We start from the raw sequence: 55,184 nt of genomic DNA, 5'->3' as shown, positions 1-55,184 counted from the left end.
TACTCACCGGGCCCGTGCGGAAGTTCGCTATCGCGGTCGGTGCGATGCCGGAGATCCGCGCCCGCGACGTGCACCGCGAGCCAACTCCGCGGCTCGGCGGCATCGCGATGTTCGGCGGACTGTGCGCCGGCCTGCTGGTCGCCGATCACCTGCAGAACCTCAACGGCGTCTTCGAGCTGTCGAACGAGCCTCGGGCCCTGCTCTCCGGCGCCGCCCTGATCTGGCTGGTCGGGGTGCTCGACGACAAGTTCGAGCTCGACGCCCTGATCAAGCTCGGCGCGCAGATGATCTCCGCCGGTGTGATGTGCGTACAGGGCCTGACCATCCTGTGGATCCCGGTCCCGGGCATCGGCACGGTCGCGCTCACCCCGTGGCAGGGCAACCTGCTCACCGTGGCCCTCGTCGTGGTCACCATCAACGCGGTGAACTTCGTGGACGGCCTGGACGGCCTCGCCGCCGGCATGGTCTGCATCGCGGCCTGCGCGTTCTTCCTCTACGCGTACCGGATCTGGTTCGGCTACGGGATCGAGGCGGCGGCGCCCGCGACCCTCTTCGCCGCGATCCTGATGGGCATGTGCCTCGGCTTCCTGCCGCACAACATGCACCCGGCCCGGATCTTCATGGGCGACTCCGGCTCGATGCTCATCGGCCTGGTGCTGGCCGCCGCCGCCATCTCCATCAGCGGGCAGGTGGACCCGGACGCGCTGGCGCTCTTCGCGGGCGGCGAGCGCAACGCGACGAAGGCGATGCTGCCGGTCTTCATCCCGCTGCTCCTGCCGCTGACGATCATCGCGATCCCGATGGCGGACCTGGTCCTGGCCATCGTGCGGCGCACCTGGAAGGGGCAGTCACCGTTCGCGGCGGACCGCGGCCACCTCCACCACCGGCTCCTGGAGCTCGGGCATTCGCACAGTCGCGCGGTGCTCATCATGTACTTCTGGTCAGGACTGATCGCCTTCGGCGCGGTGGCGTATTCGGTGCATTCCACCTCGATGTGGATCGTGCTGGCGATCGCGGCGCTGAGCGCCGTGGGCCTGCTCCTGCTCCTGCTGCCCCGCTTCACCCCGAGGGCCCCGCGGTGGGCGGAGCGACTGGTCCCGCCGCGCTACCGGCACGCGGAGCGCGCGGCCGAGGCGGCCCTCCAGGACGCCTCCGCCGTCGAGCCGCAGCCGGCCCGGCCGATCGCGGCCGGGGTGTCCGGCGTCAACGGAGCGACCGCGGTGGGCCCCCGTTCGCGCTTCCCCGACCGGCGTAAGGCGGAATCCTCGCGCTGACGGGGCGGGGGCATGTCGGACATGAACCCCCTTTACCAGACAACCCACTTGGGTGTCGCGCACACACGGGCGGGTTAGCCCTCATGTGTGACAGTCGGCACACTCCACGGGTAAAGCTCTCATCAAATACTTTGTGATACCGTTCACTAAACCCGGCGACAGAGCCGAAGGACCGTAGTGCGACGGTCCATTGGCCCGAGGTTCTCTCTCGGACCGGGCTTACGCTCGTCCCGTACGAGTCCCTGTGCCCCCCACCATCACGCGGAGCAAACCGCCATGCGGTCTAATGACGTCCGATCCCTCTTGCAAACCGCCGTACCCACGGCCGTCGCCGGCGCTCTCGCCGCCGTCGTCAGTGGGTTCCTGGTCGGCGGCAAGGGAGCCGTGGGCGCCATCGTCGCGACGGTGGTGGTGATGCTGTTCATGGGCATCGGGTTCCTCGTACTGCAACGCACGGCGAAATCAATGCCGCACCTGTTCCAGGCCATGGGGCTCATGCTCTACACGGCACAGATCCTGCTGCTCTTCGTCTTTCTCGCCGTGTTCAAGAACACGACCCTGTTCAACCCCCGGGCCTTCGCGATCACGCTTGTCGTCACCACCCTCGTGTGGATCGGCGCACAAACCCGTGCTCACATGAAGGCCAAGATCCTCTACGTCGAACCGGACTCGACCACGGGCGACAAGCCCGGAAATTCGGGATCGAAGTCGTGAGGGGTAGGGGCGGAATAAGTACGCGTTCGGGATGCTGCTATCGTCCGGTTCCAACTGCGGCAATGCGGGCGCGGGCATCTGAGCTGACGCCTGTTCCATCGCGAGGCTCGATGCCTGACTGCCGCCCCCGAATCCGTTACACCAGTCCAGTGCCGAACAGCGGCTGTGCGCCGCGCCGACACAACGAGGTTGCCGTACCTATGCGCCACGCTGAAGGAGCCCGCGGTGAGTGCTGACCTGACGCAGGTGCTCGCTTTCGAGACCGACTGTCACATCTTCGACGGATGTGGCTTCCCCGGTCCGGGCCTGCACTCGTTCCTCTTCGAGCCGCTGTGGGGCGAAGCCGGGCTTACGAGCACGTACTTCAACAAGCCGATGCTGCTGGCCCTCCTGGGCTCAGTGATCATCGTCGGCTTCTTCTGGGCCGCGTTCCGGAAGCCGAAGGTCGTGCCGGGCAAGCTCCAGATGACCGCAGAGGCCGGCTACGACTTCGTGCGCCGCGGCATCGTCTACGAGACGCTGGGCAAGAAGGAGGGCGAGAAGTACGTCCCCTTCATGGTGTCGCTGTTCTTCTTCGTCTGGATGCTCAACGTCTGGTCGATCGTCCCGCTGGCCCAGTTCCCGGTGACCTCGATCATCGCGTACCCGGCCGTCCTGGCCCTCCTGGTCTACGTGACCTGGATGTCGGTGACCTTCAAGCGCCACGGTCTCGTCGGCGGCTTCAAGAACCTCACCGGATACGACAAGTCGCTCGGCGGGGTCCTGCCGCTCGTCATGGTCATCGAGTTCTTCTCGAACGTCCTGGTGCGTCCGTTCACCCACGCGGTCCGACTGTTCGCGAACATGTTCGCCGGTCACACCCTGCTGCTGCTCTTCACGATCGCCAGCTGGTACCTGCTGAACGGCATCGGCATCGCCTACGCGGGTGTCTCGTTCGTGATGGTCCTCGTGATGACCGCGTTCGAGCTCTTCATCCAGGCAGTCCAGGCGTACGTCTTCGTCCTCCTGGCCTGCAGCTACCTCCAGGGCGCGCTCGCCGAGCACCACTGAGCCAGGCTCGCCCCCCCAAACCCCCTGACGTCCGGTGGCCAACCCCCACCGGTCCGTGAAAGAGAAGGAAGAACTGGCATGTCCCAGACCCTTGCCGCCGTCACCGGCTCCCTCAGCTCCGTTGGTTACGGTCTCGCGGCCATCGGCCCCGGCGTCGGCGTCGGCATCATCTTCGGTAACGGCACCCAGGCCCTTGCCCGCCAGCCCGAGGCCGCCGGCCTCATCCGTGCCAACCAGATCCTCGGCTTCGCCTTCTGTGAGGCGCTCGCCCTGATCGGTCTGGTCATGCCGTTCGTCTACCCGACCTCCTGATCTTCGGTCTCGACGAACAGCCCATTAGACGAAAGGCACTGATGTGAACCCTCTGGTTCTCGCGGCCGAGACGGAAAACCCGCTCTTCCCGCCGATCCCCGAGCTCGTCATCGGTCTGATCGCCTTCGTCATCGTCTTCGGTTTCCTCGCGAAGAAGCTCCTCCCGAACATCAACAAGGTTCTGGACGAGCGCCGCGAGGCCATCGAGGGCGGTATCGAAAAGGCTGAGGCCGCTCAGACCGAGGCTCAGAGCGTGCTGGAGCAGTACAAGGCCCAGCTCGCCGAAGCCCGGCACGAGGCCGCTCGCCTGCGCCAGGACGCCCTGGAGCAGGGCACTGCGCTCAAGGAAGAACTGCGCGCAGAGGGCCAGCGGCAGCGTGAGGAGATCATCGCTGCCGGTCACGCCCAGATCGAAGCCGACCGCAAGGCCGCTTCTCAGGCGCTGCGTCAGGACGTTGGCAAGCTCGCCACCGACCTGGCCGGAAAGCTCGTCGGCGAGTCCCTCGAGGACCACGCCCGGCAGAGCCGCACGATCGACCGCTTCCTCAGCGAGCTTGAGGAGAAGGCCGAGGCGGCCCGATGAACGGAGCGAGCCGCGACGCGCTGGCCACCGCCCGCGAGCGTCTCGACGCGCTGACGGACAACACGTCCGTCGACGCGGCGAAGCTCGCCGGCGAGCTGGCGTCCGTCACCGCGCTGCTCGACCGTGAGGTCTCGCTGCGTCGGGTCATCACGGACCCGGCGCAGTCCGGCGAGGCCAAGGCCGAGCTGGCAAACCGCCTGCTGGGCGGCCAGGTCGGCGGGGAAACCCTCGACCTGGTGTCCGGAATGGTCCGGTCCCGCTGGTCGCGCTCCCGTGACCTGGTGGACGCGCTGGAGGAGCTGGCGGCCACCGCCGACTTCACCGCCGCCCAGACCGTGGGCGCTCTCGACAACGTCGAGGACGAGCTGTTCCGGTTCGGCCGGATCGTCACTTCGAGCACCGAGCTGCGCTCCGCGCTGACCGACCGTTCGGCGACCGTCGCCGCCAAGGGCAAGCTGCTCCACAGCCTGCTCGGAGGCAAGGCGGACGCCGTCACCGAGCGTCTCGTCACGCGTCTCGTCACGCACCCGCGTGGACGTAGCCTGGAAGCGGGCCTTGAGTCCCTTTCCACGCTCGCCGCCAAGCGCCGCAACCGCATGGTCGCCACGGTGACCACCGCGGTTCCGCTCAGCGACGTGCAGAAGCAGCGTCTCGGTGCGGTCCTGGCCAAGCTGTACGGCCGCCAGATGCACCTGAACCTCGACGTGGACCCCACGGTCCTCGGTGGGATCCAGGTGCGGGTCGGCGACGAGGTCATCGACGGCACCATCGCGGACCGCATCGCCGAGGCGTCGCGCCGCATGGCCGGCTGACCAGCCACAACTAGAACAACGCATTCCTAGCGGCCCGGTTGGGCCGTGCAGAACTTGCAGAAGATTCCTGGGGGTCGCCCCCAGACCCCTAAGAAGCTTCAGGCCCAACAAGGAGAGCAGGGAACCCAGATGGCGGAGCTCACGATCCGGCCGGAGGAGATCCGGGACGCACTGGAGAACTTTGTCCAGTCGTACCAGCCGGACGCGGCCTCGCGCGAGGAGGTCGGTACGGTCAGCGTTGCCGGCGACGGCATCGCGAAGGTGGAGGGCCTGCCCTCCGCCATGGCGAACGAGCTGCTGAAGTTCGAGGACGGAACCCTCGGTCTCGCCCTCAACCTCGACGAGCGCGAGATCGGTGCGGTCGTCCTCGGCGAGTTCAGCGGTATCGAGGAGGGCCAGCCGGTGCAGCGCACCGGTGAGGTGCTCTCCGTCGGCGTCGGCGAGGGCTACCTCGGCCGCGTTGTCGACCCGCTCGGCAACCCGATCGACGGCCTCGGCGAGATCGCGACCGAGGGCCGCCGCGCCCTCGAACTGCAGGCCCCCGGCGTCATGGTCCGCAAGTCGGTCCACGAGCCGATGCAGACCGGCTACAAGGCCATCGACGCGATGGTGCCGATCGGCCGTGGCCAGCGTCAGCTGATCATCGGTGACCGTCAGACCGGCAAGACCGCTCTGGCCGTCGACACGATCATCAACCAGCGCGACAACTGGCGCTCCGGCGACGTGAACAAGCAGGTTCGCTGCATCTACGTCGCCATCGGCCAGAAGGGCTCGACCATCGCGTCCGTTCGCGGCGCCCTGGAAGACGCCGGCGCGCTCGAGTACACGACGATCGTCGCCGCCCCGGCGTCCGACCCGGCCGGCTTCAAGTACCTGGCGCCCTACACCGGTTCGGCCATCGGCCAGCACTGGATGTACGCCGGCAAGCACGTCCTGATCATCTTCGACGACCTGTCGAAGCAGGCCGACGCCTACCGCGCCGTGTCGCTGCTGCTGCGCCGTCCGCCGGGCCGCGAGGCCTACCCGGGCGACGTCTTCTACTTGCACTCCCGTCTGCTGGAGCGCTGCGCGAAGCTCTCCGACGACATGGGTGCCGGTTCGATGACCGGTCTGCCGATCGTCGAGACCAAGGCGAACGACGTGTCGGCGTTCATCCCGACCAACGTCATCTCCATCACCGACGGCCAGTGCTTCCTGGAGTCCGACCTGTTCAACGCGGGCCAGCGCCCGGCGCTGAACGTCGGTATCTCGGTCTCCCGCGTCGGTGGCTCGGCCCAGCACAAGGCCATGAAGCAGGTTTCCGGCCGTCTGCGCCTGGACCTCGCCCAGTACCGCGAGCTGGAGGCGTTCGCCGCCTTCGGTTCCGACCTGGACGCCGCTTCGAAGAACTCGCTGGAGCGCGGCAAGCGCCTGGTCGAGCTCCTCAAGCAGGGCCAGTACCAGCCGATGCCGGTCGAGGAGCAGGTCATCTCCGTCTGGGCCGGTACCACCGGCAAGATGGACGAGGTCCCGGTCGTCGACATCCGTCGCTTCGAGTCGGAGCTGCTGGAGCACCTGCGCGTCTCGCGCAAGGACCTCCTCACCTCCATCGCCGACGGCGGCAAGATGTCGGACGACACCCTCACTGCCATTGCCGACGCCATCGCTGACTTCAAGCGTGGGTTCGAGACCTCGGACGGCAAGCTCCTCGGCGAGGACGCGCCGGCCGTCAACGTCTCCAAGTGACGACGGAAGGAAGCTGACTCATGGGAGCGCAGCTCCGGGTCTACAAGCGTCGCATCCGTGCCGTCACGGCGACCAAGAAGATCACCAAGGCGATGGAAATGATCGCCGCCTCGCGCATCGTCAAGGCGCAGCGCAAGGTGGCGGCATCGATGCCGTACGCGACCGAGCTCACCCGTGCGGTGACCGCGGTGGCGACCGGTTCGAACACCAAGCACGCCCTGACCACCGAGGTCGAGGCGCCGACCCGCGCCGCGGTCGTGCTCATCACGAGCGACCGCGGTCTGGCCGGCGGCTACTCCTCGAATGCCATCAAGCAGGCGGAGCGGCTCTCCGAGCGGCTGCGCGGCGAGGGCAAGGAGGTCGACACGTACATCGTCGGCCGTAAGGGTGTCGCCTACTACGCCTTCCGCGAGCGCAAGGTCGCGGAGTCGTGGACGGGCTTCACCGACAGCCCGGCCTACGCCGATGCCAAGCGCATCGCGGCGCCGCTGATCGAGGCCATCCAGACGGAGACGGCCGAGGGCGGCGTCGACGAGCTGCACATCGTCTACACGGAATTCGTGTCGATGATGACGCAGAACGCGGTGGACGGCCGGATGCTGCCGCTCAGCCTCGACCAGGCTGTGGAGGAGACCGGCGCGAAGGGCGAGATCCTTCCGCTGTTCGACTTCGAGCCGTCGGCGGAGGACGTCCTCGACGCCCTTCTGCCGCGCTACGTCGAGAGCCGCATCTACAACGCACTGCTGCAGTCGGCCGCTTCCGAGCACGCCGCCCGCCGCCGCGCGATGAAGTCGGCGACCGACAACGCCGGAGACCTCATCAAGAGCCTCTCCCGGCTTGCCAACGCGGCCCGCCAGGCCGAAATCACCCAGGAAATCAGCGAGATCGTCGGTGGCGCCAGCGCCATGGCAGACGCGACCGCGGGGAGTGACAAGTAATGACGACCACTGTTGAGACGGCCGCCGCCACGGGCCGCGTCGCCCGGGTCATCGGCCCGGTCGTCGACGTGGAGTTCCCCGTCGACGCGATGCCCGAGATCTACAACGCCCTCAAGGTCCAGGTCGCAGACCCGGCCGAGGACGGCAAGCTGAAGACGCTGACCCTGGAAGTCGCCCAGCACCTGGGTGACGGCCTGGTCCGCACCATCTCCATGCAGCCCACCGACGGCCTGGTCCGCCAGGCCCCGGTGACCGACACGGGCGAGGGCATCACCGTCCCCGTCGGTGACTTCACCAAGGGCAAGGTGTTCAACACCCTGGGCGAGGTGCTGAACTACCCGGAGGCCAACTCCGAGGTGACCGAGCGCTGGCCCATCCACCGCAAGGCCCCTCGCTTCGACGAGCTTGAGTCGAAGACCGAGATGTTCGAGACCGGCGTCAAGGTCATCGACCTTCTCACCCCGTACGTCAAGGGTGGAAAGATCGGTCTGTTCGGTGGTGCCGGTGTCGGCAAGACCGTTCTGATCCAGGAAATGATCTACCGCGTCGCCAACAACCACGACGGTGTGTCGGTCTTCGCGGGCGTCGGTGAGCGTACCCGTGAGGGCAACGACCTCATCGAGGAAATGGCCGACTCGGGCGTCATCGACAAGACGGCGCTTGTCTTCGGTCAGATGGACGAGCCCCCGGGCACCCGTCTGCGCGTCGCCCTTGCCGGTCTGACCATGGCGGAGTACTTCCGCGATGTGCAGAAGCAGGACGTGCTGTTCTTCATTGACAACATCTTCCGTTACACCCAGGCCGGTTCCGAGGTCTCCACGCTGCTCGGCCGCATGCCGTCCGCAGTGGGTTACCAGCCGAACCTGGCTGACGAGATGGGTCTGCTGCAGGAGCGCATCACGTCGACCCGCGGTCACTCGATCACCTCGATGCAGGCGATCTACGTCCCCGCGGACGACCTGACCGACCCGGCGCCGGCCACCACCTTCGCCCACCTCGACGCGACGACGGTTCTTTCCCGTCCGATCTCCGAGAAGGGCATCTACCCGGCCGTGGACCCGCTGGACTCGACGTCCCGCATCCTCGACCCGCGGTACATCGCGGCGGACCACTACGCCACCGCGATGCGCGTCAAGGGGATCCTGCAGAAGTACAAGGACCTCCAGGACATCATCGCGATCCTCGGTATCGACGAGCTGGGCGAGGAGGACAAGCTCGTTGTCCACCGTGCCCGTCGTGTCGAGCGCTTCCTGTCGCAGAACACCCACGTCGCCAAGCAGTTCACCGGCGTGGACGGTTCGGACGTTCCGCTCGACGAGTCGATCACCGCGTTCAACGCGATCTGCGACGGTGACTACGACCACTTCCCCGAGCAGGCGTTCTTCCTGTGCGGTGGCATTGAGGACCTCAAGGCCAACGCCAAGGAGCTGGGCGTCTCCTGAAGCCGGGCTCGTTCTGAGCACAGCTGATTGACGGAGAGGGGCGGGTATGTCCCGCCTCTCTCCCCACGCCCATTAGAATTTGACCCAACACCCGGCTTTCCCGCCGGGTGGTGACCCGAGGAGCCACCTTGGCTGCTGAGCTGCACGTCGAGCTGGTCGCGGCGGACCGGAGTGTCTGGTCCGGCGAGGCCACCCTGGTTGTCGCCCGCACCACGTCCGGCGACATCGGCGTCATGCCCGGTCACCAGCCGCTTCTCGGTGTGCTGGAATCGGGCCCGGTGACCATCCGCACCACGGGCGGCAACACTGTTGTCGCCGCGGTGCACGGCGGATTCATCTCGTTCGCGGACAACAAGTTGTCCCTGCTGGCCGAGATCGCCGAGCTTGCCGACGAGATTGACGTCGAGCGGGCGGAGCGGGCACTGGAGCGCGCGAAGTCGGAGACCGATGGGGCCGCCGAACGTCGCGCCGATGTCCGGCTGCGCGCGGTTTCGGGGCGCTGAGCCCCGGTACCGGTAAGAGCTTGAAACCTCAGCCGCGGTCCGTTCCGGAATTTTCCGGAGCGGGTCGCGGCTGAGGCGATGCGGGTCGAGCTCAGACTCTGTCTGGCAAGAACTCTGTCGTTTTGGGCATTCGATGAGCGAGGAGGTCGGTGAAAGATGCTCCTCGCTCTGCTTGTGAGCGGCCTGGCCCTAGTGGCCCTGGTGGTGATCGGGCTGTTTGTCTTCGGGCTGCGCCGCAGACTGATCCAGCGGTCCGGCGGCACCTTCGACTGCAGCCTGCGCTGGGGTGTGGCCGAGGAACCCGACATCTCCGGCAAGGGCTGGGTGTACGGGGTCGCGCGCTACAGCGGTGACCGCATCGACTGGTTCCGCGTCTTCAGCTACTCCCCCCGCCCGCGCCGGCTGCTGGAGCGGTCCTCCATCGAGGTCATCGCCCGCCGCGCGCCCGAGGGCGAGGAAGAGCTGGCCCTGCTGTCCGACGCGGTCGTACTGGGCTGCGTGGTCCGGGGGACCCGCCTGGAGCTGGCGATGAGCGATGACGCGCTGACCGGGTTCCTGGCCTGGCTGGAGGCGGCGCCGCCCGGACAACGGGTAAATGTGGCCTGACCGACTTCAGACGTGAAGAAGCCGGGTGGACGGGGGCGGACCCGTCTACCCGGCTTCCGTTTTTACTGGAGTCCGCTGCTGATCGCGCTCGCGAGCTCGCCGTTCGTGGTGTCGCCGCTGAACTCCCAGGAGAAGGCTCCCCTGAGGCCCTGCTGCTTCACCCAGGTCATCTTTCCGGCGATGGTGGCGGGGGTGTCGTAGCTCCACCAGTTGCTGCCGCACTTGGCGTACGCCGTGCCGGCGATGGTGCCGGTCGACGGGCAGCTGCTCTTGAGGACCTTGTAGTCCTCGATGCCCTGCTCGTAGGTGCCCGGGGCCGGTCCGGTGGCGGTGCCGCCGGGGGCGTCCTGGGTGACGCCGGTCCAGCCGCGGCCGTAGAAGCCGATGCCGAGGTTGAGCTTGGAGCCGGCGATGCCCTTGCCCTTGAGCTTGGTGATCGCGGCCTCGGAGTTGAAGCCGGCGATCGGGATGCCGGTGTACGAGGTGAGCGGGGAGTGCGGGGCCGTGGGGCCCTTGGCGTCCCACGCGCCGAAGAAGTCGTACGTCATGACGTTGTAGAAGTCGACGTACTGGGCGGCGCCCGCGTAGTCGGCGAGGTCGAGCTTGCCGCCGTTGGAGCCGTCGGCCGAGATGGCGGCGGTGACCAGGTTGCTGCTGCCGAACTTGGCGCGCAGCGCGGAGAGCACGTTCTTCAGGGAGGCGGCCCCGCTGGTGTCGCAGGACAGGCCGCAGGCGTTCGGGTACTCCCAGTCGATGTCGATGCCGTCGAAGACGTCGGCCCAGCGCGGGTCCTCGACCAGGTCGTAGCAGGACTGGGCGAAGGCCGCCGGGTTGGCGGCGGCCTGGCCGAAGCCGCCGGACCAGGTCCAGCCGCCGAAGGAGTACAGGACCTTGATGTTCGGGTACTTCTTCTTCAGCTCGCGCAGCTGGTTGAGGTTGCCCGCGACCGGCTGGTCCCAGGTGTCGGCGACGCCGGAGACGCTGGAGGAGGCGTCGTAGGTCTTCTGGTAGTCGGCGTACGCGTCACCGATGGTGCACTTGCCGCCCTGGACGTTGCCGAAGGCGTAGTTGATGTGCGTGATCTTCGCGGCGGTGCCCGAGGTGACCAGGTTCTTCACGTGGTAGTTGCGCTGGTAGACGCCCCAGTCCGTGAAGTAGCCGAGCTTGACCGTGGAGCCCGAGGGGCCGGGGCCCGGGTCGGGCGGGGTGGTGCCGCCGGTGGTGGTCACCGACAGGGCGCCCGAGGAGGGCCCGGTCTGGTCGATGGTGTCCCGGGCGGTGACGGTGTAGCTGTACGTCGTGCCCTTGGTCAGACCGGAGTCGGTGTAGGAGGGGGTCGTGACGGTGGCGATCTTGGCGCCGCCGCGGTAGACGTCGTAGTTCTTGACGCCCTTGTCGTCGGTGGCCGCCGCCCAGCCGAGGGTCAGCCCGGTGTCCGTGACTCCGCTGGCCGTGGGGGTGCCAGGGGCGGTGGGCGGGGTGTCGGCGGGCGGGGTGGTGCCGCCGTCGCAGGTGCCTCCGTTGACCTTGCAGCCGCTGGGGGCGCCGGGGCCCGCGCCGTTGAAGCCGAAGCTGACGGTGGCGCCGGGGGCGAGGCTGCCGTTGTAGCTCTTGTTCTTGCCGGTCCAGTGGGTGCCGGAGCTGGTGACGTCGGCGTCCCAGGCGGAGGTGACGGAGGTGCCGGCGGGGTAGTCCCACTCCACGGTCCAGCTGCTGAGGGTGGTCGTGCCGGTGTTCTTCACCGTCCACTTGCCCTCGAAGCCGGAGCCCCAGTCGGAGACCTTGGTGTACGTCGCGGTCGCCGAGGCGGCGGCCTCCGCGGGGCCCGCGAGGGCCACGAGCCCGGCGACGGGCAGGGTGAGGACGGCCAGGGCGGCCGCCACTCTTCGGAAAAACGGTGCGCGTCGTGGGGGTGCTGTGCTCAAGGGTGCTCCTCCGAGGTCCGTCGCGGCCGTGGGGCCGGCCGCGGCATGGGGTGGGACCTGCGCCGCCCGTGGGCGCGCCCGACGAGGTGGTTCTTGTCATGGCACGCTCACCACAGTTGCGTTGGAGAGTAGAAAGGTCTGGACCAACCGTCAAGAGGTCCAGACCTCCTTGAGTCAACCCCTAGTGGATCCCCAACTCCTTTGCCAGCACCGCCGCTTGGACCCGGCTGCGCAGCTCCAGCTTCCCGAGTAGCCGGCTGACGTGCGTCTTCGCCGTAGCCTCCGCCATCTCCAGGCGCACCGCGATCTCCGCGTTCGACAGCCCCGCACCCAGGGCGCCCAGCACCTCCCGCTCCCGCGGGGTCAGCGAATCCACCGCCGCCGGCACGGGCGCCCGTACGGGCCTCGGTGCCGCGAACTCCGCGATCAGCCGGCGGGTCACCGCCGGGGCGATCAGGCCCTCCCCGCGCGCGACGGTCCGTACCGCCCCGATCAGCTCCGCCGCGTCCGCGTCCTTCAGCAGGAAGCCCGACGCCCCGGCGCGCAGCGCCCCGAAGACGTACTCGTCCAGGTCGAAGGTGGTGAGCACGAGCACGTCCGCCAGCCCCTCCGCGACGACCTGCCGGGTCGCCGAGACCCCGTCCAGGCGGGGCATCTGCACGTCCATGAGCACCAGATCGGGCCGCAGCTCCCGGGCCAGGCGCACCGCCTCCTCCCCGTCCGCCGCCTCGCCCGCCACCTCGATGTCGCCCGCGCTGCGCAGGATCAGCACCAGCCCGGCCCGTACCGCGCTCTGGTCCTCCGCCACCACGACCCTGATCGTCATGCCCGTACCGCCTTCTCCCGGGCGGGCAGCGTCGCCCGGACCCGCCAGACCGCTCCCGCGCGGCCCGCTTCGAACTCCCCGCCGAGGAGTTCCGTCCGCTCCCGCATGCCGATCAGCCCGGCCCCGGAGCCGGGGGCGCGCGGGCCGGGCCGGTCTCCGCAGGGCGAGCCGACCGCGACGGTCAGCAGCCCGTCGGCGTGCGCGAGGCGGACGTCGACCGTGCCGGGGGAGGCGTGCTTGAGGGCGTTGGTCAGCGACTCCTGGACGATCCGGTACGCCGCCAGCTCGACCGGGGCGGGCAGCGGCTCCAGGCCTTCCCCATCACGGCGGTCGTCGAGGAGCACGAAGTCCAGCCCGCTCGCGGCTCCGTTCGTCCGGGCCTGTTCCAGCAGGGCGTCGAGCCCGTCGAGCGAGGGCACGGCGACGGCCTCCTCCCCGGAGCCCGCGCCCGAGTCCCGCAGCAGCCCGATCAGCCGGCGCATCTCGGCCAGTCCCTGGACGCTGTTCTCCCGGATCACCCCGAGCGCTTCCCGGCTGGTCGCGGGGGAGTCGATGGAGAGCGCGGCGGTGGAGTGGATGGCGATGGCGGAGAGGTGGTTGGCCACCATGTCGTGGAGCTCGCGGGCCATCCGGGCGCGCTCGGCGACGACCGCCTGCGCCCGGTCCATCTCGGCCAGCAGCGCGGTCTGCTCGGCGCGCAGCCGGGCGGCCTCGGCGGCCTCGCGGTGGTTGCGCAGGGTGGCGCCGGTCAGGGCCGGGCCGAAGCAGACGATGCCGGTGAGCACCCCGATCATCAGGGCCTGCGGGGTGCGCAGCCAGGCTACGGAGGCGATGGTGACGGCGACGGTGATCAGACCGGTTTGGACCGGGAGGCGGCGGGCCATGGCGGGTTTGCCGTAGACGACGGCCGCGTACATCAGGTCGGTGAAGATCAACACGGTGGCCAGATTCCCCACGGTGAACTGGTCGGCGATCACACCGGCGGTGCCGACGGCCAGGGTCACCCGGGGCGCGTTGCGGCGCAGCAGCTCCATCGGGCCGAGGACGAGGAGGGGAACCAGCGCCGCCCAGTCGGGGAGCAGATCGCGGGAGGGGGAGCTGTACACCCCGAGGGACCACAGCAGCAGGCCCGCGGCCACGCTGACCACGGCGAGGAGGACGTCGTCGCGGTGCGGGGGCGGGATCTTCGGGGTCATGGGTCCCATCCAACAGGGTCCGGCGGGCGACGGGCATCGCCGTTGCGGCCGAGGGGGCGGTACATCGAAGGATGCAGTGCGCGGCGCCCGGCTTCGTCACCGGCGACGAGGAAACGGGACGGCCCGGGCGGGAAGCTGGAGGCATCCCCCCACCGTCGCCGGAATGGAGAGTCCCGTGCTCGTCACCGTGATCGTCGCCTGCGAGGCCGGCTTCTGGGTGCTGCTGGCCGGCGGTCTGGCCCTGCGCTACCTCGCGAAGATGCCGAAGCTCGGCGCGGCGGTCCTGCTGTGCGAGCCCCTGCTGGAGCTGGTCCTGCTCGTGGTCACCACCCTGGACCTGCGCGCGGGCGGAGAACCGGACTGGAAGCACGGACTGGCCGCGCTGTACATCGGCTACACCGTCACCTACGGGCACTACACGGTGAAGTGGCTCGACGGCCACGCGGCGTACCGGCTGGCCGGAGGACCGAAGCCGGCCGGCGCCGGGCACGGGAGGGCTCGGGCCGTGCACGAGCGGAAGCTGGCCGCCCGGACCGCCGTCGCGGCGGGCGTCGCGATCGGCCTGCTCCAGGCCGCGATCTGGTGGGTCGGCGGCGCGGGCGACACCAGCTCGCTGCACGCGTGGCAGCTCATGGCGCTGCGCGTGACCGGCATCCATGCCTTGATCGCCGCCACGTACACGGTGTGGCCGAAGCGGGCTCCGGTGGACGCCGCTCTGCGGGACTAGCGGTCGCCGCCCGGGACCCAGAGGACGTCGCCGACCTCCTTGTTGGCCGTGCGGGCCAGGATGAAGAGGAGGTCGGAGAGGCGGTTGAGGTAGGTGGCCGTCAGGGGGTTCATCACCTCGCCGTGCACCTCCAGCGCCGACCACGTGGAGCGCTCGGCGCGGCGGACCACCGTGCAGGCCTGGTGCAGGAGGGCCGCGCCGGGGGTGCCGCCGGGGAGGATGAAGCTGCGGAGCTTCTCCAGCCGCTCGTTGAACAGGTCGCAGTCCGCCTCCAGCTTGTCCACGTAGAACTGCTCTACGCGCAGCGGAGGATATTCGGGCTTTTCGACCACCGGCGTGCACAGGTCCGCCCCCACGTCGAACAGGTCGTTCTGCACGCGGACCAGGACCTTCACGACATCGGCGGGCAGCGCGCCGAGCGCGATCGCCGTCCCGATGGCCGCGTTGGCCTCGTTGGCGTCGGCGTACGCCGAGATCCGCAGATCGGTCTTGGCGGTACGGCTCATGTCGCCGAGCGCGGTAGTGCCCTTGTCGCCGGTGCGGGTGTAGATACGCGTGAGGTTCACCATGCCTTCCACCCTAGTGCGGGCCAACTGGGGCCCCCTGCCGGACTGCTGGGCCGTCCCGGTGTGATGTCCGTCATCTGAGACGTGACGCGTGTTACTTCGCGGTCACACCACCCCTCACGGACGCTAGTCTCCGCCGGAGAAGGTACGAGACCGTGCCGTTTCCGAGGCCGCGCCGTATGCCGAAGGCCGGGGCCGTGTTGAAGAGCGTGGGGTGTGCAGTGGCTGGGAAGCTCGCCGTCATCGGTGCCGGACTGATGGGTTCCGGAATCGCGCAGGTCTCTGCCCAGGCGGGTTGGGACGTCGTGCTGCGCGATGTCACCGACGCCGCGCTGACCCGCGGGACGGACGGGATCAAGGCCTCGTACGACCGCTTCGTCGCCAAGGGCAAGCTGACCGCCGAGGACGCCGAGGCCGCCCTCGCCCGCATCACCACGAGCACCGACCTCGACGCGGTCGCCGACGCCGACATCGTCGTCGAGGCCGTCTTCGAGAAGCTGGAAGTCAAGCACGAGATCTTCCGCGCGCTCGACAAGCTCGTGCGCGAGGACGCGATCCTCGCCTCCAACACCTCGGCCATCCCGATCACCAAGATCGCCGCCGTGACGGAGCGTCCGGAGCGGGTCGTCGGCGCGCACTTCTTCTCGCCCGTCCCGATGATGCAGCTGTGTGAGCTCGTGCGCGGCTACAAGACGAGCGACGAAACCCTCGCCACCACCCGGGCGTTCGCCGAGTCCGTCGGCAAGACCTGCATCGTCGTCAACCGCGACGTCGCCGGGTTCGTGACGACGCGCCTGATCTCCGCGCTCGTCGTCGAAGCCGCCAAGCTGTACGAATCGGGCGTCGCGTCCGCCGAGGACATCGACATCGCCTGCAAGCTCGGCTTCGGCCACGCGATGGGCCCGCTGGCCACCGCCGACCTCACCGGCGTCGACATCCTGCTGCACGCCACCAGCAACATCTACACCGAATCCCAGGACGAGAAGTTCGCGCCGCCGGAGCTGATGCGCCGCATGGTGGACGCGGGCGACATCGGCCGCAAGAGCGGTCAGGGCTTCTACAAGCACTGAGACGGGCACGGAGCCGGCCCGGCGCAAGCACCGGGCCGGGACGGCTCGTTCGAACGCCGTCCTTCACCCCTCGGAGTGAATTAGGTATCGGTTCGCTCACGGTCGGCAACTTCCCCGCCCCTGAGGCAGTCAGTTGCAGTGAGAGTTGCCGACCACAGGCCAGTCGATCAGCCGATCAGTCGGACCATACGTACGCAGTTACCGCACTGCCGGGAGCACATATGCACATCAGGGGCGACCACGCCGAACTCGCTGTCGGGGGTCGCCTCGACGTGCGCAGCGCGGCGGACGCCCGTACGGTCCTGCACACCGCGCTGGACGACGGTCACGGCGACCTCGTGCTGGACCTCACCGGGCTCGACTCCTGGGACGCCACCGGCCTCGGCGTGATCATGGGCGCCCACCGCCGGGCCGGCCGCAGCGGCCGGCGGCTCGTCCTGCGCGGGGTCCCCCCGCAGATGCAGCGGCTGCTCGTCGCCACCCGGCTCCACCGGATCCTCGCGATCGAGGGCGGCCTCGAAGCGGAATCGCTGCCGCGCGTGTGACCGGGACCCCCAGGTGTACACCGACTGCGGAAACGTAACGGTCCGGTGGTGAAGGCACCCCTGCGGTTCCGGCGCGGCCGGGCACGGTCTAGGGTTCGGGCGAAACCGGACCAGTAGCGGCAGCGGCGTGTGCGAAGGCCGGGCAGGACGACGGCGACTACGGCGCACGGCGCGATCGGGGGACTTGGTCATGGACCGCAGCAGCACTCAGGGGCCGGCCGGCCCGGCGGAACAACCCGCACGGGTGGTGACGCTCACGGCCGGGGACTTCACCCTCACGGTGAACCCCGTCGACGGCAGCGAGATCGAGCCGACGCACCGCCCCGGCGGCGAACCCGCCCGCATACCCGCCAAGCGCGCGCCCGCCGCCCGCGCCTCCAGGGCGGCCGCCGCGCGTCCCCCCGTACCGCCGGGCGCCCCGTCCGGCGCCCGCCCGCTGCTCGGCCGCGAGGAGGAGCGCGAGCGCCTCGTACGCCTCCTCGGGCGGGGCCGCTCCGTACGGCTGACCGGAGCCCCCGGATCCGGGCGCACGGCGCTGCTCGACGCCGTCGCCGACGCCTGCGCGGACCTCGCCCCCGACGGGGTCGTACGGCTCTCCGCGTACGGGCACCAGCAGCCCGGCGAACTGCTCCACGCCCTCTACACCACCGTCTACGAGGCTTCGGCCGAGCGGCCCGACCGGGCCGAACTGCTCGCCCGGGTCCGGGAGATCGGCGCCGTCGTCCTCCTCGACGACCTCGACATGGGCGGCCCCGCCCTCGACGAACTGCTGCGGGCCACGCCCGAGTGCGCCTACCTGCTCGCCGCCACCCCCGACACCCGCGCCCCCTCCGACGACTCGCACCTCGAAGAGGTCTTCCTCGGCGGGCTCTCCCGCGCCGACTGCGCGGCCCTGCTCGAAGCGGGCATCGGACGGGCCCTGACGGAAGCGGAGACGGCCTGGGCGGCAGACCTGCGCTTCGCCTCCGAGGGGCTGCCGCTGCGCTTCGTCCAGGCCGCCGCGCTGCTGCGCCGGCGCGACGAGCTGAACCGGTCCGGCTCCGAGGACGAGGACGAGGAGCCCGGAGTCTTCGAAGAACGGCCGCGCGACGCCGCCTTCGTCCCCCTGCCCACGCTCGCCGAGGGCGCCGCCCCGGCGGAACTCCTGGCCTCGCGGGTCAGCGAATCGGCGCGGGCCGCGCTGCGGATCGCCTGCGCGCTGGGCGGGGAACTGCCGCACCACGCGCACCTGCCGGCGCTGGTCGGGGACACGCACGCAGACACGGCGGTGGGGGAGCTGCTCGCCTGCGGGCTGCTGAGCCCGGTCGGAACGCGCTACCGGCTGGCCGCCGGGGTCGCGCGACAGCTGGAGGAGGCCGGGTACGGGGACTCCGCGGCCGAGGAGGCCCGTACGGCCGCCCGGCACTACGCCTGGTGGACCGGGCACACCTCGGTGACCCCGGAGCGGGTCGCGGCGGAGGCCGACGCGGTGCTCGCGGCGCTGGCCGGAGCCGATGTGGTGGCCGCGGTGCTGCTGGCGCGGACGGCCGCCCCGGCGTTCGCGGCCTCGCTGCACTGGGAGGCGTGGGAGCGGGTGCTGCGCTCGGGCGCGGAGGCCGCGCGCAAGGCGGGGGAGGTCGCGGAACAGGCGTACTTCCACCACGAGCTCGGGGTACTGGCCCTGTGCGAGGGGCGGCTCGACCGGGCGCGGGCGGAGCTGGAGACCTCGATCGGGCTGCGCGGGGCCCTCGCCGACAAGCGGGGCACCGTGGCCGGGCGGCGGGCGCTGGCGCTGGTCACCGACCGGGAGGCGGGGGTGGTGGTGTCGCCGCCGCTGCGGTTGGCTCCGCCGGTGGTTGGGGCTGCGGCTGGGGCTGCCGCTTCCGGTGCGGGGCCGTCCGGGGCTGTGCCGTCCGGGGCAGTCGGGTCGGTTGGGGCGGGGCGGCCGCTTGCGTCTCCTGTGGCACCTGTTTCCGCCGTTTCTGCCGTTACCGCGGTGACGACTCCGCTGAGCCCTGTCACGGCGGCTGCCCCGACTTCGGAGGCGGTGACCACGGTCGTACCGGCGATCGCTCCGGCGGGTGCGGTTGCGGCGTCCACGCTGGCGGAGGTGTTCGAGGACGCGTTCCCGCTCACGCCCGAGCCGGACGCGGTGCTTCCCGAGACCGGTCCGAAGCCGGAATCCAGGCGCAAGACGGTTCTGCTGGCCGTGGCCGGGGCGTTGACGGTGGTGGCGCTCGGCACGGTGGTCGCGCTGGCGATGACCGCGAGCGACGAGGCGGCGCCGCCGGCGCAGGGGCCGGGGGTCGCGACGACCCCGACCGCGCGGGAGTCGCAGTCGCTGCCGAGCGGGCCGGCTTCCAGCGGGAACGATCCTTCGCCGGAGCCGAGCGCCTCGTCTTCCGAGGCCTCTCCCTCGGAGGCGCCGAGTGCGACGCCTTCGGCGCGGAGGTCGGCGTCGCGGAAGCCGTCGGCCACGCCTACGGCGCACTCGTCGGCGCCGGTCGATCCGCCGCCGTCATCGCCGACGGCGAGCCCGTCTGCGAGCGCGAGCCCGTCGGATTCTGCGAGCGCGTCTCCGTCGGCGTCGATCAGCCCCAGCCCCGTCGGGGGCTGAGGGGCGGGCCCTGCGGGGCTTGTCCCCTACCCGCCCTTCGCCCGTTCCCTGGGGCTCCGCCCCAGACCCCGCGCCTCAAACGCCGGCGAGGCTGGAGGCGGCGAGGCTGGAGGTGGCGGGGCTGGAGCCGGCCGGGCTGGAGGCGGCGGGGCTGGATCTAGAACAGGCGGAGCTTGTCGTCTTCGATGCCGCGCATCGCGTTGTAGTCGAGGATCACGCAGTCCATGCCGCGGTCGTTCGCCAGGACGCGGGCCTGGGGCTTGATCTCCTGGGCGGCGAAGACGCCCTTCACCGGCGCCAGGTGGGGGTCGCGGTTCAGGAGTTCCAGGTAGCGCGTGAGCTGCTCGACTCCGTCGATCTCGCCGCGCCGCTTGATCTCCACCGCCACCGTCGCGCCGGAGGCGTCCCGGCACAGGATGTCCACGGGGCCGATCGCCGTCATGTACTCGCGGCGGATCAGCGTGTAGCCCTCGCCGAGGGTGTCGATCCGGTCTGCCAGGAGCTCCTGGAGGTGGGCCTCCACCCCGTCCTTGATCAGGCCGGGGTCGGTGCCCAGCTCGTGGGAGGAGTCGTGGAGGACTTCCTCCATGGTGATGATGAGCTTCTCACCCGCCTTGTTGACGACCGTCCAGACGCCGGCATCGTCACCGCTCCCCTCCTTGAGGGTGCAGGGCGGCGACATCCAGTTGAGCGGTTTGTACGCCCGGTCGTCAGCGTGGATCGAGACACTGCCGTCGGCCTTCACGAGGATCAGACGGGGTGCCGAGGGCAGATGGGCGGTGAGCCGGCCCGCGTAGTCGACGGAGCAGCGGGCAATGACGAGACGCATGGTCGGCAACGCTACTCGACGACGAGCCCTGCACGCGATTCGCCCCCGAAAGCCCCCTTCGCGGATGGCGCGTTGTATGCGCATTCTCCTGGTGCGGTCCCCACCGGGCGCCTACCGTGGTGAGCGGGAGGTTGCCGAACGTGCACGCTGCGTCGCGGCCTCCCTCCCTGCCCGTAAGACTCCGGCAACCAAACCGTCGGGGTCGCGAGAGGAGAACCCATGTCGCTCGACGTCTCACCGGCCCTACTCGAACAGGCCGAGCGAGGCGAGGTCGACGAAGCCGCTTTCGTCGACTGCGTCCGGACCTCCCTGCCCTACGCATGGGAGATGATCAGCTCGTTGGTGGCTCAGCTCAAGGTGGACGGTGGACAGTTCGCCGACAACCAGACGCCGCCGCCGGACGAGCAGGCGCGTGGCCAGCTGCTGCGCGCTCTTGCGAGTGATGCGATACGGGGTGCGTTGCAGCGCCACTTCGGAGTGCGCCTGGCATTCCAGAACTGCCACCGGGTAGCGGTGTTCCCGCTGGATTCCTCGGTGGACGACCGGCTGGCCAAGTTCACTTCGATCCGGGGTCAGCTGCTCAACCAGTCGCCGGAGCTGCGCGACTGTTAGCAGGACCCGTACTGCCGTACTGCGGTGTGACCGGTATCCCGCTGCCGCTCCGGTGCCAACGGAGCGGCAGCCCTGGTCTCCCCGGCCGTACCGGGCAAGCCTCAGCCGAGCCCGGGTACGACCTCGGCGCCGAGGCGGCGGAGGTTCTCCTCGGTCGCGGCGAGGTCTCCCGATCCTTCCGTCAGCAAGGCGAACCGGGTGATGCCCGTACGTTCCGACGTGGCCGCCAGGCGGTCCGCCGCCAGCTCCGGGGTGCCCACGGGGTGCAGGTCGCACAGCAGCTCCGTGTACGCGACCGGGTCCCGCATCGCGCGCTTGCGTCCGTCCACGGTGACGTGCGCGTCCAGGCCCTGCTTGAACCAGCCCGGCATCGCCTTCAGCAGCGTCTCCCGGGCGTCCGCCGTCCGGTCCGCCAGCTGGCACACCCCGGCCGATACGTGGGCCGCCTCCGGCGAGTGGCCCGCGGCCCGCGCCGTACGCCGCCACAGCCCGACCATCTCCGCCTTGTCCTCGTCACCGCAGTGCATGCCGAGCAGCATCGGCAGTCCGCGCTCGGCGGCCAGCCGGACCGACGCGGGGGAGGTGCAGGCGACGATCACTTCCGGCCCCTTCCCGTCCCCGTCGAGCGATTCCGACGGACGAGGTACGACGGCCACCTCGCGGAAGCCGTACCGCTGCTCGCCGGCGGTCCCGGGTGCCGCCGCCGTGCCCACGCGGGGTTCCGTCAGCCAGCGGCGCAGCAGGTCCAGGTCCTCCGGGAAGCGGTTCTCGTACGCGTCGAGCCCGCCGCCGAAGACTTCGAGGTCCACCCAGGGACCGCCCCGGCCCACCCCGAGGGTGAACCGCCCCTCCGAGGTCAGGTGCAGCAGCGCCGCCTGCTCGCCCAGGGCCACGGGGTGCGTGCTCGGCAGCACGCTCACCGCGGTGCCCACGCGCAGCCGCCGGGTGCGGCCCAGCATCAGGGCCGCGAGGGTCACCGCCGACGGGCAGACCCCGTACGGCACGAAGTGGTGCTCGGCGACCCAGACCGAGTCGAGCCCGGCCTCCTCGGCCACCTCCGCGGTCCGCACCGTCCGGTGCAGAACCTCTCCCTGTCCCTGGCCCGGGAACTGGGCTGCCAGTACAAACGCTCCTACGCGCATCGCCTTAGCCTCCTCGCGGCTGACGCGGCCTCCCCCAGGCGGACCGGTTCTCTACTTGGTGACAACGCCTTACTTGGCAACAACGTCTGACACGTGCCAAAGGCACGGCCTGGCGGCAAAGTTATTGGGATTGTCGGGACAGTCACCCGCTTTTCGGATGGTCGGTCCGATGGTCGGCCCATGGCCGGTCGATGGCCGGTTGATGGTCGTCCTTCAGCCACCCTGCGGGCAGCGGGGCCCGCTGCGCGTAGGCTGAGAGAAAGTCACTGCCGTCCGCCCATCCGTGAGGTATACGTGTCACCGCGCCACAACCGCCCCAGGGGCGGCGAGAATCCAGCCGATCGTTCGGACCAGGGCTCGGGCCCGGGGCACTTGGACCGGTACGGGCTGGAGCGCACGGAGGAGTACCAGGGCGAGGAGTGGAAGGTCCGGCACGTGGCGGGCGCGAGCGCGGCGGGCAAGCGCTACCGCTGCCCCGGCTGCGACCAGGAGATCCCCTCCGGCACCCCGCACTTGGTGGCCTGGCCCGAGTACGGCGGGGTCGACGACCGCCGGCACTGGCACAAGGCCTGCTGGAACGCGAAGGACCGCCGCACCTCCAAGGTGCAGCGGTCCCGCAACGCGCCGAAGTACTGAGCCCGGGCAGCGCGTCCTACACGTCCCGGCGGCCGACCACCGCGTACGAGGCGGCGACCGTGCAGCCCGTCACCAGCAGGATCACGACCATGTGACTGACGCTCCCCGGGACCGGCGGACCGGCGCCGAGGGAGGGGTCCGTCGCGCCGTTGGTCGGCAGACCGAACAACTCGATCAGTGCCGCCGGCACGTTGTACTCGATCAGGACCCGGCCGATCGGCGCCAGAGCCTCCCAGATGCTCAGCACCGCCCCTATCACCGGCGGCAGCGTGACGATGCCGAGCATGACGGCGATCGCCCCGGCGGAGTGCCGCACGAGCGTCCCGACCGACAGGGCCAGCAAGCCGAGCAGGGTGACGTAGAAACTGCCCAGCAGCATCGAGGCCCACTCGGAGCCCGAGTGCACCCCGGAGCCGGGACCGCCGCGCAGCATCGACGCGGTCAGCCCGACCAGCGAGACCGATCCGGCGATGGCGAGGAACGCCGTGGTGCCGAAGACGAGGTACTTGGCGGTGAGCACCCGGTACCGGTCGGGGGCCGCCGTGAAGGTGGTGCGGATCAGTCCGGTGCCGTATTCCGAGGTGACCGTGAGCACCCCGAGCACCATCACCGGCAGCTGGCCCACCAGCAGGCCGAAGAGGGCGGGCGCCGGGAACGGCATCCGCACGTAGTCCGGGGCCGAGGTCTGGATGATGACCGCACCGCCGATGCCGACCACGAGCAGCACCAGGGACCCGAGCGTCCACACCGTGGAGCGCACCGAGGTCAGCTTCGTCCACTCCGAGGCCAGCGCGTGCCCCAGGTGCGGCCTGGGGTTCGGCAGCGGCGAGCTGTAGCCCTCGGGCTGCCGGTGGTCCCCCCGGTCCGTGGTCGTCGGGGCGGTCATCGGGAGTCCTCGGGGGTGTGTACGGGGGTCTGCGGAGGTGTGTGCACGGCCTCGTGCGGAGGCGTGTGCACGGGGTCGTGCGGGGGAGTGCGTACGGGTTCGGGCGCGGCCCCGGCTCCGGCCAGCTCGCCCGGGGTGCCGGGCATCAGGAACGGCCGGCCGTCCGCCCCGGGCGGCGGAGGCGCGAAGAAGCCCGCCTGCGGGACCTGGAGGGCCTCGGCGGCGTCCTCCTCCCACTCGGGGACGCTGAGCGGCTCCGGCTCCCACAGTTCGGCGCGCGGGTCCTCGGTGGAGGTGTACTCGACGGAGGACTGGGTCATCCGCATGTACGCCTCTTCCAGCGAGGCCCGGTGCGGGGACAGCTCCCACAGCCGTACGCCGGATTCGTGCGCGAGATCCGAGATCCGGGGCAGTTCCAGCCCGGTCACCCGCAGCGCCCCGTCGGGCTCCTTGAGCACCCGGCCGCCCGCCTTGGTGAGGACGGAGCCCAGGGTGTCCCAGCCGCGCGGGTCGGTGTCGGCGGTGCGGACCCGTGCGAATCCGGCCGAATTGTGCGTGATGAAGTCCTGGGTGCTCATGTCGGCGAGTAGCCGGCCCCGCCCGATCACGATCAGGTGGTCGGCGGTCAGCGCCATCTCGCTCATGAGGTGCGAGGAGACGAAGACGGTGCGGCCCTCGGCGGCGAGCCGGCGCATCAGATTGCGGACCCAGAGGATGCCCTCGGGGTCGAGGCCGTTGACCGGCTCGTCGAAGAGCAGCACCTCCGGGTCGCCGAGCAGGGCGGTCGCGATGCCGAGCCGCTGGCCCATGCCGAGCGAGAAGCCCTTCGTGCGCTGCCGGGCGACGTCCTGGAGTCCCACGACGCCCAGCACCTCGTCGACCCGCTTCTCGGGGATCCCGGAGAGCTGCGCGGTCGCCAGGAGGTGGGTGCGGGCCCGGCGGCCGCCGTGCATGGCCTTGGCGTCCAGGAGGGCGCCGACGTGCCGCTGGGCGTTGGGCAGCTCGCGGAAGGGCAGGCCGTTGATCGTGACCCGGCCGGAGGTGGGGCGGTCCAGGCCCAGGATCATGCGCATGGTGGTGGACTTCCCGGAGCCGTTGGGCCCCAGGAATCCCGTGACGTGACCGGGCCTGACCTGGAAGGACAGGTCGTCGACGGCGGTCTTCGCGCCGAAGCGCTTGGTCAGGCCGACTGCCTCGATCATTACTCTGCCCCTTGCCAGGCCGGGACGACGTTCGCCCTGTAAGGGTTAAGAGGATATCCAGTCTCCTACGGTTCCACCTCGTCCCCGACCCTGACCCACCCCTGAGAACCGACCCGGGAATCCCCCGTAGTACCTCAGGCCCCAGTACCTCAGGCGTCCCTCTTCTTGAGGACCAGGTAGCCCCCGAGCACGGCGGCGAGCACCCACAGGGCCATGATCCCGAACCCGCCCCAGGGGCTGTAGGGCACCGGATCGCTGCCCATCGCGCCCGGAACCACCTGCATGATCTTCGAACCGGCCTGGTCGGGGAAGTACCGGGCCACCTTCCGGGTCGCCGACACCGCCCCGAGGATGTTCGAGATCAGGAAGAAGAACGGCATCAGGATGCCCAGCGAGAGCATGGAGCTGCGCAGCATGGTGGCCACGCCCATGGAGAACAGCGCGATCATCGCCATGTAGAGCCCGGCGCCGATCACCGCGCGCAGCACGTTCGGCTCCCCGATCCCGATGCTCCGGTCGCCCAGGATGGCCTGTCCCAGGAAGAACGACACGAAGCTGGTGACCAGGCCCACGATCAGCGCGAGCCCCGTGGCGACCAGCAGCTTGCCGAAGAGGAAGCTGCCGCGCTGCGGCACGGCGGCCAGCGAGGTGCGGATCATGCCCGAGCTGTACTCGGTGCCCACGACGAGCACGCCGAAGACGATCAGCGCGAGCTGGCCGAGGGTCATGCCCGCGAAGCTGCTGAGCGTCGGGTCGAAGGTGGCCTGCTCCTGCGGGGGCATGTTCTTGAAGGAGTTGTTGATCAGCGCGCACAGCGCGGCGCTGATGCCGACCGTGACGATGAAGGCGGAGGCCAGCGTCCACAGGGTGGAGGCGACCGAGCGGATCTTGGTCCACTCGGACTGGAGGACGGCGGAGAAGGCCATGGTCACTTACCGTCCTTGCGCGTCGCCTCGAAGCCGGCGCCCCACGCGGGTACGTCGGCGGGCCGGGACGGGTTGTCGGCGGCCATGCCGGGAGCCGGCGCGCCCTGGGCCCCGTACCCCTGGATCCCGTACCCCGGGGTCCCCGGTGCGTGGGCGTGGTACTCGACGGAGTCCGCCGTCATGCGCATGAACGCTTCTTCCAGTGAAGCCCGCTGCGGGCTGAGTTCGTGGAGCACGATCTGGTGCTGGGCCGCCAGCTCGCCGAGCTGCTCGGCCCCCACGCCGTCGATCTCCAGCGTGCCGGTGGCCGGGACGCTGATGGCGTCGATCCCGGCCTCGTGCAGCACGTCCTTCAGGCGTTCCTGCTGGGGAGAGCGCATGCGCACGAAACTGCGGGAGTTCTGGTGGATGAAATCGGCCATCGACAGGTCGGCCAGCAGCTTTCCCTGTCCGATGACGACCAAATGCTCCGCGGTCAGAGCCATTTCGCTCATCAGGTGGGAGGAAACGAAGATCGTTCTTCCCTCGGACGCGAGCCCCTTCATAAGATTGCGGATCCAGAGAATTCCCTCCGGGTCCAGACCATTGACGGGTTCGTCGAACATGAGGATCTCCGGGTCACCGAGCAGCGCGGAGGCGATCCCGAGCCGCTGGCCCATCCCCAGCGAAAATCCTTTCGACTTCTTCTTCGCCACGGCCGTCAGGCCGACGAGATCCAGCACCTCGGACACCCGGCTGCGCGGGATCCGGTTCGACTGGGCGAGGCAGAGCAGGTTGTTGTACGCGCTGCGACCGCCGTTCATCGCCTTCGCGTCCAGCAGCGCCCCGATGTACTTCAGTGGCTCCTGCAGGTCCCGGTAGTGCTTCCCGTCGATCCGGACCGTACCGCTGGTCGGGTTGTCGAGGTCGAGCATCATGCGCATGGTCGTGGACTTGCCCGCCCCGTTGGGGCCGAGGAAGCCCGTCACCACCCCCGGTCTGACCTGGAAGCTGAGGTTGTCCACGGCGGTCTTCGCGCCGAATCGTTTGGTAAGGCCCTCAAGCTCGATCATCCCGCCACGCTAGAACGCCCGAGGGCCCTACGCCACCTCTTGGAGGTGTCGTAGGGCCCTCGGGCAGGAAACGGCCGTCGGCTCCGCGGCCGGTGGCGCTCCGCGACTAGCGGCTCTGCTGCGCCGGAACGCCGCGGGTGACCGGCTCGTCGTCGATCGGCGAAGCGGCGGCCGCGACCGCGGCACCCGTCAGCGTCGCCAGCATCTCGCGGACGTTGGTGAGCTGCGCGTTGATCGAGTCGCGGCGGTTGGTGAGTGCCGCCAACTCGCGCTCGGACTCGCTGCGGATCCGGTCGGCCTTGGCGTTGGCGTCGGCCACGATGTCCTCGGCCTGGCGCTGCGCGGTCTCCACGGTCTGGCGGGCGCGGCGCTCGGCGTCCGTACGGAGCTTCTCGGCCTCCAGGCGCAGCTGCTCCGCGCGGTGCTCGATCTCCGCGAGGCGCTTCTCGGCCTTGGCCTGACGGCCGGCCAGGTCGCGCTCCGACTGCTCGCGGCGCTTGGCCAGGTTGGTCTCGAAGTCCGCGGCGGCCTGGGCGGCCTTGGCGCGGGTCTCCTCGAAGAGCGCGTCGGCCTCCTCGCGCTTGGAGGCCGCGTCCTTCTGGGCCTCGGCGCGCAGGGTGGAAGCGTCACCCTTGGCCTTCTCGACGATCCGGACACCCTCGTCCTCGGCCGTCGACTTCCGGTCCGCGGCGAACGACTCGGCGTCGTTGCGCACCTGCTGGGCGGCCGACTCGGCCAGCTCGCGGTGCTGCTCGGCGGCGCGACGGGCCTCCTCACGCAGGTCCTTCGCCTCCTCCTCGGCCAGGCGCAGGATCTTCTCGACCCGGGCACCGAGGCCGGCGTACGACGGCTCGGCGTCGCTCACCTGGGCCTGGGCGTTCTGCGTTTCGAGGTGCAGCTCCTCGATCCGCTTTTCCAGAGAGTTGATACGTCCTAGGGCGCTGTCACGGTCGGAGACCAGCTTGGTGATGCGGTCGTCCACCTGACCGCGATCGTAACCACGCCGCACGAGCTCGAAGCCGAAGGGGGAGGAAGTGTCGCTCATGGGGTTCCTGTCGAATGAGACGATGAGGTGCTACGTGAGGAGATGGATGTTAAGGGGAATCCTAGGCGCCCGGACGGCGTGTCATCGAGTCAATCCGCGTTTGATCTGGACAATGACACCCCTTTTGAGTGGCAAGGCGACAGAATGCTTGTCACTCGTCCGCCTGAACTTCTATCAGGAGCACACATTCATGTGTGTTGACTAGCCGTCTGACGTCTTGCCACCCGAACGAGTGGAACCCGCTGCCGCACCGGCCTTCACGCCCCCCGCGCCCTGGCCGCCGACCCCGGGCTTCGCGCCGCCCGAAGGCGCCTCGAATGATTCCAACGCCTCAAGAACGTCCTGGACACGGGAGATCTCCGCCTGAATGTCCTCGCGCCGCCGGACCAGGACCTCCAGCTCGCGCCGGCCCTCCTCGACCAGCCGCTCGGCCTCCGCCTTCGCCTCCGCGAGCCGGCCCTCGGCCTCCCGCACCAGCTCCGCCTTCTTCTGCTCGGCCTCCTTGAGCAGCGCCTCCGCCTTGCGCACCGCGGCGATCCGGACCTTGCCCGCCTCGCTGCTCGCGTCCGACACCAGCGCCTTGGCCTTCGACTCGGCCTCCACGCTCTGCTCCGTCGCCGCCCGCACCAGCTTGTCCACGCGCTCGCCGGCCGACTTCATCTGCTCGGCCGACTCCCGGCGGGCCCGCTCGTGCAGCTCCTCGACCTCCGCCTCGACGCGGCCCCGCAGCTCCTCCGCCCGCTCCCTTATGGCAGCGGCGTCCGTACGCGCCCCGACCAGCAGCTCGTCGGCGTCCGTACGGGACTTCTCCACCAGGGAGTTGCCCTCCACGGTCGCCTCGGAGGTGATCCGCGCGGCCTCCTTGCGCGCCGCGTCGACCATCGCGTCGGCCTGCTCCTCGGCCGCCGTCGTGGCGGCCAGGGCCTGCTTCTGCGCGTCCCCGGTCAGCTTCTCGGCCTCCGACGAGGCCTCCGTGATGAGCCGGTCCACCTGCGTCGCGGCCTCGCTGCGGCGCTTGTTGGCCTCCTCGCGGGCCTCGTCCAGCAGCCGCTCCGACTCCGCACGCGCCTCGGCCCGTACCCGCTCGGCGTCGGTCGCGGCCTCCGCCTTGACCCGCTCCGCCTCGGACCGGGTGCGGGTCGCGTGCTCCTGCGCCGAAGCCAGCGACTCCGAGGCCTCCGCGCGCAGCCGCTCCGCCTCGTTCCCGGCCTCGCCGACCGTGCGCTCGTTGTCCTTGCGGGTCTGCTCGGTGAGCCGGTCCGCCTCCGCGACCGCCTCGGAGATCAGGTGGTCGGCCTGCTCCGCGGCCTCGGTACGGAGCCTGCCCGCCTCGGCGCGCGCCTCGTCGAGCGTCTGCTCCGACTCCCGCTCGGCGCTCGCCAGGGTCTCGTTCGCCGCGACCGTGACGCGGTCCGCCTCCGCGGTGGCCTCGCCGATGATCCGGCCGCCGTCCTCGCGGGCCTCGTCCAGGGTGCGCGCCGCCTCGGCCCGCAGCCGGTCGGCCTCGGCCTGCGCCTCGCCGACCGTGGCCTCGTTCGCCACGCGCGTCTCGTCGACCAGCCGGTCGCCCTCGGTACGGGCGTCGACCAGGACCCGGGCCGCGTCCCGCTCGGCGCCGGCCAGGGTCTGCGCCGCCTGGGCCGTGAGCCGCTCCGCCTCGGCGCGGGCCTCGTCCAGGGTGCCCGAAGCCTCGGTGCGCAGGGCCTCGGCGGCGCTCTCGGCCTCGCCGACCGTGGCCTCGTTCGCCGCCCGGGTCTCGCGGGTGAGCTTCTCGGCCTCCGAGGAGGCCTCGGTGATGAGCCGGTCCGCCTGCTCGGCGGCCTCCGTGCGCAGCCGGTTGGCCTCCGCACGGGCTTCGTCCAGCGTGCCCGCGGCCTCGGCACGGGTGTCGTCCGCCGCCGAGAGCGCCGCCTCGGTGAGCCGCTCGGCCTCGGCCTGCGCCTCGCCCACCGTGACCGCGTTCGCGGCCTCGGTCTCGGCCGTCAGCCGCTCGGCCTCGGCCGTCGCCTCGGAGACGATGCGGCCGCCCTCGGCGCGCGAGGACTCCAGGGACTCCGCGGCCTCGCCGCGGATCCGGTTCGCGTCGTCCCGGGCGTCCGCCTTGGTACGGGCGGCATCGCGCTCGGCCGCGGCCAGCGCGTCCGTGGCCTCCGTGCGCACCCGCTGGGCGTACTCCGCGGTGTCCGAGCGCAGCTGCTCGGCCTCGGCGATGGCGTCGCCCACCGTCCGCTCGGCCAGCGCCTTCGCCGCGTCCGTCTCGGTCCGCGCCTCGCTGCGGATCCGGTTCGCGTCCTCGGTGGCCCGCTCCCGCTCCGCGTAGGCGTCGCCGCGGACCCGGTCGGCCTCCTCGCCGGCCTCCGTCCTCGTACGCTCCGCCGCGTGCTCGGCCGCGCTCCGCAGCCCGGCGATCTCCTCCTCGGCCTGCTCGTGCAGCCCGGCCACGGACTCGCGCACCTGCTGGGCGGTGGCCTCGGCCGCCGCGACCACCTCGGAGGCGCGCCGCTCGGCCTCCTCGGTGAGCCAGACCGCCTCGGCCTGGGCCTCCTCGGAACGCTTGCGGGCCTGGGCGAGGAGCTCCTCGCTCTCCTCGCGGGCCTGCGCCCGCTCGCTCTCCGCGTCGGTGCGCGCCGAAGCCAGGGTCTCCTCGGACTCCCGGCGACGCCGTGCGGCCTCCTCCTGGGCGGCGGAAAGGGCCTCGGCGGCCTCCTGTGCGACCCGCTCGGCGGCGGCCTTGGCCTCCGCGCGCAACCGGTCGGCGGTCTCCTGCGCCTCGGAGCGCAGCCGCTCCGCCTCGGCCTCGGCCTCGCCGGTCAGCCGCGCCGCGGTCTGCTCGGCCTCCGCGCGGGTCCGCCCGGCGTCCTCGGCCGCGTCCGTGCGCAGCTGGTCGGCCTCCGCCTCCGACTGCGCCTGGAGGGTGCGGATCCGCTCCGCGGACTCCGCGCGCAGCCGCTCGCCCTCCTCGGCGGTCTCCCTGCGGATGTTCTCCGCGGCCGCGCGGGCGTCGCGCAGGGTCTGCTCGGCCGTCGAGAGCCGCCCCTCGGCGTCCGTGTGGAGCCGGACGAGCTCCTCGTCGGCCTCCGCCCGCTTCGCGGCCAGCGCCTGCTCGGTCTCCTCGCGCCGCACGGCTGCCGCGGCGTCCGCCTCGGCCCGTACCGATTCGGCCTGCTCCTCGGCCTCCGCGCGCAGCCGCTCGGCCTCGGCGCGGGTGCGGTCCAGGGTCTCCTCGGCCTGCTTGCGCAGGGTGGTGGCCCGCTCCACGGCCTCGCCGCGGACCCGCTCGCCCTCGGTGTTGGCGCTCGCACGCACCTCGTCGGCGTCGGCCCGGGACTTGCCCAGCAGTTCCTCGGCGGTGCGGGCCGCCTCCTCGATCTGCTGGATCGCCTCGCGGCGGGCCTCGCCGCGGATCCGCTCGCCCTCGGCGACGGCCTCCGCGCGCAGCTGCTCGGCCTCGCCGCGCAGCCGGCGGGCCTCCTCCTGGAGCTCGACCGTACGGGCCCGGTACTCCTCCGTGTCGTCCTTCGCCGCGCCCTTGAGCTCATCGGCCGTGGTCGCGGCCTGGGCGCGCAGCCGCTCGGCCTCCGCCTCGGCCTCGCCGCGGATCCGCTCGGCCTCCTCGGACGCCGCCCGGGTGGTGGCTCGGGCGTCCTCCGAGGCCTTGTTCAGGACCTCCTCGGCGGTGCGGGCCGCCTTCGCCAGCTGGGCCGCGGCGTCCTCGGACGCCGCCGTACGGGCCTGCTCGCCGGCCTCGGCGCGCAGCCGGTCGGCCTCCGCGCGGGCATCGGCGAGCGCCTGCTCGGCCTCGCCCTTGAGGATCTCGGCTTCCTTGGTGGCTTCGCCGACCAGCCGGGCCACCTGCTCCTTGGCCGTCCGGGTGCGCTGCTCGTTGACGGATTCCGCCGAGGCCAGCTGGCGCGCGGCGCTCTCCTTGGCATCGGCCAGCAGCGTCTCCGCGGAGGCGCGTGCCTCCCGTAGGGCCGCGTCGGCCTCCTGGGTGCGCTGTTCGGCGACCCGGCCCAGGTCCATCGTCTGCTGGCGGGTCTGCTCTGCCTCGGCGGTGGTGGTCGAGCGCAGCCGCTCCGCGTGCTCGGTGGCCTCCTGGGCCTGCGCGGAGGCGGCGGTCAGCAGCCGCTCGGCCTCCTTGCGGGCGCGCAGCAGCGTCGACTCGGCCTCGGCGCGCGAGGCTTCGTTCTCGGAGGCGAGCCGGCGGGTGGCCTCGGAGGCGACCCGGGTGGCCTCGGCGCGCGCGGCGTTCAGGGTCTGCTCGGCCTCGGCGCGGGACTCGTCCATGAGCCGGCGGGCCTGCGACTCGGTCCGGGCGCGCAGCTGCTCGGCCCACGCCACGTTCTCGTTGACGTGCGCTTCCACGGTCTGGCGGCGCTCGTTGAGCTCCTGGTCCAGGCGCTGGCGGCGGTTGACGGCCTCGGCGTGCAGCTCGGCCTGGAGGCGCGCCTGGTGCTCGGCGTGCTCCTGGAGGATGCGCTGGGTCTGCGCCCGTACGTCGCGCAGTTCGCGCTCGGCGTCGGAGCGCATCTGGTCGGCCTGGATCTGGGCATTGCGGAGCAGCTGCTCCGCCTGGTAGCCCATGTCCGCGCCGTCGTATGCGGGGCGGGACGCCAGATTGCGGCGTACCTCATGGAGCTTGGCGCGCAGCACCTCGACCTGGTAGCCCAGGTCCTCGGCGTGCTGGAAGGCCTTCCCGCGCTCCTTCTTCAGCCGCTCCATCTCGGCTTCGAAGCGCGAGAGATGGTCGGCCTCGGCCTGATGGCTCTCCTGGCTTTCGTAGCCCCGCACAGCGCGGTCCCATCCGTCCCCTGGTCGCAAGCTGACTCCCAAATGAGCATCGTCCGCCCGCTGAACGATGCCCCCGGGGAATGGTGTCAGATACCGGGGCAGGCCTTACCGGCCCCGACCCTGTCTGCACCGAACCCCGGCCGAGCCAACAGCCACTGTACCGGCCGGGGAAACGGGGCATCAGTGCCCTCGTGCGGGAACCCCCGCGTACCGACCCTGCGGAGATTCGCTCTTCAGGTCCGCGGAGTGCTGATTTGCGATGTTCGAATGCATGTGTCCGGGCTGGAACGTACCGTCGTTGACGTGAAGCTCGTGGTGCAGGTCAAGCTGCTGCCGACGGCGCCGCAGGAGTCGGCGCTCGCGGCGACCCTGCGTGCCTGCAACGAGGCGGCCTCGTGGGTGAGCGAGGTGGCCGTCGAGCGGTCCGTGTACCGGAATTTCGACCTGCGCAGGCACACCTACGCCGAGATCAAGGACCGGTGGGGGCTCGGAGCGCAGGCCGCCCAGCATGTGATCAAGAAGACGTGCGACGCCTACGCGACGTTGAAGTCGAATCTGCGGGACGGGCGTCTCGGTCCGTCCGGATCGGAGCGCCGCCGCCGGGCTTCGGCGATGCCGGTCGAGTTCCGGGCGGCCGCGGCTCAGCCGTACGACGACAGAATGCTGTCGTGGCAGTTGGACGCGCGGACCGTCTCCATCTGGACCACGAGTGGGCGGATGAAGGATGTCGCCTACGCGGGCAGCCTGGAACAGCTCGCCACTCTTGCCCTGCACCGCAAAGGCGAGTCGGATCTCCTGTACCGCGATGGGTCGTGGTTCCTGCTCGCGACGTGCGAAGTGCCCGAGGCCGAGCCGAACACCGCTCCGGTGGACTTCCTCGGTGTGGATCTGGGGATCGTCAACATCGCCACCACCTCGGACGGTGAGGTCATGGCCGGCCGGTACCTCAACCGCCTGAGGAGACGAGACCGGGACCTGCGCGCGAAGCTGCAGCGGAAGGGAACCAAGTCCGCCAGGCGGCGCATCCAGCGCAGACGCCACAAGGAGGCCCGGCGGACCCGGGACATCAACCACAAGATCGCCAAACGCATCGTGGCCGAGGCTGCACGCACCGGGCGCGGAATCGGTCTGGAGAACCTGACCGGCATCCGTGAACGGGTGCGGCTGAGGAAGCCCCAACGGGCCATGGTGCACAGCTGGGCCTTCGCCCAGCTCGGCGGGTTCATCGCGTACAAGGCCCGCCGGGCGGGGGTGCCGGTGGTGTACGTGGATCCCGCGTACACATCCCGCACCTGTTCCCGGTGCGGTCACGTCGACAAGGCGAACCGGGTCTCGCAGGCCCGCTTCGCGTGCAGGTCCTGCGGATTCGTTGATCACGCAGACCGCAACGGCTCCCGCAACATCCGCGCACGTGCGCTGACGTTGTGGCGCAGCGGGGCCCGGTCAACGGCCCCTGCCATCCCGCACTCGCGGGTGGCTGGACGCGTACGGCGCACCACAGCCAGTGATGCGCCGTAACGCAAGCCCTCAGTGAGGGGGTAGTTGACTGCTGCTCGTGACCAGTTCGGTGAGGACGCCGTGGCAGTCCTTGGGGTGCAGGAAGGTGATCTGAGAGCCCATCGAACCCGTGCGGGGCTGGTCGTAGAGGACGCGGACGCCCTTGCCGCGGATGGCTTCCGAGTCGCCCAGGACGTCCGCGGTGCCGAAGGCGATGTGGTGGACGCCCTCGCCGTTCTTGGCCAGCCACTTGCCGACCGCGGAGTCCTCGCGGGTGGGTTCCAGGAGCTGGATGTACGAGGCTCCGCCGTCGTCGGTGGCGTTGATCTTGAGCATGGCCTCGCGGACGCCCTGCTCCTCGTTGACCTCGGAGTGGAACACCTCGAACCCGTAGGTGGCACGGTAGAACTCAACCGTCTTGTCCAGGTCGAAGCAGGCGATCCCGATGTGGTCGATTCTTGTCAGCATGGGGACAGTGCAGCGCTACGGGAGGTGGTTACGCAACGTGCGCGCGATCACACTGACGGGCCGGTGACGGCACGGGTACCGCTCAGTACATTCGGGTAAACCCTCGTTCACTCCTCATCTTCAAGGGGCTGTGCTCCATGTCCGGAACGAACAACACCACGTCAGTGATCGTCGCCGGGGCCCGCACGCCCATGGGACGGCTGCTCGGCTCGCTCAAGTCCTTCTCGGGCGCCGACCTCGGCGGCTTCGCCATCAAGTCCGCGCTGGAGCGGGCCGGGATCTCCGGCGACCAGGTCCAGTACGTGATCATGGGCCAGGTGCTCCAGGCCGGCGCGGGCCAGATCCCCGCCCGGCAGGCCGCCGTCAAGGCCGGAATCCCGATGAACGTGCCCGCGCTCACCATCAACAAGGTGTGTCTGTCGGGCCTCGACGCCATCGCCCTGGCCGACCAGCTCATCCGCGCCGGGGAGTTCGACATCGTGGTCGCGGGCGGCCAGGAGTCGATGACCAACGCCCCGCACCTGCTGCCGAAGTCCCGCGAGGGCTTCAAGTACGGCGCCATCGAGATGCTCGACGCGATGGCCTACGACGGCCTCACCGACGCCTTCGAGGGCATTCCGATGGGCCTGTCCACCGAGACGCACAACACCCGGCTGGGCATCGAGCGCGCCCCGCAGGACGAGTTCGCGGCCGCCTCCCACCAGCGGGCCGCCGCCGCGCAGAAGAACGGCGTCTTCGAGGCCGAGATCACCCCGGTCGAGATCCCGCAGCGCAAGGGCGACCCGGTGGTCTTCTCGGTGGACGAGGGCATCCGCCCCGAGACCACCGTGGAGTCCCTCGGCAAGCTGCGTCCGGCCTTCACCAAGGACGGCACCATCACCGCCGGCACCTCCTCACAGATCAGCGACGGCGCCGCCGCCGTGGTCGTGATGAGCAAGGCCAAGGCGGAGGAGCTGGGCCTGGAGTGGCTCGCCGAGATCGGCGCCCACGGCAACGTGGCCGGCCCGGACAACTCGCTCCAGTCGCAGCCGTCCAACGCGATCCTGCACGCCCTGAAGAAGGAGGGCCTGGGCGTCGAGGACCTGGACCTCATCGAGATCAACGAGGCCTTCGCGGCGGTCGCCGTGCAGTCAATGAAGGACCTCGGAGTGACCCCGGAAAAGGTGAACGTCAACGGCGGCGCCATTGCCCTGGGGCACCCGATCGGCATGTCCGGCGCCCGTGTGGTGCTGCACCTGGCGCTGGAGCTCAAGCGCCGCGGCGGCGGGGTCGGCGCGGCCGCGCTGTGCGGTGGCGGCGGCCAGGGCGACGCCCTGATCGTCCGCGTCCCGTAGTGGTCGGCTGTTCGCAGCCGCCCACCCGCACCCGTATCCCGTACGAGACCCGCGACAAGCGAGGAGTGCAGCAAGAATGACGGTGGTGGACGTCCCCCAGCTGGTGGCGCAGGCCCGTGAGGGCAGGCCGCGAGCGGTCGCCCGGCTGATCTCGCTGGTCGAGGGGGCGTCCCCGCAGCTGCGCGAGGTGATGGCGGCGCTCGCCCCCCTCACCGGCAACGCGTACGTGGTGGGGCTGACGGGGTCGCCGGGCGTCGGCAAGTCCACGACCACCTCGGCGCTGGTCTCCGCGTACCGCCAGGCCGGCAAGCGGGTCGGCGTCCTCGCCGTCGACCCGTCCTCGCCCTTCTCTGGCGGCGCGCTCCTCGGCGACCGGGTGCGCATGTCGGACCACGCCTCCGACCCGGGGGTGTACATCCGGTCCATGGCCACCCGGGGCCACCTGGGCGGTCTCGCCTGGGCGGCCCCGCAGGCGATCCGGGTGCTGGACGCGGCCGGCTGCGAGGTGATCCTGGTCGAGACGGTCGGGGTCGGGCAGTCGGAGGTGGAGATCGCCGCCCAGGCCGACACCTCGGTGGTGCTGCTGGCCCCCGGGATGGGCGACGGGATCCAGGCCGCGAAGGCGGGAATCCTGGAGATCGGCGACGTCTACGTGGTGAACAAGGCCGACCGGGACGGAGCGGACGCCACCGCCCGGGAGCTCAACCACATGCTGGGCCTGGGGGAGTCCCGGGCCAAGGGCGACTGGCGGCCGCCGATCGTCAAGACGGTCGCCGCCCGGGGCACGGGCATCGACGAGCTGGTCGAGGCCCTGGAGAAGCACCGGGCCTGGATGGACGAGCGCGGGGTGCTGGCGGAGCGCCGCACGGCGCGGGCGGCGCGCGAGGTCGAGACGATCGCGATCACCGCGCTACGGGCGCGCCTGGCCGATCTGCACGGCAACGCCCGGCTCGACGGCCTGGCGGCGCGGGTGGCCGCGGGCGGGCTGGACCCGTACGCGGCGGCGGACGCTTTGCTGGCCTCCTTGACGGAACCGACGGAACCGACGGAACCGGATGCGGAGCCGACGGGCCGGTCATAGACTGGCGAACGCCCGGAATGCCCCAACGCAGGGAGGTTTCATGGCGAAGCGCGGCAACAAGAAGCGAGCCCGCAAGAAGAAGAAGGCGAACCACGGCAAGCGTCCCAACGCCTGACCGTCCCGCCGGAGAACCGACCACACGCGGAAGCCGCACCCCGTCCACGGGGTGCGGCTTCGGCATGTCCTGCCCTAGTTGTTCTGGTTGTCGCTGTTGTCGTTGTTGTTGCCGTAGTTGTCGTTCGAGTCGGAGTTGGACGCGGTGGCCTTGCCCGACGTGGGGTCGACGTGCACGTTCGTGGTGCGGTCACCGGACTTGATCTCGACGTCCCAGTAGCGGCGGTTGTTGTTGCCGTTCCCGTTGTCGCCGTTGTCGTTGCTGTCCCAGCTCACCGACCAGACCTTCCCCGGATAGGCGGCGACGGCCGCCTTCATGGCCTGCTGGGCGTTGTACTTCGCGGCGAGCAGAGCGGCGTACTCGTTGCCGTTGTCGTTGTTCTGCTCGGTGTTCCCGACCGTGGCCGAGCCGGTGGTCCCGTCGACGATCACCTCGGCGTAGCCGCCGTTCTTGCCGATGACGTCGACGTGCCAGACGGAGCCGTCCTTGTCGAGGGACTCCACGGTCCCGGGGTACTTCTGCAGGGCCGCCGTGGCGGCCCCGTCGGCGTCGACCCCGGCCCGCTGTAGTGCGGCGGAGACGACGGGGGCGGTTCTGGCCGCGTCCGCGGTGGTGGATGCGGCGGCGGCCGCCACCGGGCCCCCGAGCAACAGGACCACGGCCGCGGCCGACGAGACGTACAGCGTGCGGTTGTGCGTGCGCTTCATGGCTTGGACCTCCTCAGGCCGGCCAGAGCGCTTACGGTTGCTCGGCGAGCGGCCGGCGAGCGAGCGTTACCACCCATTCTCCGGGCCGCCGCCGAGGACCGCGCGTTTACGAGGTCAGGCCGGTCAGGCCTTGCCGCGATCCGCCCGCAGGTGCTCGGCGACGGGCCCGAGGGACGCGCGTAGAGCCGAGAGGGCATCCGGCGGGAGCAGGTCGATGAAGTGCCGGCGGACGGACGCCACGTGGTGCGGGGCGACCTTGCGCATGGTCTCCATGCCCTCCGGGGTGAGGACGGCGTACAGCCCGCGCCGGTCGGACTCGCAGTTCACGCGGCGGACCAGCCCCGCCGCCTCCATCCGGGTGATCTGGTGGGAGAGCCTGCTCTTGGACTGGAGGGTCGACGTCGCCAGGTCGCTCATCCGCATCCGGTGGTCCTCGGACTCCGAGAGGTTCACCAGGATCTCGTAGTCGTTGTTGGTCAGTCCGAAGGGCTGGAGATCCTTTTCCAGCTGGTGCATCAGCAGTCTGCTGACGTCCAGGTGGGTGCGCCACGCGCACTGCTCGGCGTCGTTCAGCCACTGGGTGGCCGTCTCGGTCTCGATGGTCTCCATGAAAGAACTCTACCTAAGAAGTTGAATTGCGTACAAAGATGAGGACGGGGTGGGGGCTCATGGGATCCCGGCGGGGGCTACAGGCCGAGCCGCCGCTGGAGATCGCCCAGCTGTCCGGGCATCCGGGGCACGCCCAGTTGCCCGAGCGGACCCTGGCCGGCCCCCGGCACGCCCTGCTGGTTGCCCGAGGCCGCCCCGGCGCCCACGGCGCCGATCGCCTTGTCCGCCATCAGCATCTCCGAGGACTGCATGAGCACCGTCCCGGCCCCGACGAACTCGAACTGGTGCTCCTCGCCCGAGGAGCCCCCGATGCCCGTCAGCGAGCGCAGGCCGCCGATCACGCCCGACATGTACCCGTGGTCGTAGTGATGGCAGGGGGAGGGGCAGTCCGCCCACCCCACCAGCGCCTGCGGGTCCACGCGCAGCGGCGGTTCCATGAACACCACCGGTCCATTTGACGCCGCCACGAACTTCCCGGTTCCGATCAAGGTGAGAAATCCCGGGACGATCGACTGCTTCAGCGCGAGAGTGGGCTGGTAGGCGAGCAGGTTGCCCGACCGGATGGTCAGGTTTCCGTTGTCCAGGTCGTACGAGTTCACGTCGAAGGCCCGGTCGGCGAGCAGCATCTTGCCCTGCCCCTCGGCCACCACCCAGTCGCTCGCGTGCAGCGGCGAGTGGAAGCTGGTGCGCAGCAGCCGGTCGAAGCGGCCGTGGCCGATGCCGTTGAACTCGATGCGCCCGTAGTACGAGATCATCTTGCCCTTTTGCAGGAACCACTGGTTCCCCTTGAGCTCCACGCAGAAGGTGTAGGCGTTGACGTTGTCGTCGGACGGCAGGCTGTACGGGTCGAAGACCGTCGGGCCCCCCGGTCCACCGGTCACGGGACCAAAGTTCACAGCTTCTCCTCCGAGGCCTGTACGTACACCGCGCCCTGCCCGGACAGCTCCAGCTGGAACGCCTCGCCCGAGCCGCGCCCGACCATGTCCCGCCAGCCCAGCGCCGCGGAGAGCTTGTTGCGGACCTCGCCGTGGTGGGCGACGTAGGCCTGCGGGTCCACGTGGACCGGCCGCTGCGGGGTGATCGGGAGTTCGATGACCCCGCCGTGGGCCATCACGGCCACCGAGCCGTGGCCCTTGAGGGTGGTGGTGAACAGGCCCTGGCCGGTGACCTGGCCGCGCACCATGCCCATGACGCCGCCCTGCGAGCCCATGAACATCGTGCCCTGCTGGAGGGTGCCGTCGAAGGCCAGGAGCCGGTCCGCCTCCACGTAGAGGGTCTCGCCGGTCAGGTTGATCACCTGGATGTGGTGGCCGCCGTGGCCGAACATCACGGTGCCGCTGCCCTCGACGCTCATCAGCGGGGTCTGCTCGTTCGCCACGCGGCGCCCGATCATGCCCATCACGCCGCCCTGGCCGCCGGTCAGGCTCGGGGTGAAGGAGACCTCGCCGCGGTACGCGAGCATCGCGCCGCGCTGGCTGTACATCTTCTGCCCCGGTACGACCTGGGCCTCGACCACTTTGGAGTTGATCTCGCGGAACGGCATCAGATGTCGCCCCCGATGGTGTTGCGCTCGCTGGGCTGCACGTAGACCAGGCCCTCGCCCTCGAAACGGATCTGGAAGGCCTCGCCCGAGCCCTCGCCGATCAGGGTGCGGAAGTTGATCCCCGACTGGAAGGACTGCTGGAGGTTCCCGGTGTGCGCGACGTACGCCCCCGGGTCGACGGAGAGCGGGTACTGGGAGCTGACGCGCAGCACCACCGCGGGGCCGTCGGAGGTGATCGCCGCCTGCCCGTTGCCCTCGACGGTCGTCGTGAACAGGCCGTTGCCCGTCGTGGCGCCGCGCAGTCCGGTGAAGGTGGTGCCGGTGCGCAGGCCGGCATCGGTGCACAGCAGGTTGCTGGACTCGACGTACAGCTTCTCGCCGCGCAGATTGACCAGATTGATCTCGCTCGCCCGGTCGGCGAAGAAGCAGGTGCCGTGACCCTGCACTTCCATCACGGTCATCTGCTCGCCGGTGAGCCGCCGGGTCACCATGCCGCGGAGGCCTTCGCCCCCGCCGGTCAACTTCTTGAAGGCCATCTGGCCGTCGTACGCGACCATGGCGCCGTTCTTTGCTTTGACGGCGTCCCCGGTCAGGTCGACGGCGAGCACCTTGCTGCCTTGGAGTCTGAACTGAGCCACGGGAAGACGTTATCGGCAGCGGGCGGGGCCGAACAGGGCCCGTTGGCCGATATCGGCCTGGAATGGTCGGTTCCGACCGGAAAGAGGGCCCTGACCGGGCCCCGGTCACCCGGCCGGGCCCCGGGGAAAGATCGCCCGGGGTGGCTGAGACACTGGGACGGACCCCCGGCCTCCACCCCGAAGGTTCCACGTGGACATCAAGACCGCCTCCGCCCTGCACCGGCTGCGCCTCATCTCTGTACCCGAGGCGCTGTCGTTCCCGGCCCTGCTGATCTTCGGCTCGCTGCTGAGCCGGATCTCGGACATCGACTACCTGATGATGCCGCTCGGCATCCTCCACGGGATCCTGTTCGTCATCTACGCGGTGTTCCTGCTGGACGTCTGGAACAAGGCGAAGTGGCCGCTGAAGAAGGTCGCGCTGTTCTTCCTGCTGGCGCTGCTGCCCTTCGGCGGGCTCTACGGCGACCGGCTGCTCAAGCGCGACGAGTCGGCCAGCGTGCTCGCGGCCCGCGCCCGCGAGGCGGCCCGCGCATGATGATCGCCTTCTCGGTGACCCCGCTGGGCGTCGGCGAAGAGGTTGGCGAGTACGTGGCCGACGCCGTCCGCGTCGTACGGGAGTCCGGGCTGCCGAACCGCACGGACGCCATGTTCACCACGATCGAGGGCGAGTGGGACGAGGTGATGGACGTGGTCAAGCGCGCGGTGGAGGCCGTGGAGGCGCGCGCCCCCCGCGTCTCCTTCATCCTCAAGGCCGACATCCGCCCGGGCGTCACCGACGGGATGACCTCCAAGATGGAGACCATCGAGCGGCACCTCGCCCAGGGCTGACCGCGCCCGAGGCAAGGGTGCCCGTACGGCACGCGTACCCGTACGGCCCTGTGCGCGTCCCGCTCGTCGGAACCGCCCGGTCGGCCGAATCCAGTTCGACACGCTGAGGAACGTCCCCTTTCGTTGGGATATCAACCTCGGTTCGAGTACTGGAGGGACCGTGCGGCCGGAAGGCTTCGACTACGAGACCCACAGCCGTCTCGCCGGCCCGTTCGAGGAGCCGGATCCCACCGCCGCCTACCGCGTCACCTACCGCTCGCTGCTCTCGCGCGAGGAGCCGCGGGCCCGAATACGGGCCGTCGCCCTCATGACGCTCGCCCCCCTCGCCGCCGCCGGTCTGCTCCTCTACCTCGTCTGGCCCTCGCACTGGACCGTCCGCGAGGGCGGCGAGCCCTGGCTGGTCCGCCTCGACTCCGTGATGCTCGGCTCCATCGCCCTGATCATGCTCTTCATGCTGGTCAACGTGGTCTCGATCGCCCACGCCACGATGGTCGCCCGCGACCCCGTCCCGGTCCCCGCCGAACCCGGTACCCGGGTCGCCTTCCTCACCACCTACGTGCCCGGCAAGGAACCCCTGGCGATGGCCGCGGCCACCCTGCGCGGGGCCGTGCGCGTCCGCCACGGGGGGCCGCTCGACGTCTGGCTCCTCGACGAGGGCGACGATCCCGGGGCCAGGGCCCTGTGCGCGGAACTCGGCGTGCGCCACTTCACCCGCAAGGGGGTGGCCGAGTGGAACACCGCGAAGGGGGCCCACCGGGCGAGGACCAAGCACGGCAACTACAACGCCTGGCTGGCCCGGCACGGCGAGGAGTACGACTACCTCGCCTGTGTGGACACCGATCACGTACCGCTCCCGAACTACCTGGAGCGGATGCTCGGCTTCTTCCGGGACCCCGACACCGCCTTCGTCGTCGGCCCGCAGGTCTACGGCAACTACACCGCCCCGGTCACCAAGGCCGCCGAATCCCAGCAGTACCTCTTCCACGCCCTGATCCAGCGCGCGGGCAACCGCTACGGCGCCCCCATGTTCGTCGGCACCAACAACGCCGTACGCGTCAGCGCCCTGAAGCAGGTCGGCGGGCTCTACGACTCCGTCACCGAGGACATGGCCACCGGCTTCGAACTGCACCGCCGCCGCAACCCCGCCACCGGGCGGTTCTGGCGTTCCGTGTACACCCCCGACGTGCTGGCCGTGGGGGAGGGCCCGACCTCCTGGACCGACTTCTTCACCCAGCAGCTGCGCTGGTCGCGGGGCACCTACGAGACCCTCCTGCGGCAGTACTGGCGGGGCTGCTTCCGGATGCCCCCGGGCCGCTGGCTCAATTACACGCTGATGCTCGTCTACTACCCGATGACGGCCGTCAACTGGATGCTCGGCGTCCTCAGCTGCGTCCTCTTCCTGTGGTTCGGCGCCTCCGGCACCCAGGTCTCCTCCGAGGTCTGGCTGATGCTCTACACCGACGCCGCCGCCCTCCAGGTCGGCCTGTACCTGTGGAACCGCCGCCACAACGTCTCGCCCCACGAACCCGCCGGCTCCGGCGGCCTGGCCGGCATGGCGATGTCCGCGATCTGCGCCCCCGTCTACCTCAAGTCCCTCGGCTCGGCCGTCCTGCACACCAGGGGCCGCTTCGTCGTCACCCCCAAGGGCGGCGACGCCAGCCCCGACCGGCCGGCCACCTTCCGGATCCACCTCTGCTGGGCCGCCGTCCTCGCCGCCTCCCTCGCGGCCTCCGTGCGCTACGGGCACACGCACGCGGCCATGCGCGTCTGGGCGGTGCTCGCCCTGGCCGTGGCCCTCGCCCCGCTCGCCGTGTGGGGGACCACGGCCGTACGGGACCGGGGCCGGGGCCGCCGGCCGCCCCGCCGCGGGAGCACCGAGCCGGGCGGGGAGCCGGAACCGGCATTCGCGGCGACCGGGGGGAACTGAGCCATGGGGTACCGCCCGTCCGAACAGTTCAAGAAGACCCTCCTGGGCGCCGGCGCCGCCCTGCTGCTGGTCGCGCTCAACGCGCCGGCCGCGCTCTCCTTCGCCGAGGGCAAGTACCACTCGTACAAGATCGGGCAGTCCAGCTACCGCGTCCAGTACGGCTCATGGGGGCTGATCGGCCTCCCCGAGGAGTACCGGATCAACGCCATGCACGCGGCGCTGCTGCACACCGGCAAGGTGCTGCTGATCGCGGGATCCGGAAACAACCAGAAGAACTTCGACAAGGGCACCTTCTCCACCGTCCTGTGGGACCCGAAGGACGACACCTTCAAGAAGATCCCGACCCCGGAGGACTTCTTCTGCTCCGGCCACAGCCAACTCCCCGACGGGCGGCTGCTGGTGGCCGGCGGCACGGCGCGCTACGAGGTGCTCGACGGCAAGGTCACCCGCGCGGGCGGCCGCATGCGGGTCAAGAACGAGAACCCCGACAAGGCGGTCAAGCTCCCCAAGGGGACCGTGTTCCGGTCCCCTTCCGGCGTGGAGTACGCATCGGGGGCCGAGGTCACCGTCCCGAAGGCGACCAAGCAGTTCGAGGTCACCTACGGGCGCGGCGGGCAGATGATGCCGTGGAAGACCAAGGTGGTCGCCGCCGAGGCGAAGGTCTTCGTCGAAGCCGTCGAGGAAGGCGCCGGCGGACTGACCACCCAGGCCGCGCAGTACGAGGTGGCCGGCCTCACCGGCAAGGACGCGCGCGACGTCTACGGGCTCGCGGAGCGGCTCAGCGCGGACAAGCAGGACTTCCAGGGCATCAAGTCCGCCTACGAGTTCGACCCCGTGGCGGAGAAGTACGTACCGGTCGCCCCGATGAGGGACGCCCGCTGGTACCCGACCCTGGTGGGGCTGGCCGACGGGCGGGTGCTGGCGGTGTCCGGGCTCAACGACGTGGGCGACGTCGTACCCGGGGACAACGAGTACTACGACCCGCGGACGAAGAACTGGGCCGAGGGGCCCTTCCACTACTTCCCCACCTACCCCGCCCTCTTCCTCGTCCAGGGCGGCGAACTGCTCTACACCGGCTCCAACGCGGGCTACGGGCCCAAGGACAAGGGGCGCGAGCCGGGCCTGTGGGACCTGAAGACCAACCGGTTCCGGAAGGTCGGCGGACTGGCCGACCCCGACCAACTGGAGACCTCCTCCTCCGTGCTCCTCCCCCCGGCCCAGGACCGGAAGGTGATGGTGCTCGGCGGCGGCGGGGTCGGCGAGTCCCGGCTCGCGACCGCCCGGACGGCGGTCGTCGACCTCAAGGAGGACCACCCGGTCTTCCGCTCGACGGCCCGGCTGCCGCGGGCGGTGCGCTACCTGAGCAGCGTGCTGCTCCCCGACGACTCCGTCTTCACCACCGGCGGCTCCGCCGACTACCGGGGCCGGGGCGCCAGCGACATCCACCGGGCGCAGTTCTACTACCCGCGCACCGACACCTTCCAGGCCGCCGCCTCCCCGACCGTGGGCCGCAACTACCATTCCGAGGCGCTGCTGCTGCCCGACGGGCGGGTGGCCACCTTCGGCTCCGATCCGCTCTTCGCGGACAAGGACAACACCAGGCTGGGCAAGTTCGAACACCGGCTGGAGGTGTACACCCCGCCCTACCTCTACCGGGACCCCGCGCTGCGGCCGGCTCTGGGGAAGGGGCCCGAGGAGATCGTGCTCGGCGGCCGCGCCACCTTCAGGGCGGCGCGGGCGGAGCGCGTCCAGCGGGCCAGGCTGATGCGACCGAGCGCGGTCACGCACACCACGGACGTGGAGCAGCGGTCGGTGGAGCTCGGGCTGGAGAAGACGGCCGGCGCGGTGACGGTCACCGTCCCGGTGGACCCGACGCTGGTGCCGCCCGGCTGGTACATGCTCTTCGTGACGGACGCGGACGGGACGCCGTCGGTGGCGAAGTGGGTACGGGTCCGGGCGCAACCCCCCAAGGCCCCACCGCCGGAGTCCCGGGACGGCTGGATGGGTGGGCCGGCGGGCTAGTCCGTCGAACGGCGGGCCAGGCCCAGCGCGTAGTCCGGCCACCACGTGCCGGCCGGCGGGCCGCCGCGGCAGGTGCCGTCGGACTCGCCGGGCCGCTTGATCCAGAGGTACGCGTCCACGAGCGGGTCCCCCGTGTCGGCGGTCGGCGGGGTGCCCAGCGACCGGCCCGGCGGGTTGCACCAGGCCTGCGAGCGGTCGCCCGGGAGCGGGCCGTCGCCGTTGCGGCTGGTGTCGATGACGAAGTGCTTGCCCTTGGCGGCCTTGGAGAGGGCGGCCCCGTACTCCCGGCCGGCGGCGCTGGGCTGGAAGTTGGAGACGTTGAGGGAGAACCCGTCGGCGTGGTCGAGCCCGGCCTTGTAGAGGGGCCCGACCAGTTTCATCGGGTCCGGGATCCACGCCGGGTTGCCGGCGTCCAGGTAGACCTTGGTGTTCTTGTTGCGCTTGAGCCGGTCGACGGCCTCGGAGAGCAGCCGCAGGCGCTCGTCGTGGTGGCCGGCCTGGGTGCAGCCGTCGACGATGTGCGGGACGGCGTCCGGCTCCAGGACGACCAGGGCCTTGGTGTCGGCGATGTTGTCGGCGAAGGCGCCGATCCAGCCGCGGTAGGCGTTGGCGTCGACCGCGCCGCCGGCGGAGTGCTGGCCGCAGTCCCGGTAGGGGATGTTGTACGCGGTGAGCACGAGGGTGCGGCCGGCCGCCTTGGCGCTCTCCCGGGCCCGGCGGATCTCCGGCCCGGGATCGCCCCCCGGACCCCACAGGGCCATCGGCCGGTCGGAGATCCGGCGCAGCACCTGCGCGTCGCTGTTGCGGCCCTGCGCTTCCCAGGCGGCGACCTGCCGGGCGGCGTCGCTCTGCGGGTCCACCCAGAACGGCGACTCGTCGGCCGGGCCGGCCGTGGCGGGCCGGTTGGGAGGTGCGGACTCCGGCTGCGCGGTGGGCGTGGGGGTGCAGGCGGTTGCCGTGACGGCGGCGGCGAGCGCGAGCGCGGCGACGAGGGCTCTGAGAGGGCCTGGCATCCGGCGGCTTCCTCGGGACGAAGGGGCGGGCAGCGGGCCGGGATATCGTGACATAACGGTCAGACGAGCCGAGTCGCGACACCGCCGGGTGCGGCCGGGTGGGCGTGCCGTCAGACCACGGCGAGCCGGTCCACCAGCAGCTCCGCTCTCCGCTCGGCGTCCCCCGCGGGCAGCCGTCCCGCCCGGGTCAGGGTCGCCAGCCCGTGCAGGGCCGCCCAGAACAACTCGGTGAACAGCGCCGGGTGGACGCCTTCCCCGGCGACCTCGCCGAGAGGCTCCAGCAGGGCGGCGAAGGCGTCCTTCAGGGGCTCCGGGGTGTCCTCGTCCGCGAAGGCCAGGCCGCCGTCGAGCTGGAACATCGCGTCGTAGACCGCCGGATTGCGGTCGGCGAAGTCGAGGTAGGCGCGGGCGAGGGCGCCGACCCGGGCGCGCGGGCCGTCCGCGGCGGAGGTCGCGGCCCGCAGCGCCGCGGCCATCTCGGCGGCGCCCTCCAGGGCGACGGCGCCGATGATCTCGCGCTTGCCGCGGAAGTGGCTGTAGAGGACGGGCTGGCTGTATTCGATGCGCTCGGCGAGCCGGCGGGTGGTGACCGCGTCCCAGCCCTGCCGCTCGGCGAGTTCGCGGGCGGTGGCCACGATGAGGCGCTCGCGCTCCGCCCGTTCGCGCTGCTTGCGTTCCTGTACCGACATGATTCGATCCTAGCATCGCTAGACAAGCGAGCGGCAGTAGAGCTAGCGTTGCCTCATCACCTAGCGACGCTAGATTCCAGGAGGGGTTGTCATGCTCAACGCACTTGAGGTCGCCACCACCGTGATCGTCGGCGTGATGGTGGGGGTGGAGTTCTCCGTCGCCTTCGTCATGAGCCGGATCCTCAACGCACTCCCCGACGACAGCCGCCAACTCGGCCATGCCCACGGGGGCCGGATGCTCGGCGCCGTGATGCCGGTCTGGTACATCGGCTCGCTCGTCCTCGTCGCGGTCTGGGCCATCGCGGGATGGCACCACCACGGCGCCGGCCTCGTCGTCACCGCCGGCGCACTGCTGATGCTCAGCGTGGTCATGTCGATCCTGCTGCTCGTCCCGATCAACAACCTGAACAAGACGTGGACCCCCGAGAACCGGCCCGCCGACTGGAAGCAGCAGCTGCACCGCTGGGAACGCTTCCACTACGCCCGCGTCGCCGTCATCATCGCCGCCTTCGCCCTGCTGGTCACCGCCCTCGCCTGAGCCATGGGCTCACCGCACGAACGCGTTCGCGGATCGTGGCCCCGCTCGCCGCCGTCGGGATGCTGCCGGTGCTCGTGTACGCGGTCCGGCCGGGGGCGGCGCTGCTGCCGGCCGAGGTGCGCAGGACGGACGGCGGGAAGAGTGGCGTGGCGGCCGAAGCGTGAGACGGGTCTGGCCGTCAAATGACCGCCCGGTAGGGTCTGATGCGTGTCCAAGCCGCTCAGCCTTCCCTTCGACCCCATCGCCCGCGCCGACGAACTGTGGCAGCAGCGCTGGGGTCCGGTGCCCTCGATGGCCGCGATCACCTCGATCATGCGGGCGCACCAGATCCTGCTCGGAGAGGTCGACGCGGTCGTCAAGCCCTACGGGCTGACCTTCGCGCGGTACGAGGCGCTGGTGCTGCTGACCTTCTCCAAGGCCGGCGAGCTGACCATGTCGAAGATCGGCGAGCGGCTGATGGTCCACCCGACGTCGGTCACGAACACGGTGGACCGGCTGGTGAGGTCCGGCCTCGTCGACAAGCGCCCCAACCCGAACGACGGGCGCGGCACGCTCGCGTCGATCACGGACAAGGGCCGCGAGGTGGTCGAGGCGGCGACGAAGGCGCTGATGGAGATCGACTTCGGGCTGAGCGCCTACGACGCCGAGGAGTGCGAGGAGATCTTCGCCCTCCTGCGCCCGCTCCGGGTGGCCGCCGCCGACTTCGAGGAGAAGTAGTACCGCGTCGGGCAACCCGGCCCCCGTCAAGATCGTGCGAACCGGACGGCTAGGCTCGACGGCATGAAACGAAGCGTGCTGACCCGCTACCGCGTCATGGCCTATCTGACCGCGGTCATGCTCCTGATCCTCTGTGCCTGCATGGTGGCGAAGTACGGCTTCGACACGGGTGCCGACCTGACCTTCACGGTCTCGCAGGTCCACGGCGTCCTCTTCATGATCTACCTGGTCTTCGCCTTCGACCTCGGGTCCAAGGCGAAGTGGCCGTTCGGCAAGCTCCTCTGGGTCCTGGCCTCCGGCACCATTCCGGCGGCCGCCTTCTTCGTCGAGCGCAAGGTCCGCGCCGAGATCGAGCCCCTCGTCGAGGGCTCTCTCGCCGCCGCCCGCGCCTGATCGCACACGATCGGCCCACCCCCGGGGACGACTCCCCGGGGGTTGCCCATCGACATTTACTAGGACGTCCTAGTAAATTCATGGGTATGGACGCTGACGCCATCGAGGAGGGCCGCCGTCGCTGGCAGGCCCGGTATGACAAGGCGCGCAAGCGCGATGCCGATTTCACGACGCTCTCCGGAGATGACGTCGACCCCGTCTACGGGCCCCGGCCCGGGGACGCGTACGAGGGCTTCGAGCGGATCGGCTGGCCCGGGGAGTACCCGTACACCCGCGGCCTGCACGCCACCGGCTACCGGGGGCGGACCTGGACCATCCGGCAGTTCGCCGGGTTCGGGAACGCCGAGCAGACCAACGAGCGCTACAAGATGATCCTGGCCGCCGGCGGCGGCGGGCTCTCCGTGGCCTTCGACATGCCGACCCTCATGGGCCGGGACTCCGACGACCCCCGCGCGCTGGGCGAGGTCGGCCACTGCGGGGTCGCCATCGACTCCGCCGCCGACATGGAGGTCCTCTTCAGGGACATCCCGCTCGGCGACGTGACCACCTCCATGACCATCAGCGGGCCCGCCGTCCCCGCCTTCTGCATGTACCTCGTCGCCGCCGAGCGCCAGGGCGTCGACCCGGCCGTCCTCAACGGGACGCTCCAGACCGACATCTTCAAGGAGTACATCGCCCAGAAGGAGTGGCTCTTCGAACCCGAGCCGCACCTGCGCCTCATCGGCGACCTCATGGAGTACTGCGCCAACGGCATCCCCGCCTACAAGCCGCTCTCCGTCTCCGGCTACCACATCCGCGAGGCCGGGGCCACGGCCGCGCAGGAGCTCGCGTACACGCTCGCCGACGGTTTCGGATACGTGGAGCTGGGCCTCTCGCGCGGTCTGGACGTGGACCACTTCGCGTCCGGCCTCTCCTTCTTCTTCGACGCGCACCTCGACTTCTTCGAGGAGATCGCCAAGTTCCGCGCCGCCCGCCGGATCTGGGCCCGCTGGATGAAGGAGGTGTACGGGGCGAAGTCCGAGAAGACGATGTGGCTGCGCTTCCACACCCAGACGGCGGGGGTCTCCCTCACCGCGCAGCAGCCGTACAACAACGTCGTGCGCACGGCCGTGGAAGCCCTCGCGGCCGTCCTCGGCGGCACCAACTCGCTCCACACCAACGCCCTGGACGAGACCCTCGCCCTGCCCAGCGAGCAGGCCGCCGAGATCGCCCTGCGCACGCAGCAGGTGTTGATGGAGGAGACCGGCGTGGCCAATGTGGCCGACCCGCTGGGCGGCTCCTGGTACGTCGAGCAGCTCACCGACCGCATCGAGGCCGACGCGGAGAAGATCTTCGAGCAGATCAAGGAGCGCGGGCTGCGCGCCCACCCGAACGGGCAGCACCCGATCGGCCCGGTCACCTCGGGCATCCTGCGCGGCATCGAGGACGGCTGGTTCACCGGGGAGATCGCCGAGTCGGCCTTCCAGTACCAGCGTTCGGTGGAGAAGGGCGACAAGCGGGTCGTCGGCGTGAACGTCCACCACGGGTCGGTCACCGGAGACCTGGAGATCCTCCGGGTCAGCCACGAGGTGGAGACCGTACAGGTGCGGGAGCTCGCGGAGCGCAAGGCCGCCCGGGACGACGCGAAGGTGACGGGGGCGCTGGCAGCCATGCTGGACGCCGCCCGGGACGGGTCCAACATGATTCCGGCCATGCTGGACGCGGTGCGCGCCGAGGCGACGATGGGCGAGATCTGCAACGTGCTGCGCGAGGAGTGGGGCACGTACACGGAGCCGCCGGGCTTCTAGTGGCGCGAAGTGACGCGGCGGTGAGCGGCGCCTGACGGAGCGCCAGGCGCCGCAGGCTTAGGGTGGCGGCCATGAACGGCCGCCACCTTCCCGTTTCCGTGCGCGGAGTGAGCGTCCGCGTGGCCATGCAGAGCGACCGCGGGCCCTACGCGTACATCGCCGCCGACTTCGAACCGCCGGGCCCCGGCGGCCGGACGGAGATCCTCAACGCCGTACGGACCTCCCTGCTGCCCGAGGAGTACGTGTCCTGCGTGCGGGCGGGCATCGAGCGCGGGCTGGAGGGGGTGGCGGCCGCGGTGCTGCTGACCGACGCCGGGTTCCACGAGGCGGACTCCTCGGCGTACGGCTACCGGCTCGCCGGGCTGGAGGCGGGCCGCGCGGCCCTGGTCGCCTCCGGACTGCTGCCGCCGGAGGAGGCGGACAGCCTGCGGTGGGCCCAGTGGCCGGAGCGCGGGCGGCCCTGGCCGGGCCACAACCCGCGCTCGGAGGCCCTGCTCATGGCGGCTCCGGCCTGGTTCCCGGACTTCCTGCCCCTCTCGGACGGCCGCCCCGCGGTGGTCACGCCCGCGGTGCGGGGCCGGACGGGCCGGCGGCAGCGCCCAGGAGGCCGTGCATCAGCAGGGCGGTGAAGGTGGCCACCCAGACCTCGTCCACCGGCTCGGAGCTGACCAGCGCGCGGTGCACCACCGTGCCCGCGATCACGTCGAAGATCAGGTCCGTCGAGTGGCCGGCGAGGGCGGCGTCCTCCTCGTAGGGGAGTTCACCGCGGGCCTGCGCCCGCTCGCGGCCCAGTACGACGAGACGTTTCTGCCGGTCCACGATGGCCGACCGGATCCGGTCCCGCAGGGCCTCGTCCCGGGTGGACTCGGCGACGACCGCCATCAGGGCGGTACGGGCCTCCGGGCGCCGCAGCAGCTCCGCGAACCGCAGCACCACGTACTCGATGTCGGCTTCGAGGGAGCCCCGGTCGGGGAGTTCCAGGGAGTCGAAGAGCTCCGCGACGGCGTCCACGACCAGCTCGTTCTTGCCCGCCCAGCGCCGGTAGAGGGTGGTCTTCGCGACCCCCGCCCGCGCCGAGACGTCCCCCATCGTCAGCTTCGACCAGCCCAGCTCCACCAGCGCGTCCCGGGTCGCGGCGAGGATCGCGGCGTCCGCCGCGGCACTGCGCGGGCGGCCGGTGCGGCCGGCCGGGGAGGGGGAGGTGCCTGAGCTGGGGTTGCGCATGGCCGAGACCATACCCGCCGGTAGCCGAACGACTGCGGCCCCTGACGGTGTGGTTCAGATCACGGGGCGCGGACGGGCGGGGCGAGTTACGCTACGACTCGTAGCGTAAGAGCGACAACCACGCGAAGAGCTACCGGTGCCGGGTGGGGACCCGGCGCCACAGCACGACCGCCAGTACAACGAGTACCGCGATCGGTTCGTTTCGGCCGATCTTTTTCGTCGGCGCGCGCACACGGGAGAGGATGTACGCATGCAGCCCAGAAACATGTCCATGAGCGGCGTCGTCGACCTCGCCGCGGTGAAGGCGGCCGGCGAGGCCAAGGCGAAGGCCGAGCAGGCCCGCGCCGAGGCGGCCCGGCAGGCCGCCGAGGGCGGTGCGCCCGCGTCCGCCGGGGCCGTCCCGCCGTCCGCGCTCGTCTTCGACACCGACGAGACCCGCTTCGAGAGCCACGTGGTCCCGCTCTCGAACGAGGTTCCGGTCATCCTCGACTTCCGTGCCGAGGGTTTCGAGCAGGGCCGCGAGCTGAGCCTGCTGCTGGAGCGGCTCACGGTCGAGGCGAACGGCCGCCTGGCCCTGGCCGCGCTCGACGTCGCGGCCAGCCAGAACCTGATCCGCGAGTTCCGGATCCAGGCCCTTCCGGCCGTCTTCGCCCTGGTCGCGGGCCAGGCGATGCCGCTGTTCCAGGACTTCGCGCCCGAGGAAGAGGTTCGCGCGATCCTGGCCCAGGTGGTCCAGATCGCCGAGGAGCGCTTCGGGGTCCTCGGCGTCCCCGTGGCCCCCGGCGCGGAGGGCGGAGCCCCCGGCGCGGCCGCAGAACCCGTAGAGGAGCCGGCCGGACCCTACGACGCGCTGCTGGACGCGGCGGTCGAGGCGCTGGACGCGAACGACCTGGGCGGCGCCGTGCAGGCGTACAAGAACGTCCTGCTGTCCGACCCGGCCAACGCGGAGGCCAAGCTGGGCCTCGCGCAGGCCGAACTGCTGCTCCGCGTCAAGGACATGAACCCGCAGGCCGTGCGCACCGCGGCGGCCGAGAACCCGCGCGACCCGGCGGCGCAGATCGCCGCGGCCGACCTGGACCTGGCCGGCGGGCACGTGGCGGACGCCTTCGGGCGCCTGGTGGACACCGTGAAGGTGACGTTCGGTGACGACCGGGACGCGGTCCGGGTGAGGCTGCTGGAGATGTTCGAGGCCGTCGGCGCGGACAACCCGCTCGTGACTTCGGCGCGTACGGCGCTCGCGCGGGTGCTCTTCTAGGACCCGGTCTCGGACCCGCTCCAAGACCCGGCCCGGCGCCGCTCCGGCGCCGGTGATTTGTTGACACACTGACGAACAGCGGCCGCGCTTTGCCAAAACTTGGCAATCGCGGCCGCTGTTACTCGCAGTAAACCGAACCCCGTGAACTGTCCGGTGTGTTCACTCTTCCCCCGATCTGTCGTGGCCCTGGGTAGTACCCAGCGTTGCGGCCCGACAGCGGCAGGTCTTCCGCAGGTTATCTGGCCGTTACCCGCCAGTAACGAACCCCCTTGTGCCCCGGCCGCGAATGGACCACGATCGGCGACGCTCGGTCCTTCCCGCAGAGCCGCTCATCCGGAGCCGCGGTGGAGGGTCCCCACCGGGCCGGCCGGTGGCAGTGGCACCGGCCGTGGGACAGGGGGGTCTCCGTCACACGGCGGGGCCTGTCCTCCAGGTTGCGCGAACGCGTGGCCAAGTGGTTGTCGCTCGGGGGTGAACGCCGGTGTACCGGACGCGGCAGTGCCGCGGCTCGGCCGCTTGCGCTCCTTCCCGAGGACGTAGCACTTCTCCCATCCCAGGACGGGTACGGCCCGGACCGGAGATGTACGTCCGAGAAGGAGGAACGAAATGAGTTCTCAGATTCGTGGCGGGACCAGATGGAAGCGCTTCGCGCTCGTCATGGTGCCGAGCATCGCGGCCACGGCCGTGGTCGGTGTCGGTCTGGCGCAGGGTGCCCTCGCGGCCTCGTTCGCCGTGTCCGGCCAGGACTTCAAGGTCCGCGCCGACAAGCTGGACGGTGACAACCTCATCCAGTACGGCGGTGTCGCCAACGGGCACGACCTGAAGACGGGCGCCGAGGCTCACCACCCGGTCACCATCTCCGGGTTCAGCCACGCCGAGATCACCAACATGTGCCAGTCGCTGGTGACGCCGACTCCGCTCGGCAACATCACGATGAGGCTGCAGACGGGCACCACGGCCGGCAAGCCGGCGGTTGCCGACAACATCTACCTGGATGTTGCCGAGCTCGACACCGACGCCGAGTTCAAGAACCTGGACATCGGTGTCGCCGTCGGCGACCCGTCCAACAAGATGAAGCCGCAGGCCGGTACGGTCGCGAGCCCGTACGCGTTCTCGCAGCGGGCTGACAAGGCCATCCTGACGAACGTCAAGCAGAAGGCGTGGGCCACGACGGCCGGCACCTTCAAGCTGCCCGACCTCAAGCTGCGCCTGCTCGGTGGCGACCAGCCGTGCTACCAGGACTCGGAAACCAACTGATCTCCTGATCGGCTGATCCATTCCGGTGCCTGACCGGACGGCCGGGCCGGCGGTGGGGGCACCCGTTACCGCCGGCCCGGTCCGTCCGGGCTCCACCTAGTTCAGTACCACCCGTTTCCAGGGAGCTGTTGTCCATGAACCCCCAGGCCCCGGTTTACGTGCGCGCCGAAGACGACGCCTGGCTCACCTTGGTGTACTACCGCTTCCATGCCTGGAGCGGCCGTCGCCCCTTCTGGGCGGGAGTGTTCACGCTCCTCGCGGGCCTCCCGATCGCGTACTTCCCGTACGCGGACCTCCGGCTCGGCAACATCACCATCGCGATGGCGACTACGGCCGGTTCGGGGTCGCTGATCATCGGCATCCTGCTGATCACCCTGGGTCTGACGCTCTGGTTCCAGCAGGGCGTACGCATCTTCGCCGGGGTCGCCTCGATCCTGCTGGCACTGGTGTCCCTGCCGGTGTCCAACCTCGGTGGTTTCGGTCTGGGCTTCATCCTCGCGCTGGTCGGCGGCTGCCTCTCGCTGGCCTGGGTGCCTGCCGGTCCGGTGGAGGACGAGACGGGCGCGCTGGACGACAGGGGCGCGGCGCAGGCCGTGGACCTGGGCAAGACGGACGCGATGGAGGGCGGCTTCCAGGCCGTACCCGGCCCCCGCGAGACGGAAACGGCATACGCGAGCGAGACGACTGCCCACGCCGATGGCGGGAGGAACAGTGCGGGGTGACGAAACGCAGCGGGGTGTGTCCCCAGATGCGGAGTCCCGTGAAAGAAGGGGCCCGCGTCACGCGGCGCCCAGGAAGTCGCTGCTGACCAAGTTCCAGATACCCGTCGGCAAGACGATGGCGCTGGCGGCCATGCCCACGGCGGTCTTCGTCGGCATGAGCATGGCGCCGAAGCTGGCCGTGGCCGACGACCAGGAGATCCCCTTCGCGCCCGGACCGTGTGTGACGCGGTCCGACGAGCCCGCGGAGTCGGCTTCCCCGTCGCCGTCCTCGTCCCCCTCGAAGACTCCT

At 70.6% G+C, this 55,184-nt stretch carries 56 protein-coding genes (2 of these 56 cut by a window edge); 35 read left to right on the top strand and 21 right to left on the bottom strand.

Translation table 11 applies throughout. The annotated features are described in order from the left end of the window. The 11 genes from ACFXDJ_RS16405 to ACFXDJ_RS16355 form a co-directional block, all read left to right on the top strand. Positions 1–1,274 carry the 3' portion of an MraY family glycosyltransferase gene (locus ACFXDJ_RS16405; protein ID WP_384655779.1) on the top strand. Its footprint begins 61 nt before the window's first position, so only the last 1,274 of its 1,335 coding nucleotides appear in the window; its start codon lies beyond the left edge, outside the window; the stop codon is at positions 1,272–1,274. A gap of 276 nt (positions 1,275–1,550) precedes the next feature. Next, a complete protein-coding gene (locus ACFXDJ_RS16400; RefSeq protein ID WP_384655768.1) occupies positions 1,551–1,988 on the top strand; it encodes a hypothetical protein in 438 nt (145 codons plus the stop codon). Positions 1,989–2,198: 210 nt separating this feature from the next. Then, a complete protein-coding gene (atpB, locus tag ACFXDJ_RS16395) occupies positions 2,199–3,038 on the top strand; it encodes a F0F1 ATP synthase subunit A (protein ID WP_384655777.1) in 840 nt (279 codons plus the stop codon). Positions 3,039–3,116: 78 nt separating this feature from the next. Continuing rightward, positions 3,117–3,350 carry an ATP synthase F0 subunit C gene (atpE, locus tag ACFXDJ_RS16390; protein ID WP_079429787.1) on the top strand — a complete coding sequence of 78 codons (234 nt, stop codon included), beginning with the start codon at positions 3,117–3,119 and terminating at the stop codon, positions 3,348–3,350. Between the two features lie 43 nt (positions 3,351–3,393). Beyond that, positions 3,394–3,933 carry a F0F1 ATP synthase subunit B gene (locus ACFXDJ_RS16385; RefSeq protein ID WP_384655766.1) on the top strand — a complete coding sequence of 180 codons (540 nt, stop codon included), beginning with the start codon at positions 3,394–3,396 and terminating at the stop codon, positions 3,931–3,933. Then, on the top strand, positions 3,930–4,745 hold the full coding sequence (locus tag ACFXDJ_RS16380) for a F0F1 ATP synthase subunit delta (RefSeq protein WP_384655763.1): 816 nt from the start codon (positions 3,930–3,932) through the stop codon (positions 4,743–4,745). The genes ACFXDJ_RS16385 and ACFXDJ_RS16380 overlap by 4 nt, the downstream gene beginning before the upstream one ends. A gap of 129 nt (positions 4,746–4,874) precedes the next feature. Beyond that, on the top strand, positions 4,875–6,470 hold the full coding sequence (gene atpA / locus ACFXDJ_RS16375; protein WP_384849293.1) for a F0F1 ATP synthase subunit alpha: 1,596 nt from the start codon (positions 4,875–4,877) through the stop codon (positions 6,468–6,470). Positions 6,471–6,490: 20 nt separating this feature from the next. Continuing rightward, entirely contained in the window at positions 6,491–7,408 is a 918-nt protein-coding gene (locus tag ACFXDJ_RS16370; protein WP_384655760.1) for a F0F1 ATP synthase subunit gamma, read from the top strand. Further along, entirely contained in the window at positions 7,408–8,850 is a 1,443-nt protein-coding gene (atpD, locus tag ACFXDJ_RS16365; RefSeq protein ID WP_384655757.1) for a F0F1 ATP synthase subunit beta, read from the top strand. The genes ACFXDJ_RS16370 and atpD overlap by 1 nt, the downstream gene beginning before the upstream one ends. Before the next feature lie 128 nt (positions 8,851–8,978). Beyond that, a complete protein-coding gene (locus ACFXDJ_RS16360; protein WP_384655755.1) occupies positions 8,979–9,353 on the top strand; it encodes a F0F1 ATP synthase subunit epsilon in 375 nt (124 codons plus the stop codon). 156 nt (positions 9,354–9,509) lie between these two features. Beyond that, positions 9,510–9,959 (top strand): DUF2550 domain-containing protein, encoded by a 450-nt coding sequence (locus ACFXDJ_RS16355; RefSeq protein ID WP_384849290.1) that lies wholly within the window; start codon positions 9,510–9,512, stop codon positions 9,957–9,959. A gap of 62 nt (positions 9,960–10,021) precedes the next feature. Here ACFXDJ_RS16355 and ACFXDJ_RS16350 read toward each other — a convergent pair whose 3' ends face one another. From ACFXDJ_RS16350 to ACFXDJ_RS16340, 3 genes are all read right to left on the bottom strand, one after another. Next, positions 10,022–11,842 (bottom strand): glycosyl hydrolase family 18 protein, encoded by a 1,821-nt coding sequence (locus ACFXDJ_RS16350; protein ID WP_384849287.1) that lies wholly within the window; start codon positions 11,840–11,842, stop codon positions 10,022–10,024. Positions 11,843–12,065: 223 nt separating this feature from the next. Continuing rightward, positions 12,066–12,710, bottom strand: a complete 645-nt coding sequence (locus tag ACFXDJ_RS16345) for a response regulator (RefSeq protein ID WP_384655748.1) — start codon at positions 12,708–12,710, stop codon at positions 12,066–12,068. Next, positions 12,707–13,906 carry a sensor histidine kinase gene (locus tag ACFXDJ_RS16340; RefSeq protein ID WP_384655745.1) on the bottom strand — a complete coding sequence of 400 codons (1,200 nt, stop codon included), beginning with the start codon at positions 13,904–13,906 and terminating at the stop codon, positions 12,707–12,709. Before ACFXDJ_RS16340 ends, ACFXDJ_RS16345 begins: the two co-directional genes overlap by 4 nt. A 175-nt stretch (positions 13,907–14,081) precedes the next feature. Between ACFXDJ_RS16340 and ACFXDJ_RS16335 the strand changes: the two genes are divergently transcribed. Continuing rightward, complete coding sequence (locus tag ACFXDJ_RS16335) at positions 14,082–14,633, top strand: hypothetical protein (protein ID WP_384655774.1); 552 nt, start codon at positions 14,082–14,084, stop codon at positions 14,631–14,633. Here the strand turns inward: ACFXDJ_RS16335 and ACFXDJ_RS16330 are convergent. After that, positions 14,630–15,202 carry a cob(I)yrinic acid a,c-diamide adenosyltransferase gene (locus tag ACFXDJ_RS16330; protein WP_384655743.1) on the bottom strand — a complete coding sequence of 191 codons (573 nt, stop codon included), beginning with the start codon at positions 15,200–15,202 and terminating at the stop codon, positions 14,630–14,632. The two genes, ACFXDJ_RS16335 and ACFXDJ_RS16330, sit on opposite strands and share 4 nt — an antisense overlap. A 218-nt stretch (positions 15,203–15,420) precedes the next feature. Between ACFXDJ_RS16330 and ACFXDJ_RS16325 the strand changes: the two genes are divergently transcribed. The 3 genes from ACFXDJ_RS16325 to ACFXDJ_RS16315 all read left to right on the top strand — a co-directional run bounded on the left by ACFXDJ_RS16325 (position 15,421) and on the right by ACFXDJ_RS16315 (position 19,410). Then, positions 15,421–16,269, top strand: coding sequence for a 3-hydroxyacyl-CoA dehydrogenase family protein (locus ACFXDJ_RS16325; protein ID WP_330298610.1), 849 nt, complete (start codon positions 15,421–15,423; stop codon positions 16,267–16,269). Between the two features lie 221 nt (positions 16,270–16,490). Continuing rightward, a complete protein-coding gene (locus tag ACFXDJ_RS16320) occupies positions 16,491–16,814 on the top strand; it encodes an STAS domain-containing protein (protein WP_031150506.1) in 324 nt (107 codons plus the stop codon). Positions 16,815–17,004: 190 nt separating this feature from the next. Then, positions 17,005–19,410, top strand: a complete 2,406-nt coding sequence (locus ACFXDJ_RS16315; RefSeq protein WP_384849284.1) for an ATP-binding protein — start codon at positions 17,005–17,007, stop codon at positions 19,408–19,410. 157 nt (positions 19,411–19,567) lie between these two features. Here the strand turns inward: ACFXDJ_RS16315 and nucS are convergent, their stop codons facing one another. Beyond that, entirely contained in the window at positions 19,568–20,239 is a 672-nt protein-coding gene (gene nucS / locus ACFXDJ_RS16310) for an endonuclease NucS (RefSeq protein WP_384658731.1), read from the bottom strand. 219 nt (positions 20,240–20,458) lie between these two features. Here nucS and ACFXDJ_RS16305 point away from each other — a divergent pair, with 219 nt between their 5' ends. After that, positions 20,459–20,851 (top strand): SCO5389 family protein, encoded by a 393-nt coding sequence (locus ACFXDJ_RS16305; protein WP_069921977.1) that lies wholly within the window; start codon positions 20,459–20,461, stop codon positions 20,849–20,851. Between the two features lie 101 nt (positions 20,852–20,952). Here the strand turns inward: ACFXDJ_RS16305 and ACFXDJ_RS16300 are convergent, their stop codons facing one another. Beyond that, entirely contained in the window at positions 20,953–21,993 is a 1,041-nt protein-coding gene (locus ACFXDJ_RS16300; RefSeq protein WP_384849281.1) for an LLM class flavin-dependent oxidoreductase, read from the bottom strand. A 294-nt stretch (positions 21,994–22,287) separates the two neighbouring features. On the opposite strand from ACFXDJ_RS16300, the gene ACFXDJ_RS16295 reads away from it, so the two are divergent. Further along, the gene (locus tag ACFXDJ_RS16295; RefSeq protein WP_384658727.1) at positions 22,288–22,629 is read left to right on the top strand and encodes an ATP/GTP-binding protein; all 342 of its coding nucleotides are present in this window, start codon (positions 22,288–22,290) and stop codon (positions 22,627–22,629) included. A gap of 16 nt (positions 22,630–22,645) precedes the next feature. Here ACFXDJ_RS16295 and ACFXDJ_RS16290 read toward each other — a convergent pair whose 3' ends face one another. From ACFXDJ_RS16290 to scy, 6 genes are all read right to left on the bottom strand, one after another. Next, on the bottom strand, positions 22,646–23,515 hold the full coding sequence (locus ACFXDJ_RS16290) for an ABC transporter permease (protein ID WP_384658725.1): 870 nt from the start codon (positions 23,513–23,515) through the stop codon (positions 22,646–22,648). Next, a complete protein-coding gene (locus ACFXDJ_RS16285) occupies positions 23,512–24,717 on the bottom strand; it encodes an ABC transporter ATP-binding protein (protein ID WP_384849278.1) in 1,206 nt (401 codons plus the stop codon). Before ACFXDJ_RS16285 ends, ACFXDJ_RS16290 begins: the two co-directional genes overlap by 4 nt. 149 nt (positions 24,718–24,866) lie before the next feature. Beyond that, positions 24,867–25,643 (bottom strand): ABC transporter permease, encoded by a 777-nt coding sequence (locus ACFXDJ_RS16280; protein ID WP_384658735.1) that lies wholly within the window; start codon positions 25,641–25,643, stop codon positions 24,867–24,869. A gap of 2 nt (positions 25,644–25,645) precedes the next feature. Then, positions 25,646–26,695 (bottom strand): ATP-binding cassette domain-containing protein, encoded by a 1,050-nt coding sequence (locus ACFXDJ_RS16275; RefSeq protein WP_384658721.1) that lies wholly within the window; start codon positions 26,693–26,695, stop codon positions 25,646–25,648. A 106-nt stretch (positions 26,696–26,801) separates the two neighbouring features. Further along, positions 26,802–27,740, bottom strand: coding sequence for a cellulose-binding protein (locus ACFXDJ_RS16270; RefSeq protein WP_384658720.1), 939 nt, complete (start codon positions 27,738–27,740; stop codon positions 26,802–26,804). Between the two features lie 201 nt (positions 27,741–27,941). Continuing rightward, the gene (gene scy / locus ACFXDJ_RS16265) at positions 27,942–32,531 is read right to left on the bottom strand and encodes a polarized growth protein Scy (protein WP_384849274.1); all 4,590 of its coding nucleotides are present in this window, start codon (positions 32,529–32,531) and stop codon (positions 27,942–27,944) included. 303 nt (positions 32,532–32,834) lie between these two features. Between scy and ACFXDJ_RS16260 the strand changes: the two genes are divergently transcribed. After that, positions 32,835–34,049 (top strand): RNA-guided endonuclease InsQ/TnpB family protein, encoded by a 1,215-nt coding sequence (locus ACFXDJ_RS16260; protein ID WP_384849271.1) that lies wholly within the window; start codon positions 32,835–32,837, stop codon positions 34,047–34,049. 9 nt (positions 34,050–34,058) lie between these two features. Here ACFXDJ_RS16260 and mce read toward each other — a convergent pair whose 3' ends face one another. Further along, positions 34,059–34,496, bottom strand: a complete 438-nt coding sequence (gene mce / locus ACFXDJ_RS16255) for a methylmalonyl-CoA epimerase (RefSeq protein WP_384657499.1) — start codon at positions 34,494–34,496, stop codon at positions 34,059–34,061. 137 nt (positions 34,497–34,633) lie between these two features. Here mce and ACFXDJ_RS16250 point away from each other — a divergent pair, with 137 nt between their 5' ends. From ACFXDJ_RS16250 to ACFXDJ_RS16240, 3 genes are all read left to right on the top strand, one after another. Beyond that, the gene (locus ACFXDJ_RS16250) at positions 34,634–35,830 is read left to right on the top strand and encodes an acetyl-CoA C-acetyltransferase (protein ID WP_384657501.1); all 1,197 of its coding nucleotides are present in this window, start codon (positions 34,634–34,636) and stop codon (positions 35,828–35,830) included. Positions 35,831–35,912: 82 nt separating this feature from the next. Then, entirely contained in the window at positions 35,913–36,911 is a 999-nt protein-coding gene (gene meaB / locus ACFXDJ_RS16245; protein ID WP_384849303.1) for a methylmalonyl Co-A mutase-associated GTPase MeaB, read from the top strand. Positions 36,912–36,951: 40 nt separating this feature from the next. After that, entirely contained in the window at positions 36,952–37,026 is a 75-nt protein-coding gene (locus ACFXDJ_RS16240) for a 50S ribosomal protein bL37 (protein WP_099895366.1), read from the top strand. A gap of 74 nt (positions 37,027–37,100) precedes the next feature. On the opposite strand, the gene ACFXDJ_RS16235 is transcribed toward ACFXDJ_RS16240, so the two are convergent. From ACFXDJ_RS16235 to ACFXDJ_RS16215, 5 genes are all read right to left on the bottom strand, one after another. Then, a complete protein-coding gene (locus tag ACFXDJ_RS16235; protein ID WP_384657504.1) occupies positions 37,101–37,733 on the bottom strand; it encodes a PepSY domain-containing protein in 633 nt (210 codons plus the stop codon). Positions 37,734–37,856: 123 nt separating this feature from the next. After that, positions 37,857–38,333, bottom strand: a complete 477-nt coding sequence (locus ACFXDJ_RS16230; protein ID WP_384657543.1) for a MarR family winged helix-turn-helix transcriptional regulator — start codon at positions 38,331–38,333, stop codon at positions 37,857–37,859. Positions 38,334–38,419: 86 nt separating this feature from the next. Next, positions 38,420–39,223 carry an AIM24 family protein gene (locus tag ACFXDJ_RS16225; protein ID WP_384657546.1) on the bottom strand — a complete coding sequence of 268 codons (804 nt, stop codon included), beginning with the start codon at positions 39,221–39,223 and terminating at the stop codon, positions 38,420–38,422. A gap of 11 nt (positions 39,224–39,234) precedes the next feature. Beyond that, the gene (locus ACFXDJ_RS16220; RefSeq protein ID WP_384657507.1) at positions 39,235–39,885 is read right to left on the bottom strand and encodes an AIM24 family protein; all 651 of its coding nucleotides are present in this window, start codon (positions 39,883–39,885) and stop codon (positions 39,235–39,237) included. After that, positions 39,885–40,523 carry an AIM24 family protein gene (locus ACFXDJ_RS16215; RefSeq protein ID WP_384657510.1) on the bottom strand — a complete coding sequence of 213 codons (639 nt, stop codon included), beginning with the start codon at positions 40,521–40,523 and terminating at the stop codon, positions 39,885–39,887. The genes ACFXDJ_RS16220 and ACFXDJ_RS16215 overlap by 1 nt, the downstream gene beginning before the upstream one ends. 190 nt (positions 40,524–40,713) lie before the next feature. Between ACFXDJ_RS16215 and ACFXDJ_RS16210 the strand changes: the two genes are divergently transcribed. The 4 genes from ACFXDJ_RS16210 to ACFXDJ_RS16195 all read left to right on the top strand — a co-directional run bounded on the left by ACFXDJ_RS16210 (position 40,714) and on the right by ACFXDJ_RS16195 (position 45,300). Next, positions 40,714–41,058, top strand: a complete 345-nt coding sequence (locus ACFXDJ_RS16210) for a DUF3817 domain-containing protein (RefSeq protein ID WP_384657513.1) — start codon at positions 40,714–40,716, stop codon at positions 41,056–41,058. After that, positions 41,055–41,351: an MTH1187 family thiamine-binding protein gene (locus ACFXDJ_RS16205; RefSeq protein WP_371617955.1), complete on the top strand. Its 297-nt coding sequence runs from the start codon at positions 41,055–41,057 to the stop codon at positions 41,349–41,351. Before ACFXDJ_RS16210 ends, ACFXDJ_RS16205 begins: the two co-directional genes overlap by 4 nt. A 160-nt stretch (positions 41,352–41,511) precedes the next feature. Further along, the gene (locus tag ACFXDJ_RS16200) at positions 41,512–43,278 is read left to right on the top strand and encodes a glycosyltransferase family 2 protein (RefSeq protein ID WP_384849268.1); all 1,767 of its coding nucleotides are present in this window, start codon (positions 41,512–41,514) and stop codon (positions 43,276–43,278) included. Positions 43,279–43,281: 3 nt separating this feature from the next. After that, entirely contained in the window at positions 43,282–45,300 is a 2,019-nt protein-coding gene (locus ACFXDJ_RS16195) for a galactose oxidase-like domain-containing protein (RefSeq protein WP_384849265.1), read from the top strand. Here the strand turns inward: ACFXDJ_RS16195 and ACFXDJ_RS16190 are convergent. Continuing rightward, on the bottom strand, positions 45,297–46,313 hold the full coding sequence (locus tag ACFXDJ_RS16190) for a glycoside hydrolase family 6 protein (protein ID WP_384657522.1): 1,017 nt from the start codon (positions 46,311–46,313) through the stop codon (positions 45,297–45,299). The two genes, ACFXDJ_RS16195 and ACFXDJ_RS16190, sit on opposite strands and share 4 nt — an antisense overlap. A gap of 110 nt (positions 46,314–46,423) precedes the next feature. Beyond that, positions 46,424–47,002 carry a TetR/AcrR family transcriptional regulator gene (locus tag ACFXDJ_RS16185; RefSeq protein ID WP_384657525.1) on the bottom strand — a complete coding sequence of 193 codons (579 nt, stop codon included), beginning with the start codon at positions 47,000–47,002 and terminating at the stop codon, positions 46,424–46,426. A 91-nt stretch (positions 47,003–47,093) separates the two neighbouring features. Between ACFXDJ_RS16185 and ACFXDJ_RS16180 the strand changes: the two genes are divergently transcribed. The 6 genes from ACFXDJ_RS16180 (at position 47,094) to ACFXDJ_RS16155 (ending at position 51,066) form a co-directional block, all read left to right on the top strand. Further along, positions 47,094–47,540 carry a DUF1772 domain-containing protein gene (locus ACFXDJ_RS16180; RefSeq protein ID WP_384657528.1) on the top strand — a complete coding sequence of 149 codons (447 nt, stop codon included), beginning with the start codon at positions 47,094–47,096 and terminating at the stop codon, positions 47,538–47,540. A gap of 35 nt (positions 47,541–47,575) precedes the next feature. After that, a complete protein-coding gene (locus ACFXDJ_RS16175; RefSeq protein ID WP_384657531.1) occupies positions 47,576–47,704 on the top strand; it encodes a hypothetical protein in 129 nt (42 codons plus the stop codon). A 43-nt stretch (positions 47,705–47,747) separates the two neighbouring features. Continuing rightward, a complete protein-coding gene (locus ACFXDJ_RS16170) occupies positions 47,748–48,257 on the top strand; it encodes a MarR family winged helix-turn-helix transcriptional regulator (RefSeq protein WP_384657533.1) in 510 nt (169 codons plus the stop codon). A gap of 63 nt (positions 48,258–48,320) precedes the next feature. Further along, on the top strand, positions 48,321–48,650 hold the full coding sequence (locus ACFXDJ_RS16165; RefSeq protein WP_384657536.1) for a DUF3817 domain-containing protein: 330 nt from the start codon (positions 48,321–48,323) through the stop codon (positions 48,648–48,650). A gap of 86 nt (positions 48,651–48,736) precedes the next feature. Then, the gene (locus ACFXDJ_RS16160) at positions 48,737–50,437 is read left to right on the top strand and encodes a methylmalonyl-CoA mutase (RefSeq protein WP_384657538.1); all 1,701 of its coding nucleotides are present in this window, start codon (positions 48,737–48,739) and stop codon (positions 50,435–50,437) included. Positions 50,438–50,508: 71 nt separating this feature from the next. Beyond that, entirely contained in the window at positions 50,509–51,066 is a 558-nt protein-coding gene (locus ACFXDJ_RS16155) for a hypothetical protein (protein ID WP_384849260.1), read from the top strand. Here the strand turns inward: ACFXDJ_RS16155 and ACFXDJ_RS16150 are convergent. Continuing rightward, a complete protein-coding gene (locus ACFXDJ_RS16150; RefSeq protein WP_384661499.1) occupies positions 50,996–51,661 on the bottom strand; it encodes a TetR/AcrR family transcriptional regulator in 666 nt (221 codons plus the stop codon). The genes ACFXDJ_RS16155 and ACFXDJ_RS16150 overlap by 71 nt on opposite strands. A 250-nt stretch (positions 51,662–51,911) precedes the next feature. On the opposite strand from ACFXDJ_RS16150, the gene ACFXDJ_RS16145 reads away from it, so the two are divergent. From ACFXDJ_RS16145 to ACFXDJ_RS16130, 4 genes are all read left to right on the top strand, one after another. After that, positions 51,912–52,916, top strand: coding sequence for a tetratricopeptide repeat protein (locus tag ACFXDJ_RS16145; RefSeq protein WP_384661502.1), 1,005 nt, complete (start codon positions 51,912–51,914; stop codon positions 52,914–52,916). A 606-nt stretch (positions 52,917–53,522) separates the two neighbouring features. Continuing rightward, positions 53,523–54,173, top strand: coding sequence for a DUF6230 family protein (locus tag ACFXDJ_RS16140; RefSeq protein ID WP_384661505.1), 651 nt, complete (start codon positions 53,523–53,525; stop codon positions 54,171–54,173). A gap of 134 nt (positions 54,174–54,307) precedes the next feature. Next, on the top strand, positions 54,308–54,895 hold the full coding sequence (locus ACFXDJ_RS16135) for a DUF6114 domain-containing protein (protein ID WP_384661508.1): 588 nt from the start codon (positions 54,308–54,310) through the stop codon (positions 54,893–54,895). Beyond that, positions 54,885–55,184: the 5' portion of a hypothetical protein gene (locus ACFXDJ_RS16130; protein WP_384849257.1), read on the top strand. Its footprint extends 1,014 nt past the window's final position; 300 of the gene's 1,314 nt are visible here — the first part of the coding sequence; the start codon lies at positions 54,885–54,887; the stop codon falls past the right edge of the window. The genes ACFXDJ_RS16135 and ACFXDJ_RS16130 overlap by 11 nt, the downstream gene beginning before the upstream one ends.

It is taken from the genome of Streptomyces sp. NPDC059443 (assembly GCF_042750105.1).
Lineage (GTDB): Bacteria > Actinomycetota > Actinomycetes > Streptomycetales > Streptomycetaceae > Streptomyces.
This window is presented reverse-complemented; position numbering and strand designations above follow the sequence as displayed.

What these genes read in the sequence shown, in the direction of transcription:
- atpD (WP_384655757.1), top strand. Translation starts at nt 7,408, where the DNA reads ATGACGACCACTGTTGAGACGGCCGCCGCCACGGGCCGCGTCGCCCGG.
- ACFXDJ_RS16135 (WP_384661508.1), top strand. Translation starts at nt 54,308, where the DNA reads ATGAACCCCCAGGCCCCGGTTTACGTGCGCGCCGAAGACGACGCCTGG.
- ACFXDJ_RS16305 (WP_069921977.1), top strand. Translation starts at nt 20,459, where the DNA reads ATGTCGCTCGACGTCTCACCGGCCCTACTCGAACAGGCCGAGCGAGGC.
- ACFXDJ_RS16145 (WP_384661502.1), top strand. Translation starts at nt 51,912, where the DNA reads ATGCAGCCCAGAAACATGTCCATGAGCGGCGTCGTCGACCTCGCCGCG.
- mce (WP_384657499.1), bottom strand. Translation starts at nt 34,496, where the DNA reads ATGCTGACAAGAATCGACCACATCGGGATCGCCTGCTTCGACCTGGAC.
- ACFXDJ_RS16355 (WP_384849290.1), top strand. Translation starts at nt 9,510, where the DNA reads ATGCTCCTCGCTCTGCTTGTGAGCGGCCTGGCCCTAGTGGCCCTGGTG.
- ACFXDJ_RS16220 (WP_384657507.1), bottom strand. Translation starts at nt 39,885, where the DNA reads ATGCCGTTCCGCGAGATCAACTCCAAAGTGGTCGAGGCCCAGGTCGTA.
- ACFXDJ_RS16290 (WP_384658725.1), bottom strand. Translation starts at nt 23,515, where the DNA reads ATGACCGCCCCGACGACCACGGACCGGGGGGACCACCGGCAGCCCGAG.
- ACFXDJ_RS16345 (WP_384655748.1), bottom strand. Translation starts at nt 12,710, where the DNA reads ATGACGATCAGGGTCGTGGTGGCGGAGGACCAGAGCGCGGTACGGGCC.
- nucS (WP_384658731.1), bottom strand. Translation starts at nt 20,239, where the DNA reads ATGCGTCTCGTCATTGCCCGCTGCTCCGTCGACTACGCGGGCCGGCTC.
- ACFXDJ_RS16330 (WP_384655743.1), bottom strand. Translation starts at nt 15,202, where the DNA reads ATGGTGAACCTCACGCGTATCTACACCCGCACCGGCGACAAGGGCACT.
- ACFXDJ_RS16140 (WP_384661505.1), top strand. Translation starts at nt 53,523, where the DNA reads ATGAGTTCTCAGATTCGTGGCGGGACCAGATGGAAGCGCTTCGCGCTC.
- ACFXDJ_RS16285 (WP_384849278.1), bottom strand. Translation starts at nt 24,717, where the DNA reads ATGATCGAGGCAGTCGGCCTGACCAAGCGCTTCGGCGCGAAGACCGCC.
- ACFXDJ_RS16250 (WP_384657501.1), top strand. Translation starts at nt 34,634, where the DNA reads ATGTCCGGAACGAACAACACCACGTCAGTGATCGTCGCCGGGGCCCGC.
- atpE (WP_079429787.1), top strand. Translation starts at nt 3,117, where the DNA reads ATGTCCCAGACCCTTGCCGCCGTCACCGGCTCCCTCAGCTCCGTTGGT.
- ACFXDJ_RS16300 (WP_384849281.1), bottom strand. Translation starts at nt 21,993, where the DNA reads ATGCGCGTAGGAGCGTTTGTACTGGCAGCCCAGTTCCCGGGCCAGGGA.
- ACFXDJ_RS16320 (WP_031150506.1), top strand. Translation starts at nt 16,491, where the DNA reads ATGCACATCAGGGGCGACCACGCCGAACTCGCTGTCGGGGGTCGCCTC.
- ACFXDJ_RS16160 (WP_384657538.1), top strand. Translation starts at nt 48,737, where the DNA reads ATGGACGCTGACGCCATCGAGGAGGGCCGCCGTCGCTGGCAGGCCCGG.
- ACFXDJ_RS16380 (WP_384655763.1), top strand. Translation starts at nt 3,930, where the DNA reads ATGAACGGAGCGAGCCGCGACGCGCTGGCCACCGCCCGCGAGCGTCTC.
- ACFXDJ_RS16195 (WP_384849265.1), top strand. Translation starts at nt 43,282, where the DNA reads ATGGGGTACCGCCCGTCCGAACAGTTCAAGAAGACCCTCCTGGGCGCC.
- ACFXDJ_RS16280 (WP_384658735.1), bottom strand. Translation starts at nt 25,643, where the DNA reads ATGGCCTTCTCCGCCGTCCTCCAGTCCGAGTGGACCAAGATCCGCTCG.
- atpA (WP_384849293.1), top strand. Translation starts at nt 4,875, where the DNA reads ATGGCGGAGCTCACGATCCGGCCGGAGGAGATCCGGGACGCACTGGAG.
- ACFXDJ_RS16340 (WP_384655745.1), bottom strand. Translation starts at nt 13,906, where the DNA reads ATGACCCCGAAGATCCCGCCCCCGCACCGCGACGACGTCCTCCTCGCC.
- ACFXDJ_RS16180 (WP_384657528.1), top strand. Translation starts at nt 47,094, where the DNA reads ATGCTCAACGCACTTGAGGTCGCCACCACCGTGATCGTCGGCGTGATG.
- ACFXDJ_RS16190 (WP_384657522.1), bottom strand. Translation starts at nt 46,313, where the DNA reads ATGCCAGGCCCTCTCAGAGCCCTCGTCGCCGCGCTCGCGCTCGCCGCC.
- ACFXDJ_RS16165 (WP_384657536.1), top strand. Translation starts at nt 48,321, where the DNA reads ATGAAACGAAGCGTGCTGACCCGCTACCGCGTCATGGCCTATCTGACC.
- ACFXDJ_RS16315 (WP_384849284.1), top strand. Translation starts at nt 17,005, where the DNA reads ATGGACCGCAGCAGCACTCAGGGGCCGGCCGGCCCGGCGGAACAACCC.
- ACFXDJ_RS16400 (WP_384655768.1), top strand. Translation starts at nt 1,551, where the DNA reads ATGCGGTCTAATGACGTCCGATCCCTCTTGCAAACCGCCGTACCCACG.
- ACFXDJ_RS16205 (WP_371617955.1), top strand. Translation starts at nt 41,055, where the DNA reads ATGATGATCGCCTTCTCGGTGACCCCGCTGGGCGTCGGCGAAGAGGTT.
- ACFXDJ_RS16150 (WP_384661499.1), bottom strand. Translation starts at nt 51,661, where the DNA reads ATGCGCAACCCCAGCTCAGGCACCTCCCCCTCCCCGGCCGGCCGCACC.
- ACFXDJ_RS16235 (WP_384657504.1), bottom strand. Translation starts at nt 37,733, where the DNA reads ATGAAGCGCACGCACAACCGCACGCTGTACGTCTCGTCGGCCGCGGCC.
- ACFXDJ_RS16270 (WP_384658720.1), bottom strand. Translation starts at nt 27,740, where the DNA reads ATGAGCGACACTTCCTCCCCCTTCGGCTTCGAGCTCGTGCGGCGTGGT.
- ACFXDJ_RS16185 (WP_384657525.1), bottom strand. Translation starts at nt 47,002, where the DNA reads ATGTCGGTACAGGAACGCAAGCAGCGCGAACGGGCGGAGCGCGAGCGC.
- ACFXDJ_RS16370 (WP_384655760.1), top strand. Translation starts at nt 6,491, where the DNA reads ATGGGAGCGCAGCTCCGGGTCTACAAGCGTCGCATCCGTGCCGTCACG.
- ACFXDJ_RS16155 (WP_384849260.1), top strand. Translation starts at nt 50,509, where the DNA reads ATGAACGGCCGCCACCTTCCCGTTTCCGTGCGCGGAGTGAGCGTCCGC.
- ACFXDJ_RS16275 (WP_384658721.1), bottom strand. Translation starts at nt 26,695, where the DNA reads ATGATCGAGCTTGAGGGCCTTACCAAACGATTCGGCGCGAAGACCGCC.